General features: G+C 67.0%; 35 protein-coding genes and 5 pseudogenes (2 of these 40 running past the window's edge). 16 read left to right on the top strand and 24 right to left on the bottom strand.

Annotation, left to right across the window (positions count from 1 at the left end; genetic code table 11):
* On the top strand, positions 1–1,295 hold the 3' portion of the coding sequence (gene tnpC / locus ACSQ9I_RS34665; RefSeq protein ID WP_436316513.1) for an IS66 family transposase. The gene continues 34 nt to the left of window position 1, outside the view; only the last 1,295 of its 1,329 coding nucleotides appear in the window; the start codon falls outside the window, past its left edge; its stop codon occupies positions 1,293–1,295.
* 45 nt (positions 1,296–1,340) lie between these two features.
* Here the strand turns inward: tnpC and ACSQ9I_RS34660 are convergent.
* A pseudogene (locus tag ACSQ9I_RS34660) lies at positions 1,341–1,709 on the bottom strand (SDR family NAD(P)-dependent oxidoreductase); the annotation flags it as partial.
* A gap of 974 nt (positions 1,710–2,683) precedes the next feature.
* Between ACSQ9I_RS34660 and ACSQ9I_RS34655 the strand changes: the two are divergent.
* Both ACSQ9I_RS34655 and ACSQ9I_RS34650 read left to right on the top strand, forming a co-directional pair.
* On the top strand, positions 2,684–2,971 hold the full coding sequence (locus tag ACSQ9I_RS34655; protein WP_436316512.1) for a hypothetical protein: 288 nt from the start codon (positions 2,684–2,686) through the stop codon (positions 2,969–2,971).
* A 19-nt stretch (positions 2,972–2,990) separates the two neighbouring features.
* The gene (locus tag ACSQ9I_RS34650; RefSeq protein WP_436316511.1) at positions 2,991–3,830 is read left to right on the top strand and encodes a phosphate ABC transporter substrate-binding protein; all 840 of its coding nucleotides are present in this window, start codon (positions 2,991–2,993) and stop codon (positions 3,828–3,830) included.
* 508 nt (positions 3,831–4,338) lie between these two features.
* Here the strand turns inward: ACSQ9I_RS34650 and ACSQ9I_RS34645 are convergent.
* From ACSQ9I_RS34645 to ACSQ9I_RS34630, 4 genes are all read right to left on the bottom strand, one after another.
* On the bottom strand, positions 4,339–5,286 hold the full coding sequence (locus tag ACSQ9I_RS34645) for a hypothetical protein (protein WP_436316510.1): 948 nt from the start codon (positions 5,284–5,286) through the stop codon (positions 4,339–4,341).
* Between the two features lie 11 nt (positions 5,287–5,297).
* Entirely contained in the window at positions 5,298–5,693 is a 396-nt protein-coding gene (locus ACSQ9I_RS34640; protein ID WP_436316509.1) for a hypothetical protein, read from the bottom strand.
* Positions 5,677–8,421, bottom strand: a complete 2,745-nt coding sequence (locus ACSQ9I_RS34635) for a CHAT domain-containing protein (protein WP_436316508.1) — start codon at positions 8,419–8,421, stop codon at positions 5,677–5,679. Before ACSQ9I_RS34635 ends, ACSQ9I_RS34640 begins: the two co-directional genes overlap by 17 nt.
* A 285-nt stretch (positions 8,422–8,706) precedes the next feature.
* Positions 8,707–10,392 carry a phospholipase D-like domain-containing protein gene (locus ACSQ9I_RS34630; RefSeq protein WP_436316507.1) on the bottom strand — a complete coding sequence of 562 codons (1,686 nt, stop codon included), beginning with the start codon at positions 10,390–10,392 and terminating at the stop codon, positions 8,707–8,709.
* Positions 10,393–10,598: 206 nt separating this feature from the next.
* On the opposite strand from ACSQ9I_RS34630, the gene ACSQ9I_RS34625 reads away from it, so the two are divergent.
* A complete protein-coding gene (locus ACSQ9I_RS34625; protein ID WP_436316506.1) occupies positions 10,599–13,634 on the top strand; it encodes a PAS domain-containing hybrid sensor histidine kinase/response regulator in 3,036 nt (1,011 codons plus the stop codon).
* Here the strand turns inward: ACSQ9I_RS34625 and ACSQ9I_RS34620 are convergent.
* Positions 13,586–14,245 (bottom strand): hypothetical protein, encoded by a 660-nt coding sequence (locus ACSQ9I_RS34620; protein WP_436316505.1) that lies wholly within the window; start codon positions 14,243–14,245, stop codon positions 13,586–13,588. The genes ACSQ9I_RS34625 and ACSQ9I_RS34620 overlap by 49 nt on opposite strands.
* 211 nt (positions 14,246–14,456) lie before the next feature.
* Between ACSQ9I_RS34620 and ACSQ9I_RS34615 the strand changes: the two genes are divergently transcribed.
* Complete coding sequence (locus ACSQ9I_RS34615; protein WP_436316504.1) at positions 14,457–15,191, top strand: response regulator; 735 nt, start codon at positions 14,457–14,459, stop codon at positions 15,189–15,191.
* 114 nt (positions 15,192–15,305) lie between these two features.
* Here ACSQ9I_RS34615 and ACSQ9I_RS34610 read toward each other — a convergent pair whose 3' ends face one another.
* On the bottom strand, positions 15,306–15,650 hold the full coding sequence (locus ACSQ9I_RS34610) for a zinc-binding dehydrogenase (RefSeq protein ID WP_436316503.1): 345 nt from the start codon (positions 15,648–15,650) through the stop codon (positions 15,306–15,308).
* Between ACSQ9I_RS34610 and ACSQ9I_RS34605 the strand changes: the two genes are divergently transcribed.
* A complete protein-coding gene (locus ACSQ9I_RS34605) occupies positions 15,650–15,979 on the top strand; it encodes a hypothetical protein (protein WP_436316502.1) in 330 nt (109 codons plus the stop codon). The two genes, ACSQ9I_RS34610 and ACSQ9I_RS34605, sit on opposite strands and share 1 nt — an antisense overlap.
* Positions 15,980–16,148: 169 nt before the next feature.
* Here ACSQ9I_RS34605 and ACSQ9I_RS34600 read toward each other — a convergent pair whose 3' ends face one another.
* Together ACSQ9I_RS34600 and ACSQ9I_RS34595 are read right to left on the bottom strand one after the other, a co-directional pair.
* A complete protein-coding gene (locus ACSQ9I_RS34600) occupies positions 16,149–16,487 on the bottom strand; it encodes a hypothetical protein (RefSeq protein ID WP_436316501.1) in 339 nt (112 codons plus the stop codon).
* Between the two features lie 557 nt (positions 16,488–17,044).
* Complete coding sequence (locus ACSQ9I_RS34595) at positions 17,045–17,491, bottom strand: SET domain-containing protein (RefSeq protein WP_436317107.1); 447 nt, start codon at positions 17,489–17,491, stop codon at positions 17,045–17,047.
* Positions 17,492–18,311: 820 nt separating this feature from the next.
* Between ACSQ9I_RS34595 and ACSQ9I_RS34590 the strand changes: the two genes are divergently transcribed.
* Positions 18,312–20,261, top strand: coding sequence for an alpha amylase C-terminal domain-containing protein (locus ACSQ9I_RS34590; RefSeq protein WP_436316500.1), 1,950 nt, complete (start codon positions 18,312–18,314; stop codon positions 20,259–20,261).
* Between the two features lie 100 nt (positions 20,262–20,361).
* Here the strand turns inward: ACSQ9I_RS34590 and ACSQ9I_RS34585 are convergent.
* The 3 genes and pseudogenes from ACSQ9I_RS34585 to ACSQ9I_RS34575 form a co-directional block, all read right to left on the bottom strand.
* Positions 20,362–20,823 (bottom strand): annotated as a pseudogene (locus ACSQ9I_RS34585) (DUF4158 domain-containing protein); the annotation flags it as partial.
* Between the two features lie 302 nt (positions 20,824–21,125).
* Positions 21,126–21,437 carry a cytochrome c gene (locus ACSQ9I_RS34580; protein ID WP_436316499.1) on the bottom strand — a complete coding sequence of 104 codons (312 nt, stop codon included), beginning with the start codon at positions 21,435–21,437 and terminating at the stop codon, positions 21,126–21,128.
* Complete coding sequence (locus tag ACSQ9I_RS34575) at positions 21,434–22,696, bottom strand: molybdopterin-dependent oxidoreductase (protein ID WP_436316498.1); 1,263 nt, start codon at positions 22,694–22,696, stop codon at positions 21,434–21,436. The genes ACSQ9I_RS34580 and ACSQ9I_RS34575 overlap by 4 nt, the downstream gene beginning before the upstream one ends.
* 672 nt (positions 22,697–23,368) lie before the next feature.
* On the opposite strand from ACSQ9I_RS34575, the gene ACSQ9I_RS34570 reads away from it, so the two are divergent.
* Positions 23,369–23,881: a DUF6502 family protein gene (locus tag ACSQ9I_RS34570; RefSeq protein ID WP_436316497.1), complete on the top strand. Its 513-nt coding sequence runs from the start codon at positions 23,369–23,371 to the stop codon at positions 23,879–23,881.
* A gap of 47 nt (positions 23,882–23,928) precedes the next feature.
* Positions 23,929–24,975, top strand: a complete 1,047-nt coding sequence (locus tag ACSQ9I_RS34565) for an exostosin domain-containing protein (RefSeq protein WP_436316496.1) — start codon at positions 23,929–23,931, stop codon at positions 24,973–24,975.
* Between the two features lie 195 nt (positions 24,976–25,170).
* Here ACSQ9I_RS34565 and ACSQ9I_RS34560 read toward each other — a convergent pair.
* Positions 25,171–25,260, bottom strand: a pseudogene (locus ACSQ9I_RS34560) (transposase zinc-binding domain-containing protein); the annotation flags it as partial.
* Between the two features lie 45 nt (positions 25,261–25,305).
* A pseudogene (locus ACSQ9I_RS34555) lies at positions 25,306–25,455 on the bottom strand (transposase); the annotation flags it as partial.
* Between the two features lie 280 nt (positions 25,456–25,735).
* Between ACSQ9I_RS34555 and ACSQ9I_RS34550 the strand changes: the two are divergent.
* The gene (locus ACSQ9I_RS34550) at positions 25,736–25,966 is read left to right on the top strand and encodes a hypothetical protein (protein ID WP_436316495.1); all 231 of its coding nucleotides are present in this window, start codon (positions 25,736–25,738) and stop codon (positions 25,964–25,966) included.
* Here ACSQ9I_RS34550 and ACSQ9I_RS34545 read toward each other — a convergent pair.
* Positions 25,961–27,673 (bottom strand): phage integrase family protein, encoded by a 1,713-nt coding sequence (locus tag ACSQ9I_RS34545; protein ID WP_436316494.1) that lies wholly within the window; start codon positions 27,671–27,673, stop codon positions 25,961–25,963. The genes ACSQ9I_RS34550 and ACSQ9I_RS34545 overlap by 6 nt on opposite strands.
* Before the next feature lie 552 nt (positions 27,674–28,225).
* On the opposite strand from ACSQ9I_RS34545, the gene ACSQ9I_RS34540 reads away from it, so the two are divergent.
* The 3 genes from ACSQ9I_RS34540 (at position 28,226) to ACSQ9I_RS34530 (ending at position 34,849) form a co-directional block, all read left to right on the top strand.
* Positions 28,226–28,660: a DUF4019 domain-containing protein gene (locus ACSQ9I_RS34540; RefSeq protein WP_436316493.1), complete on the top strand. Its 435-nt coding sequence runs from the start codon at positions 28,226–28,228 to the stop codon at positions 28,658–28,660.
* A 508-nt stretch (positions 28,661–29,168) separates the two neighbouring features.
* On the top strand, positions 29,169–33,962 hold the full coding sequence (locus ACSQ9I_RS34535) for an ESPR-type extended signal peptide-containing protein (RefSeq protein WP_436316492.1): 4,794 nt from the start codon (positions 29,169–29,171) through the stop codon (positions 33,960–33,962).
* Positions 33,963–33,979: 17 nt separating this feature from the next.
* Entirely contained in the window at positions 33,980–34,849 is an 870-nt protein-coding gene (locus ACSQ9I_RS34530) for an OmpA family protein (protein ID WP_436316491.1), read from the top strand.
* Between the two features lie 178 nt (positions 34,850–35,027).
* Here ACSQ9I_RS34530 and ACSQ9I_RS34525 read toward each other — a convergent pair whose 3' ends face one another.
* Genes ACSQ9I_RS34525 through ACSQ9I_RS34515 form a run of 3 tightly spaced genes read right to left on the bottom strand, consistent with a single transcriptional unit; the run spans position 35,028 to position 39,810 of the window.
* Positions 35,028–37,352, bottom strand: a complete 2,325-nt coding sequence (locus tag ACSQ9I_RS34525; protein WP_436316490.1) for a CHASE2 domain-containing protein — start codon at positions 37,350–37,352, stop codon at positions 35,028–35,030.
* A 24-nt stretch (positions 37,353–37,376) separates the two neighbouring features.
* Entirely contained in the window at positions 37,377–39,035 is a 1,659-nt protein-coding gene (locus tag ACSQ9I_RS34520) for a FecR domain-containing protein (RefSeq protein ID WP_436316489.1), read from the bottom strand.
* 58 nt (positions 39,036–39,093) lie between these two features.
* Positions 39,094–39,810, bottom strand: a complete 717-nt coding sequence (locus tag ACSQ9I_RS34515; protein WP_436316487.1) for a response regulator transcription factor — start codon at positions 39,808–39,810, stop codon at positions 39,094–39,096.
* 257 nt (positions 39,811–40,067) lie between these two features.
* Here ACSQ9I_RS34515 and ACSQ9I_RS34510 point away from each other — a divergent pair, with 257 nt between their 5' ends.
* From ACSQ9I_RS34510 to ACSQ9I_RS34500, 3 genes are all read left to right on the top strand, one after another.
* A complete protein-coding gene (locus tag ACSQ9I_RS34510; RefSeq protein WP_436316486.1) occupies positions 40,068–40,388 on the top strand; it encodes a hypothetical protein in 321 nt (106 codons plus the stop codon).
* A 165-nt stretch (positions 40,389–40,553) separates the two neighbouring features.
* Positions 40,554–43,781 (top strand): autotransporter outer membrane beta-barrel domain-containing protein, encoded by a 3,228-nt coding sequence (locus ACSQ9I_RS34505; RefSeq protein ID WP_436316485.1) that lies wholly within the window; start codon positions 40,554–40,556, stop codon positions 43,779–43,781.
* 293 nt (positions 43,782–44,074) lie between these two features.
* Positions 44,075–44,257: a hypothetical protein gene (locus ACSQ9I_RS34500; protein ID WP_436316484.1), complete on the top strand. Its 183-nt coding sequence runs from the start codon at positions 44,075–44,077 to the stop codon at positions 44,255–44,257.
* A gap of 100 nt (positions 44,258–44,357) precedes the next feature.
* Here the strand turns inward: ACSQ9I_RS34500 and ACSQ9I_RS34495 are convergent, their stop codons facing one another.
* The 6 genes and pseudogenes from ACSQ9I_RS34495 to ACSQ9I_RS34470 form a co-directional block, all read right to left on the bottom strand.
* Entirely contained in the window at positions 44,358–47,306 is a 2,949-nt protein-coding gene (locus ACSQ9I_RS34495; RefSeq protein ID WP_436316483.1) for a Tn3 family transposase, read from the bottom strand.
* Between the two features lie 153 nt (positions 47,307–47,459).
* Positions 47,460–48,208 (bottom strand): annotated as a pseudogene (locus ACSQ9I_RS34490) (IS110 family transposase); the annotation flags it as partial.
* Positions 48,209–48,718: 510 nt separating this feature from the next.
* Positions 48,719–49,996: a TolC family outer membrane protein gene (locus ACSQ9I_RS34485; RefSeq protein ID WP_436316482.1), complete on the bottom strand. Its 1,278-nt coding sequence runs from the start codon at positions 49,994–49,996 to the stop codon at positions 48,719–48,721.
* Between the two features lie 70 nt (positions 49,997–50,066).
* Entirely contained in the window at positions 50,067–51,422 is a 1,356-nt protein-coding gene (locus ACSQ9I_RS34480; protein WP_436316481.1) for an HlyD family type I secretion periplasmic adaptor subunit, read from the bottom strand.
* Positions 51,391–53,166 carry a type I secretion system permease/ATPase gene (locus ACSQ9I_RS34475; RefSeq protein WP_436316480.1) on the bottom strand — a complete coding sequence of 592 codons (1,776 nt, stop codon included), beginning with the start codon at positions 53,164–53,166 and terminating at the stop codon, positions 51,391–51,393. Before ACSQ9I_RS34475 ends, ACSQ9I_RS34480 begins: the two co-directional genes overlap by 32 nt.
* 65 nt (positions 53,167–53,231) lie before the next feature.
* Positions 53,232–57,671 carry the 3' portion of a malectin domain-containing carbohydrate-binding protein gene (locus ACSQ9I_RS34470; protein WP_436316479.1) on the bottom strand. It continues 2,448 nt past the right edge of the window, so the window shows 4,440 of its 6,888 coding nt (coding positions 2,449–6,888); the start codon falls outside the window, past its right edge — the gene reads right to left on this strand; its stop codon occupies positions 53,232–53,234.

Raw genomic sequence — 57,671 nt, 5'->3', positions numbered from 1 at the left:
AGCAAGCCGGCTCGCGCGGACTGCCCGAGCACTTGCCGCGGCGCACTGTGGTGCACACGCCTGAAAGTGGCTGCACGTGCGAGGCCTGCGGCAACGGCCTGCGCGAGATCGGCCAGGACGTCTCGGAGGTCCTCGACTACGAGCCCGGCAGCTTCCATGTCGTGCGCCATGTTCGCCCGAAACTAGCCTGCGGCGGATGCAGCACGATCGTGCAGGCGCTCGCGCCGAGCCGTCCGATCGCGCGCGGCCTGGCCGGTGCCGGATTGCTCGCCCACGTACTGACGAGCAAGTTCGCGGACCACACGCCCCTGTACCGGTTGTGCCAGATCTATGCGCGCGATGGCGTGGAGTTGCCTCGCTCCACGCCGACAGACTGGGTCGGCCAGGCGGCACGCCTGATGGCGCCGCTGGCCGATGCCGTCGGGCGCCATGTGCTGCGCGCCGCAAAGGTCCACGGTGATGACACGCCTATCCGTGTGCTCGGCGGCCAAGGGAGCAAGGCGAGCACCGGGCGGCTATGGGTCTACGTGCGAGATGATCGCCCGAGTGCCGACACGGCCGCGCCGGCGGTGTGGTTCCAGTACTCGGCCAACCGCCGGGGCGAGCATCCGGTGCGTCACCTGAAGGACTTCCGGGGAATCCTGCAAGCCGATGCGTACGCGGGGTATCACCCCCTTTACGAAGACGGCCGGGTCATCGAGGCGGCATGCTGGAGCCACGCGCGACGAAAGGTGTGGGACATCCGCCTGAGCTGGCGTCGTGGGCAAAATGGGCCCATGCGCATCAAGCTGATCGAAGACTTGCCCATGGCCACCAGTGCTGAGCTGTACCAGCTCAGCTGGGTGATCGAACAACTGCTGGCCGATCCGCGGCGCGTCGTACAGGCGCGCAGCCAACTGCATCTGGGCCAGCAGGTGCAGTATCTCCATTGGGGCGACGGCAAGTGGCGGACGGTGCGGGTCGTGTCCATGAAGAACGACCGTGTGACGGTGCTCGACGAGGCCAACAACAAACATCTCAGCCTGCCTTACGCCGCCATCATGACGACGGAGTCGGCCACCGCAAGCACGGGCGAGCAAGCATCCGCGCCGAGAAAGCCCACTCCGCCGCCGGAGATTCCGCGCCGCGAAAACTTCCGTGTCGGCCAGCGCGTGAGCTTCGCCGATCAAGGCCTGCAGCGGCACATCGGGCAAATCACGCGCATCAACCAACGCACCGCCACCATTCATTGCGACGGTCGCGCCTGGCGAGTTGGATTCGCCTTCATCCAGCACATCACTGACGTCACAGCCTGACGCCCTCCTGGCCGTGACCACTGGTGTCAAGAACGGGGTCGGCCGGACTATTACCTTGGTGACGTTGAACATGCTGTTGAGGTTGGTCTCGATCACCGCGCTCCAGTCCTCGGGCGTCATCTTGAGGAACATGCGGTCCCGCGTGATGCCGGCGTTGTTGACCAACACGTCGATGCTGCCGTGTTCGGCCTTGGCCTTGGTGAAGGCCTCCACCGTCGACTGCCAGTCGCCGACATTGCCGACCGACGCGTGGAACTCGTAGCCCTCGGCTTTCTGCTCGGCCAGCCACTTGGCATGGTCCCGCGTGGGACCGCAGCCGGCGATGACCGTGAAGCCATCCTTGTGCAGGCGCTGGCAGATCGCGGTTCCGATGCCCCCCATGCCTCCGGTGACGTATGCGACTTTCTTGCTCATGATCGCTCCTTGTTGTGGACGAACCTCAACTGGTGCTGTTCACTGTAGCGAGGTTTATCGTCACCCTGCACAGGAAAACACTGAGCCCGGGTTGACATGAGTTCAGCGCATCGGTGGGTATTGCGTCGCCCGACCCGAGGACTCTTTCCGCTCGCAGCGCTGTCGTTGCCAAACTGCTCGCGCAGCTTCAAGCGGTTGGGATTGACTGTCGACGGCCAATCGGGCGCGTCGCATGCCTCTGGAAGCAGCGGGCGAGCACGATCAACCGGCCGTGATCGGTGCGCAGAGAGCCTTTCTGGTCGTGGCTGGGGCCTAGCGACCTTGGTTCAGCCTGCTAATCCCTTGGTCGGTCAGGAACTTGCAGCCTTGCTGGTCCGCTGTGACAAATCCGTTTGACCTTAGACGATCCGAAACTTTGATTGAATCGGTCGGCCACCGCCTGTTGTTGGCCTCACGGAGGGCTTGGAGTATTTCCCACTGTTCATCGTTGAGCCGTATCTTGACCATGGCAACCTCCATCAACGAGCTGCAGTGTGGCGCGCTGAGCATCAGTGCGCCTCCCTAAAAATACTCTTGCCGGCAAGCTCGCGCCGCACTATGGGCGGCCCGATCTGCAGTTGCCGATGAGCGAGGTCGGGAGCTCGCCGAACGGCCGGACGACATCTTGAGGATCGCCTACTGCCGAGGCCTGTTCCTGGCCGGACAGGGTTGTCAAGAACATGCCCGCGCCGACCAACCTGTCCCCGACCGTCGTTTCAAGGGCGCGTCGGACGCTGCGAATCGGCTGACGGCACCAGTGCACGGATCAGCGCCTGATGGGACTCGATGTCGAGGGGCGCCGCGATACGCGCTGTGACCGCGCGGTGCAGCCATCCAGGCCAAGTGCAGGCGATGTCCGACAAAACCGACTGGGCGGGCGTCCTATAAACCCATCTTCGTTCCTCGAAAAATTGGAGCGACTCAGGAGGGCTGCCATGCCAATGGACTTGCTGGAGGAACTCGCCGACGCGAAGCTTCCTGTCAGGGTGACGGACCCATTCGCCATCGATAAGCTGCGAATTCTGGGGGCCGCTGGATATCTGCTGTCGGACGTTCCCGAACGATGGCGCAGCCCCGATGAAGCGCGTCCCGCCGCGGCGGTCCTTGGGATCACGCCGCTCGGACACAAGGCATTGCGGTACTTCGCCCCTCACGGGCCGCGCCGCAGTGGCGCGAAGGCCAGCCTTGCAGACCTTATCGATTCGCTCTTCGAAGCGTACTGATCTCACCTGGGCTTGCATCATGTCAACCATCGGATCTACGTTGTGGTCGAAGGCATTCGCTTTGGCCATGGCTGTTCCGCTTGCACTCGTTGTGCTGCCGGCGAGAGCGCAGGAAAGGATCATTCTTGATGGTTCGACTGGAATGCTTCCGCTCGCGAGGGCCCTTGTGAGCGCTTACCGCCAGCAGGTTCCAGACGCGCAGATCGAAGTCGGGATAGGGCTCGGCACAGGCGCACGCCTCCAAGCGCTGGCAGAAGGGAAGATCCAGATTGCCCTTGCTAGTCATGGCATCAAGCCCGAGGATCTGCGCGCGGGCAATCTGAGAGTCTTTGAGGCCGCAAAAGGCGCAGTTGTCTTCGCAGTCAATGAGTCTGTCCCGATCAGCAACGTCAGCGAGACCCAGGCCTGCGAAGTCTATGGCGGCAAGATCGAGAATTGGCGTCCTTTGGGTGGCAGCGATAGTCTCGTCACAGTGCTGACGCGCCCCCCAGCAGAAGTGGACCCTGAAGTGATTCGAGCAAAGATCGATTGCTTCAAGGACCTAAAGGAGATTGCGACAGCAAAGGTGATGCCTCGCGGAGGCGACATGGCGAAGGCACTTGCGGAGACCCCACACGCACTGGGCATGACCAGCATGACGGTAGTGGAACAAAGCGGGGGCAAGATCAAAGCCCTTTCGCTCAATGGCGTGGCACCGACGACCGCAAACGTGAAGAGCGGCCGCTACTTTCTGACCCGCGATTTTCTGTTTGTCGTCAAGGGCGAGCCAGTTGGTTCAACGAGGAAGTTCCTCGACTTCTTGCTCAGCCCGGACGGAGATCGCGTCATCCTCGCGAACGGTGCTGTCCCTTTACGGTAAGTAAACTTGATCGCGGAATCCGGTTGCCTGGAGCGCGCTTGAATTTCGCCCGCGCGCCAAAGTTAGAAATGGCGCTGGACCGGTGATCCGGTCAGTCCACCGGCATCCGCAGCTTGAAGACCCGATCGGCGGACAAAGGGACATCGACGCGAGCCACATGAGGACGCCGAAAAGCAGCGCCACTGCAGGAGGCGGGACCTTCAGCTCAAGCGAGTTCATAGCACCAAAGGTGGGGCATGGCTTAAAAACGGGGCGCAGTCCCCTCCAACCGTCCGAGGCGTCGAGGCGATGTTGCCTCTCGTTTGGCGCAGGGTCGGCCGAGCAAAACTCGCCAATGCTCACGCGACGCGGCTTTCGGATCACCTCGTACGCGATCTTCATGAGCATCAACGGCGGTGCTTGTGGGTGAAGATCCTTCCCCGGGCGCTGGAAGCCCACCAGCAAGGCCTATCACAACCTGCTGGCCGCGCTGCGCGCGACCACGGCGTGCTACGCTGATCAGAGTCCTTTACCCCGGCTTGGGTGGCGGCGGATGGGTGTACGCGTAGCTGGGCATCACCCGCTGGCGCAGGAATGCCGACACTTCCGCATTGAGTTTGCGTTCGCTGTCCAAGTCGTTCGGCAGCGCCAAGTGAAGTGCCGGGTACAGGCTGAAACGGTACAGGTCGAACGCCACCTCGACCACGTTCCCGTACGCGATCGCTGCCTGCACACCGGCACGGTACGACAGCCGCGCCAGCACGAGCGAGATCAGCGCCAGCCCCAGCCATGGCGGGTGGCGCCACAACAGCGCGCCGCACACCAGCGCGGCCAGAAAGAACACTGCGGCGAAGCGCAGCGTCACGTCCATCTGGTTGCGCGCATCGCCCAAAAGGCTGCGCATTGACTCGGGCAACAGCGGGAACAGTCGCGGCCAGATCACCACGCCGTCCAGTCCGTAGGCACGCTGCGGTCGGTCCTCGGCGGCGCGCAATACATTTCCGAGCGCGGTGGGCATCAACCGGTCGGCCGACGGATAGCGCTGCATCAGCGCCGCTGCGCTTGCCTGCATGCGCTGGCGGGTCGGCGCGTCGGGCTGGCCGGCACCTTCGTAGCCCAGTGCCTTCACCAGTGCACCGCGTCGGCGCGCTTGGCGCGCGGTGGCGAGGCGCGCCAGATCGCGTGCACCCGGTGCATTGCCCCAGTAACCCTCCAGCAGGCGCACCAGCGAAAGCTGCAGGGGGTGCAGCACGAGCGCCAGTGCGAGCAGCGCGGCCACCAGCAGCAGTGCCTCGCCGCCGTCCGGGTCCTTGGCAGCGGCCCAAAGTTTGGCCAAGTCAGGTGCGGCCTGCGGCGCGCCGCTCGCGAGCAGCGAGGCGATCAATCCGAACAGCGCCAGGTTCGGCAGCAGGCCGATAAGCGACAAGCGCGGGCCGACCTCCTTCAAGCCGCTGTCGATCAGGCCGTCGAGTTTCATCTGTGCGACCTTCAGCTTTGCAGGACAAGCGTTTGGTCGGGGTGGCGCGCACAGTTCGGCGCATCGTCAAATACGATGGTCACGAGCGAGTAGCCGCAGTCGCGCCGCGGGCACACCCAGTGCGTGGTGCTGTAGTTCCCCACGCCCGGCAGCAGCATGGCGTCGGATGCGCCGACACCCTTCAGGCCGTCGCCGACGAACGTGATCGTCGCTTCCCGGTTCACGGTGCCGAGCAGCACTCCGCCGCGCCGCACCTGAATCTCGGTACACGAATCGTCGGCGCCGAAGGTACTGACCAGTGTGCCGAGCACCTGCGCATCGCTGGCGCCGCTCACGTCCACGGCCACGTCCGCGCCGGCGTCGTGCGCCGCCACTTTCGCCACGATGAGCTTATCGAGTAGTCCCATGGTGTCTTCCTTTCGCGAAACGGATTTGCGGCTTGCCGACCGCGAAAAAGGCGGCCCAGTGCACCGGGTGAGCGTAAGGGCGCTCGGGCCCGCCTTGCAAGCGGCTCGCGGCCGCCTCGAGCATGAAGCGCGCTGCCGGCTGCAGGCGCTGTTCGTGCATTGCCAAGAACCGCGCGCGTGCCTCGTCGCGCGGCATCTCGCGCAAAGTGCCGGCGCTCTCGCGCAATGCGGTCACGACGTCGAACGCGTCGCCCGACGCCGCGAGCCGGCGGTAGAACAGGTCGGCGGCGAGCAGCGTGAGCGATTCGGGCACCGGCCACAAACTACACACCACCGCGCCCACGCCGGCCAGCAAAAGGGCCGCGGGCAAGCCGCCGTATTCGTCGATCACCGGCTCGAAGCCGCCGGAGCCGGTTTCGCAGGCGGAGAGAAAGGCCACGCCGAGCCGGTTCAAGCGCGCGCCGACGCCGATGTCGCCCGCCGACCAGAGCTCGGCACTGCGCAGCGGCGCGCCGTCGCGGTACAACGTCCACAACGTGCCGGTAACGCTGAATTCGAGCCTGCGCTCGAGCGGCGCGCCATCGTCGCGCCGGATCTCATTCAGGCGGCCGCGCCCGTCGATGTTGGTGTGACGCCGGCCGTCCCCTTGCTCCTCCCATGCCTCGACGGCCGCGGCCAGCACGCCGAGCGGGTCGGCGCCGGGCAAGCCCAGCGCGCCGGCGCCCGCGTGCATCAGCAAAGCTGATGCCCGATCGCGGTCGGGTTCCGATCGCCCGTGACCACAGAAGTGCAACACACCCGCACGGCGCAATGCGGGTGCCACGAGCGCTTCGGTGGCGCGCTCGTGCGCGAAGCGTTCGACGGCGAAGCCGGCGCCACACAAGGCGCTCTGCACCGCTGCGCTTTCGGCGGCGGCGAGCGGCAGATCGCCGGTCGGGTTCTCGACGATCACCGCGCGGCGTGAGCTCGGCGGACGCGGCGCACGTGAGGCCAGCAGGTGCGCGAGGCTGGGCGCACTCGCGATCTCGATCTCGGACAGCGAGGGGAGCGCCCAGAACGGCAGCAGGTGCAGATAGCGGTGCGCGACGATCGTCAGCCGGCGCACGCTGAACTCGCGCGCTGCCTTCGCAATCCAGCGCCCGAGGTCGGCGTCGACCGTGGCGAGCAGGCCATCAAGCACCGCGGCGTGTTCGAGGCCGAGCTCCGGCGCGCCAATCGCGAAGAGCCAACCCGGCCGCGCCTCGTCGCCTGCCATCACACGCATCCAATAGCCGTGGGTCCATTCGCTGATCCATTGCGCGCGGCTCGGCTGCTCGCGGTCGCCGTGGCGCACCAGCACCGCAAGCGTGCCGCTGAAACTGCTGCCGATCGAAAGCACCGCCTCGTGTTCAACGAGCACCGCTGCCACTTCAGCGATGCCGGGCGACACCAGCGCCGACGCATCGAACTGCGGCCGCAGCCTGCGGTAGCGCTCGTACACCCGTGCGTGGCGCGACACCTGATCGTGCATGCGGTCACCGGCGTCAGCGCGGTCGGAGGTGGCGGCCGTCGCCGTCGAACCAAGCGGTGCGCCGCGCTCGTGCGCATGCAGCTCGCGCTCGAGGCGCAGCAGCGTTCGCCCGCGCGGCATCGTGCGCAACCACGCGCGCTGGCGCAGGCGCAGGCTGCGCGCGGCATCCAGCGCACGCAGGGCCTCGTCCCAGCGCCCAAGCGCACCGAGCGCGAAGGCGTGATGCGTGGCCAGGTTGCCGAAATGCTCGCCTCGGTCCTGAACATCGGCGTCGCGCAGCGCATCGAGGTAGTCGTCGCGCGCCGCATCGATCAGCGGTGCGAAGAGCTGCGCCGCGGTCTCGTGCTCGCCGAGTTCGAGGCGCCGGCGTCCTTCGTGGTACGCGACGATGCGGTCAATGTCGTCCGGCACCGACTCGCCGCTGCGCGCTGCAGCCCAGGCCGTCGCCGCGACTGCGGCGTTGCTCTCGTCGACGTCAATCAGCATCGCGAGCAGCATACGGCTCTGGCGCAGCTCACGGTCGCTCGAACGCTCGGCACCGATCGCGTCGGCGCGTTGACGCGCGAGAGCGGACTGTTCCTTGAGGCGCGTAGCTTCGCCGGCGTCACGCCCCTCGATCGCCAGCTTGGCGTGAAACTTGAGCGACGCAACGTTCAGGCGGCGCGGCAGCTGCGGCTCGCCTTCGATGGGCAGCCGCTGCCGGGCCTGCTCATAGAGCGACACGGCTTCATCCTCGGCAGCAAGGCCATGATCGAGCAAGTCGATCACCGACGAGACGAACGATGAGGCATCGTCGTCGTTCAGCGCTGCGACAAGCCGTTGGCGCACGAGAGTCTCGGCTCGTTGCAGGTCGCGCTGAGGGTGTGACGCGGGCAGCGACAGGATCGCTCGCGCAACGATGCCGCCGATGCGTACATGGCCCTGCGCCATCAGGAGCATCTCCTCGCCCACCGCGACGCGGCGCTCGTCGTCGTCGGCGCGCTTGGTGAGGCGAGCGCCGCCGATCCAGCGCAGCACGAAAGCTCCGGATTCTTCGCTCAGCGCCGTGTAGGGCCCCGGCGTGTTCTCGAGCCTGGCGAGTTCGCCCAGGGCGTAGGCGAAGCCCATGCCGAAGCGCGCGAAGCCTTCGCCAAGCGCCTCGTCGCGTTGTGCGTCGTTGGCTGCGGCGAGCGCACGCTGCACCAAAGCGAAATGATGTTTCGCATCCGCCTTGCTCACCTTTCGTGCTTCTTCTCGAGCCATTGGTGGACCATACGCCGCATGCAGTGACGCGGCAATGCTTGTACTGTGGGCGGCGCATCACGAGCCGTGGACTAAGGGCAACCTCGACCACGTGCGGGCGACGCCGGTGGCCTGGTTGAGCGTGCGGTACGGTCGGGTCCCCTCGTTGGCCGGCGAATGCCAACCCGAAGGTTCTCAATTCAGACCGGCTCCGGACTTTGCACCGGCGCCCGCCTCGGGCAAAAGGCCACACTTTTCGCGAGTATCTGGATCGGCTGCGCATCAAAGCAGCTCCTCCGCCACGAACAGCGATATCAACCCCAGCTTCAGGCGCAGCGCCCAGCCCGCGTCGGGCTCGCGCTGGTGCACCACCTCGCCGCCGGGCTCCTGCGCCACCCACTCGACGCTGCCCGCGCGGTGCGCGCCGGCGCGCAGGCGGTAGCTGCCGGTGTCGCGGTCGCGCTGCAGGGTCTGCGTCACCTCCACGGCCAGCGCCGGGCTGTCGATCAGGAGGCCCAGCTCGGTGTTGGCGCGCATCGAGCGCCGGTCCATGTTCATCGAGCCGACCAGCAGCCGCCGGCCGTCGATCACCGCCAGCTTGGCATGCAGCCGGCCGAGCGAGGAGGCGGACTCGCCGGGCGCTGTTGCCGCGCGGCGTCCCAGCGTCGGGCTGAGTTCGTGCAGCTCCACGCCCAGGCGCACCATCTCGGCACGGTAGCGGGCATAGCCCCAATGCACCAGCGGCTCATCGGTGGCGCCGAGCGCGTTGGTCATGACGATCACGCGCAGGCCCTTGTCCCTGGCCCGCCGCATCATCGCCAGGCCCCGCTCGCCCGGCACCAGGTAGGGCGTGGCGACCAGCACCTGCGAGCGCGCCTCGCGCATCGCCTGCAACACCCCTTCGAGCGCGAAAGCCTCGGGCGCAGGCCGTCCCTCGGTCGCCGCCTTGTCGGGCCCGTCGGCGTAGAGCCGCGCCGGCGCAAAATGCTGGGTCAGCTGCCCGTCGTCGAGCTCGGCCGCGACCGGGCGGTAGCCGAAGCGGTCGCGCGGCGCTACCGGCAGATCATCGCCGATGCCCTGCAGCGCCTGCGCGAAGGACGCCGCGGCACCGGCCTCCGGCACCAGCGCCTGCACTGGCCAGACCTGCTCGCTGTTCCAGAAGCGGTCGAACAGCGCCTCGAAGCCGCCGACCACCGGCCCCGAGCACAGCACGTCCATGTCGATGAAGTTCGAGGGCTCGCCGCGCTTGAAGTAGTCATCGGCGATGTTGCGCCCGCCGATCACGGCCAGCGTGCCGTCGGCGATGAAGAGCTTGTTGTGCATGCGCCGGTTGATGCGCTCGAACTCGTGCAGCGACAGCGCCACGCGCGTGCCGACCGCGCCGTCGCGCTCGGGCAGCGGGTTGAACAGGCGCACCTCCACATTGGGCCGGGCCGCCAGCCCCGCCAGCAGCATGCGGCTGTCGTTCGCATACAGGTCGTCGACCAGGAGACGTACCCGCACGCCGCGCGCGGCCGCATTGGCGAGCTCGCGCAGGAAGCGCCGGCCGGTTGCGTCGGCGGCCACCAGGTAGTACTGGATGTCGAGCGAGGCCTGGGCCCGGCGTGCTAGCGCGATGCGCGCGTCCAGCGCCTGGTCGCCGTCGGCCAGCAGGCGGAAGCCGGAGAGCGTCGGGTCCGCGTTCGCGGCCGAGGCGCGCACCACCTGCGCCAGCCGCGTATGGGCCACGTCCTCCAGCGCTGTCGAGCGCGCGCGCGCCGCGTCGGGCGGCGGCAGGCTCGCGCAGCCCGTCGTCAGCAGTGCCGCCAGCGCATGGCCCAGGAGCGAGGACACACCGGGCCGCAGGCGCCGCAGCTCGCGCGCGATCGGCGCGCGCATCTGCCAGGGCAGCAGCACCAGCAGCGCACGCAGCCGCCAGTAGAGGCGGACCAGGCGGTCGGCAGGCAGGACATGCGGAAGATCGGACATCACGGGGCTCCTGGGGAATGCACGGCCGCCACGCTGGAGGCCGACGCTGCAAGGATGGCCGGCGCCGGTATTCGCCTCATATCGCATGGCCGCGCGTCCGTAGCCGTTTCGCTGCGCCCAGCCGCGCCTGCAACCGCCATGTATCCGGCGTGTATCGAGCAGGCAATGAGGGCCACAACGGGGCGTTGCAGGCCTAGACTGGCGCCATGCAAGCCACGGCAGCCACCATCGGCAACGGCGCGACGCTCGCCGGACTCTCCGCGCAACTGCAATCGCTGCGCCGCGTGGCGCTGGCGGTTGCGCACCCCGGCGGCCCGGGCCTGTTCGATGCGCTGGTGCGCGAGCTGGCTGAGGCGCTGGCCGTGCCGACCGTCTTCATCGCGGTGTTCTCCGACGACGTCTGCAGCCTGATGCAGACGGTGGCCGTGCGGCTGGACGGCAAGGCCTTGAGGAACTTCGACTACGTGCTCCAGGGCACGCCCTGCGCGCACGTGGTCGGGCGCGAGTTCCGCTACGTGGCAAGCGGCGTGGCGGCGGAGTTTCCGCGGGGCTCGCTGTTCGCTGCCAAGGGCATGGACTCCTACGCCGCCTTCCCGCTGCGCGACAGCCAGGGCGAGGCCTTGGGCCTGCTGGTGGCGATGGACCGCGTGCCGATCGCCGGCGGCGACGCCGAGCATGCCGAGGCCATGCTGAAGATCGTCGCCGGCCGCGCGGCCGCCGAGATCGAACGCACCCGCACCGACGAGGCGCTGCGCTCGGCCGCGCTGGCGGTGTCGGGCGCGCGCAGCGGCACCGTCTTCGACGAGCTGGTGAAGCTGCTGGCGACCATCCTGCACGTGGAAGTCGCCTTCATCGCGCGCCGCGAGACCGACGCGCCGCAGCAGCTGCGCATGCTCGCCATGCAGTACGACGGGCAGATCCTGCGCGATATCCACTACACCATCGCCGGCACGCCCTGCGAGACCGTGCTGGGCCAGCAGTTCCGCGCCTATCCGAACGAGCTGCAGGCGCTGTTTCCCGAGGACGAGGATGCGAAGGCGCAAGGCACCGTCGGCTACGCCGGCTACCCGCTCACGGCGCTCGACGGCACGCCGCTGGGCGTGGTGTCGGTGGCCTCGCGCCGTCCGCTGGTGCAGCTGGACCGGGTGGAGTCCATGCTCAAGATCTTCGCCATGCGCGCCGCCGCCGAGGTCGAGCGGCTGGCCGCCAGCGAGGCCCTGGAGCAGTCCGAGGCCAGCTACCGCACCATCTTCGAGACCGCGGAGGACGCGATCTTCGTGCACGACTGGGACTCCGACCGCATCCTCGACGTCAACACCAAGGCCTGCGAGACCTACGGCTACACCCATGAGGAGCTGACGCATCTGTCCGTGGCCGATGTCAGTTCCGGCGTGCCGCCCTACACCGCCGAGGACGCGCTGCGTTGGCTCGAGCTGGCCAAGCAGGGCCACTGCCCTTCCTTCGAATGGCAGCGCCGCAACAAGGACGGCAGCCTGCACTGGGACGAGGTGCGGCTGAAGCCCGTGAGCTTCAACGGCCGGCGCTACATCCTGGGCTTCGCGCACGACATCACCAAGCGGCGCGAGCGCGAGCGCGCCCTGCAGCGCAGCGAGGCGCGGCTTCGCGCGACGGTGGATGCGGCCTTCGACTGCGTGATCGGCATGGACGGCGAGGGCCACATCGTCGAATTCAATGCCGCGGCCGAGCGCGTTTTCGGCTACCGGCGCGAGGATGTGCTGGGCCGGCCGGTGGCCGAGGTCATCGTGCCGGAGCGCCGGCGCGAGGCGCACCGGCGCTGGGTGCGGGAGTTCCCGGTCACCGGCAGCGGGCCGATGCTGGGCCGGCTGGTCGAATCGACCGCGCTCACCGCCAGCGGCGAGGAGATCCCGGTCGAGCTCGCGGTGAGCGTGGCCGAGGCGCCGGAGGGCAACATCTTCGTCGGCCATGTGCGCGACATCAGCGCGCGGCGAGAGGCCGAGGCCGCCCGCCTCGCGCTCGAGGCGCAGCTGCGCCAGGCGCAGAAGATGGAGGCCATCGGCCAGCTCACCGGCGGCATCGCGCACGACTTCAACAACATCCTCACCAGCGTCATCGGCTACCTCGTGCTCGGCGAGGAGCGCGCCGAATCCATTGGCGACCCGATGCTGCTGCGCCAGCTGGGCCAGGCGCACCTGGCGGCGCAGCGCGCGCGCGACCTGATCGCGCAGATGCTGGCCTTCGCGCGCCGCCAGCGCGGCGAGGCGCGCGTGCTCGACGTCGCGCCGCTGGTGCGCCAGACCCTGCGCCTGCTGCGCGCGACGCTGCCCTCGTCGGTGACGCTGGACGGCAACGCCGGCGTCGACGACCTCGCGTCGCCGCTGTGCGTGGCCGTCGATCCTGTGCAGCTCGAGCAGGTGCTGTTCAACCTGTGCATCAATGCGCGCGACGCGCTGGACGGCGCTGGCCGCATCAGCGTGCACCTGCGCGCCCACGCCCAGCAGCGCTGGCAGTGCGCCTCCTGCCGCGCGCCGGTGGACGGCGGCCCCTGGATCGAGCTGAGCGTGGCCGACAGCGGCTGCGGCATCGCGCCGGAGCTGCAGGAGCGCATCTTCGACCCCTTCTTCTCGACCAAGGCGCCGGGCAGCGGATCGGGCATGGGCCTGGCGATGGTGCACGGCATCGTGCACGGCCATGGCGGGCACATGCGCGTGCAGACCGCGGCCGGCCGCGGCTCGGTGTTCTCGTTGATGCTGCCCCGGGCCCAGGCGCCGGCCGCCGCATCGTCATCGGACCCGGCGCCGCGCCGCCCGGCCCCGGCCGAGGCGCCTGCCCTGCGCGGCAGCGTGCTGGTGGTCGAGGACGACCCGATGGTGGGCGACTTCCTGGTCGAGCGGCTGGCCAGCTGGGGCCTCCGCGTGCGGCTGCAGCGCGAGCCGCAGACCGCCGCGGCCTGGCTGGCGGAACCGGCGCACGAGGCCGACTTGCTGGTCACCGACCAGACCATGCCGCACATGACCGGGCTGCAGCTGGCGGCCCGTGCCCGTGCGCTGCGGCCCGCCCTGCCCGTGGTGCTGGTCAGCGGCAACGCCGGCGGCTTCGATTCGCAGGAGCTGGAACGCTGCGGCGTGCACGCGCTGCTGCGCAAGCCGATCGACGCCGAGCGCCTGCGCGCGGTACTGCGCGAGGCGCTAGGGGCGGGCAGCGCTCAACCTTCTCAGGCCGCCATCGCGCCGGCCGCGCCGAGCGGCCTCGGTACCGCGTAGCCCAGCGGCGCCATCGCGTTGCGGATGCGGATGGCCTGCGCCTCGTCCAGGCGCGAGAACAACAGCTTCCTGAAGCGCGGCGCCAGAAAGCCCGAGACTAGGTACCGCCTGCGGTAGGCCGTCAGGAACAGCCCCTCGATGCGCCGGCGGCGCAGCGCGTCCGGCGGCATGCCGGCAATGGCGCAGAAGTAGGCGGCGTCGGCCACCGCCTGCCCCTGCACGATGCCGTCGAGCGCGCCCAGCAGCGCGATCAGCTCGCCGACCGCGGCATCGCGCGCGGGCGCGTCGAGGCGCGCGTCCTCGCGGATGAATCCCATCTCGTCCAGGATCGTGTGCTGCGACTCCTCCCGCCAGTGGAACAGGAACACGTCCCGCCACAGCGGGCAGATCGCCTCGCCGGGCTCGACGCTGGCGCGGTAGTGCACCTGCGAGAAGCGCTCGACGAACAGCGTCAGGGCCAGGACCGCCCAGCTGCTGCAGCCGAGCACCACCCGCGCCACCGCGTTTGGATTGGCCGTCATCACGTGGCCGGGCGGCATGTCGGCTTCCATCATGGCGTCGAGCCGGCGGAACAGCGCCTGGTGGCGGAGCTCCTCGTCGGTCATGCGCACCAGCGCCTCCATCGCGACCGGGTCGCCCAGGGCATGGGCATGGCTTGGGTTCGTCGGGTTGGGGCCTGGAAGGCGCGGGTCCGGCGCCCGGCGGCGTGATGGACTCTCCCGGCCGGCAGTCTGGAGAGCACAGGTAACCGGTGCGCTTCATTCGTCGCGCCGGCTGTGTTGCTGTTGTGTAGCGGCCCGGTGACGCGGCAGAATCCCGCGCATGGAAGAGCCCACGCGCGTGCTCATCGTCGACGACGATTCGTCGGTGCGCGCCATGCTGCGCGAATACCTGGGCGGCCATGGCTTCGCAATGAGCGAGGCATCCAGCGGACTGCAGATGCGCGAATGCCTCGAGCGCGAGCCGCCGCACGTGGTGCTGCTCGACATTCGGCTGCCGGGCGAGGACGGCCTGAGTCTGGCCAAGTACCTGCGCGAGCACCACGACCTCGCGATCATCATGGTGACAGCCTCGGGCGACGTGATCGACCGCGTGGTCGGCCTGGAGATCGGCGCCGACGACTACATCGCCAAGCCCTTCGACCCGCGCGAGCTGCTGGCGCGCCTGAAGAGCGTGCTGCGCCGCACCCGCACGCGGACGGGGGCGCCCGAGCCGCCGGCTTCCGCGCCCGCACCACTTTCGGGCGCGCGCCAGCGCTTCGGCCGCTGCGAGGTGGACATGGCCGCGCGCCGCCTGTTCGAAAGCGGCGGCACCGAGGTCACGCTAACCGCGATGGAGTTCGAGCTGCTGCGCGTCTTCCTGGCCAACCCGAACCGCGTGCTCTCGCGCGACCAGCTGCTGGTGCACACCCGCAACCGCGAGTGGGAGCCCTTCGACCGCTCGATCGACATCCGCATCGGCCGGCTGCGGCGCAAAGTCGAGCCCGACCCGGCGGGCGAGCCGCGCTGCATCAGGACGGTGCGCAATGCGGGTTACATGTACGTGCCGGACGCCTGAGGCGCGGCACCGCGCACCGGCTTCACCGGCTCAATCGAAGTTCAGCAGCACCTTCATGGCCTGCGAGCGGTCGGCGGGCGCGCGCGGAGTCGCGGCAGGAGAGCATGGCCGAGATCAGCGGCTTGACATCCACCAGCCCTTGTTGAGCAGCTCGATCGCCGTGGCGAACTCCTGGTGAAAGCGGAAGACGCCGCGCAGGTCGAATTCCTTGGCCACAATGGTGTTGATCGGCAGGCTCTCATCTGTCCCGCCGGCGAGGCCCAGTTGAACGATGATGCCGCGCGGCCGCAGCACGTCGAAGGCGCCGCGCAGCGCGCGCTCGTTGCCGCTGGCCTCGAAGAGCACGTCGAACTGGCCCTTGTCAGCCGCGAAGGCCGCCAGGCCCTCGGGCTCCTCGGCGACGTTGATGGCTTCGTCGGCGCCGATCTTCAGGGCCTTGCCCAGGATGCGCCCTGACATTGGTCGCCACGATGTGCGTGGCGCCGGCGCGCCGGGCCGCGATGATGACCAGCGCGCCGATCGGGCCGCAGCCGGTCACCAGAACCTTCTTCCCCAGCAGCGGCCCGGCGCGCTGCACTCCGTGCAGCGCCACCGAGAGCGGCTCGGCCATCGCTCAGGTGGTCGGCCAGCAGATGCGCCTGGTGGGCCTCGGGCACAGCCCGCAGGGGCGGCTCGGACTGACTGCGATGTGCTGGTCGGCCGCGAAGCCGGCCACGTCGGGCTCGACCTGCCTGGTGCTCGATCGCTGCTTGTGCGGCCCGTGGATCCGAGCGATATCGATATCGTGAACGCTCGTCGCCAGGGTAGGGGCCACTCGCCGCTTCCACATTGACGACATCGGGAGAAACTGTGCCGAAGAGCTGCCCGCCCGCCTCCGAGGCGAACGGCAGGGATTGGCGGAAGTGCTGCACGTGCGTGACCACAGGCGGCCCAAGCACAATACGTTGTTCGGTGGCGTCACAGGTGGCCACCACCGCCTTGTTGGATTGGAGCCATCGCACGTTCGTAGAGCGACCGGAGGCTGGCGATGTGGCGATGCTCACGATGGGAGCGCCCAGTGCCTCGCAGACCGAGCGCAGCAGGACCTTGGGGACGGCGGCAAATCGGTCCATCGGGCGATCCCTTGCCCGCAGGAAAAGGGAGTTGGATGGCAGCGGCGACACGGCGGTCGTGGCGAAACCGCTCGCCGATCGCAGAGATGTCGTCCTTGCTCAGGCTGAAGAACTGCCGGACGTCGAACTCGGACATCCTTGAGGGCAGGGTCTCCGCGCCAATGAAGCGCTGGGCAAACGACATGGCAGGATGCTCCCGGAGAGACAGGGCTCGCGAATCTATCCTGGTTGCGCCGAGACGACCGTGTCAATTTGTCGAAAAAATACGTTTACCCCGGCATTCGCGTCACCGACGAGACCTCGATGGAGTCGCTGGTCGCGATGGAACGTCAGCTACGGACTGGTCCGCTCGCGCCTTGTCCGTTCCAGCGGGCAGGGCGTTGCTCGGTCTACGAGCTCCGACCTCTGATGAACCTGGATGACGACGACCTCCTGTGCCGGCATGCGGAAGGAGCGCCGGCCGAGGTGTGCCCTATGCCGACGCCACGAAGCTCAAGGTCTTTGCATTGATGGCACAGCCGGGCACGCAGTACGCGGACATCCGAGAATTCTCCCCCGGCATCGCGCGAGTCTAGATAGACAGTTGAGCGGTCTCGCAAAGAGACGAGCGTCCAGGCTCGGCGCGTCTTGCGATGGGCGCTCAGCTTCATCACCTCGCGCGGGACCGCTCTCGTGTGTCCAGACAACGGCGGCAATGCTGGAACAGCGCTTCCTTCGGCGCTGAGGGCACGGCGACACCCATCATGCCGATGCCGCCATCGTTCCCCGGCATTCGACAGATGAGCAGGCGCAGGGATAGGCCTCCGGTGCATGGGTCGTGTCGATGGCCAAAGCGTAGTCGATGCACAGTTCTTCGCCGGCGAGAACGTCGCACAAGGTGACGATGTCCAAGCGCAGCGTGCCGTCGGGCGCCCATGTCTCCACTGCTTCGCAGTTCGGGCTGCAGCTATGGTTGAGGTGACGCAATTCATTGCCGCCCTGAGCACCATCGATGGCGGTGCCATCGGACAGCCCGAACAGGTACGTGAGATGGCTTTCCCAGTCCGTCGCCTCCACTTCGGCCGGTGACATGCGTCGCCCCTCATACGTGCCCAGCCTGGTGTTCGCCGGCAGCAGCAGCATTGCAAAGAGCCCCACGCCATGGATCTCGCTGGTTCGAACGTGGAAGAGGGGAGTAGGGCACGGCATCGGGGTTGGAGGTGGAAGTGGCAGTAACGCCGTCCGATTATCAAGCGATCGGGAAGGAGCGTTGGCGGCAATGACGAGCCTGACGAAGGGCAATCCCCTGGCCTTGGCGTCCGGCAGCAGAGCAACCCACGGCAGCGCCAAAGTAGCGCAACCTGCCTCGGCTTCGGCTTGTAGCGTCCCTTGTCGTGCACATCCCATCAATGGGCTTAAGGAGGTGCGCGTAGCTCCCGGCGTCAAACGGGCGCACCGGCCGGTCAGCGCTCTCGGTCAGCGCCTCTCGTGCGGCCAATTTGAACTCGGGCGCGCTTTGCATCTCGCAGGCAGCGAACGCATTGAAGGAAGCTGCGGCCCCACGGCGCGGCCGCCCTTCCAGGGCCAACGACCCGGTCATCCATCCCGACTTCCAGCGCCCGGGTGAAGAGCGCGTGCTGGAAGCCGGCCGGAGACCCCGTCTTGCTGTCCGCAGCGTCATGCTGCTCGATGGACTCGTCTGCGTGGTCGGAGTGGTGCTTTTCGCCGTCCTGACCCTCGTCCTCTGACCCCCGCGAAGCAAGCAGTCGTGCGTCCTTGAGGTCCCATTGCTAGCTCTGCCACACGCCGGCCGAACGTCGCCACTGGTTTCTCCGATGATCCTCCAGCGGGAGGTTGACACGCCCACCGGCGTTCCGCAGTATGGGCCGTTTCCGTGTGGTTCGACGGACGTCCGCGTACAGATAAACGTAAGGAGGTGCCATGGGAGCCACCGTCGCTCAGAAGGACGGCCTGATCAACAGCCGGGAAGAGAACGTGCGGCTATTTGTGTTCGGCGGCCACGACTGACATGGGCACCGTCACGCAGGAACACCTCGGGCCGGACACGCCCATGGGCGCCACCCTGGTGGCGGAGGGGGCAACATTCCGCGTGTGGGCGCAGAATGCACACGAAGTGCACGTGCTGGGCGACTTCACGGAATGGAACCCCGCGCCCGGAACTCGCCTGCAGCGCATCGATGGTGACCATTGGTGGGGCTTCGTGGGCGGCGCGTGCGACCGCCAAGCCTACAAGTTCTGGGTGGTCGGTTATGCCGGCAGCGGCTGGAAGCGCGACCCGTATGCGCGCGAGCTCGACTGGGACTCCGGCGATTGCATCCTGCGGCAGCCGGATTTCCCCTGGCACGACACTGGCTTCGTCACGCCTCGCTTCGAGAACTTCGTCATCTACCAGGTGCACGTCGGCGTGTACTCGACGCCGCGCTGGCCGCCGGGGGGCGGCACCTTTCTCGACGTCGCGGCTCGGCTACCCTATCTTGCCGACCTCGGCGTCACCGCCCTGCAGCTCCTGCCGATCCAGGAGTTTCCCTCCACCTTCAGCCTCGGCTACAACGGGTTGGACTACTTCTCGCCGGAATCGAACTTCGCGGTGCCGGACGCCGAACTGCCTGCCTATGTCGCATCGATCGATGCAATGCTCGCGTCGAAGGGCTTGTCGCCGTATGCCGAAGCGGACCTGAAGGGCGAGATGAACCAGCTGAAGGCGCTGGTGGATCTGGCGCACGTGCAAGGGATCGCCGTGATCTTCGACGTGGTCTACAACCATGCCGGCGGCGGCTTCGGCGATCAGAGCTTGTACTTCTTCGACCGGCAGCACGGGCAGCTACCACCCGTGCGGTTCGAGAATTCCCTCTACTTCGGGCTGCACGCGCACGCGGGCGGGCGCGTGTTCGATTTCGCCAAGCCGGAAGTGCGGGATTTCCTGATCAGCAATGCCTGCTTCCTGATGCAGGAGTACCGCATCGATGGCCTGCGCTACGACCAGGTCAGCGTGATCGACCACGACGGCCAGCCGCACGGCTGGCGCTTCTGCCAGGACCTGACCTCGACCCTGCGCTACCTTCGTCCCGGCGCGCTGCAGCTTGCCGAATACTGGGACCTGAACCCCTGGGTCGTCCGTCCCGTCAGCGACGGCGGGGCAGGCTTCGACACGACGCTGAGCAACACGCTGCGCATCGCCGTGCGCGACGTGTTGCGGGCGGCAAGCTCTCCCGGCACCGACGCGCTGCCGATGCAGCGGCTCGCCGACAGCCTCTGGCCCGCAGGGTTCGACGAGGCTTGGCGCTTTGTCCAGGGTCCCGAGAATCACGACGTGGTGCTGCGCGATCCGGATGCGTCCAAAGGGCGTGAGCCGCGCATCCCGAGGCTGGCGGATCCGTCCAATCCCCGCTCGTGGTTTGCGCGCTCGCGCAGCCGCGTCGCGATGGGGCTGACGCTGACCTCACCCGGCATCCCGATGATGTTCATGGGCCAGGAATTCCTCGAGGACAAGCAGTGGTCCGATGATCTGGAGAACCGCCCCGAGCTGCGCCTGTTCTGGCCCGGGCTCGAGGCGCCAGACCCGGCGATGCGGGACTTTCTGCGCTGCACCCGCGAGCTGATCCGGCTACGCTGGCGCCTGCCGGCGCTGCGCGCCAACGGCTTTCGCGTGATCGATGCCCACGACGGCAACCGTTTCCTGGCCTTTCACCGTTGGGTACCTGGGGTGGGAGAGGATGTCGTCGTGGTCGTCAGCCTGGCCGACCAGCCCCGGTATAACTACCGCGTGGGCTTCCCGTCCGGTGGGCGCTGGCTGGAAGCCTTCAACAGCGACGTGTACGACAACTGGGTCAATCCGCAGGTCGTCGGCAATGCCGGCGCCGTCGAGGCGAGCCCGGTACCGATGCACGAATTCGACCACTCGGCCGAGCTCACACTGCCGCCCAACTCCATCCTGGTCTTTTGTCGGACCTTCGCGTGAGAAGCCACGGCTGCGGAGGCTCGGAATGGCCAACGTTGTACACCGCGGCAAGTTCTGGCGGACCGCCGATGCCGGCCGGACTTGAGCGGCGGCTTCGGCCCTTCATCCCGTACAGCCAACGTCGGGCAAAGACAAGCAGCTGCTCGCGATCGGCGCACCGAGCGACCTCGTCACTCATCAACCGCACCAGGGCGCGGCGCTGGTGCTCGGTCATCCACCGGAATCCCAGGGCCTCACACGCCACTTGCTGGTGGTCGAACAGGGTGCGGCCGCGGCCGTACAAGGCGCGCAGGGACGAGATCTCGGGGGCGTCGATGCCCAACTCGCTGCCCAGATGGCGCCACAGCGCTGGCGGCACGATCCGGAAGGCGTCGAGCACACGGCCGCTCATACGCAGGAATCCGATGTGCAACGCCAAGCCGAGCTTGAGCGATTCGCCGCGGCGTGCACCGATCAGTTCACGTTCGGCGTGGCAGAAAGTGAAGAACGCCTGTAGCTCGAAGCCGCTAATGTCGCGCGGTAGTTCGCACATGCCCAAGTACGTCGTCTGCCAGCCTTGCATCGCGCGCCTCCGTCGGTGGGGCAGGGGACGATACGCCTCTGGAAAGTGAACAGCAACCTCAAGAAAATCAAAGACTTACAAACTCGCGCCCGCGCCGTTGCTGGCTTTAGGAACCGTCAGTCTGTGCACTGAAAACGAGTAGATCCCTTCTCAGGCGCACCGGTGAACGGACTACGGTCCGGCGGCGCGCTTCTTTCATACAGACTTCCGGGGCCGGCGAACCATGCGTCAGTTGGCGCTTCGTGAGCGGCTCGAGACCCAGTATGGCGGCCAGCTGGTCCCCCTGAATCCCTCGGCGAACGCTACTTCGACGCCGCCTTGCCGTAGTGCTCGGCCAGGTACGTCGCGATCACGTCGACGTCCTCCTTCGGTATCGGTGCACCGAAGGCGTTGATCATCTTGTTGATCGAGGCGGTCCATCCGGCCTTGTCGAGGAAGCGCGCATTCATCTGGATGTAGTCGAGGCTGTGACAGGCGATGCACTGACCCACCTTGTCCTTGCCCGGTCCGTCGACAAGCTGCACCCGCGATTCCTGCGAGAGTGCGCCGCCGGCGAGGGCGCAGACGACGACACCAGCGCTCGAGCGCGCGACCAGGCGCATCAGTGCTCTCATACAACCTCCACCGGTATGCGCTGGATCACGTTGTGGTGATACCCCGCGGGGTTGTGGATCAACTGCTCGACCTGCGTCTCGCCCGCGCGGCTCGTCGCCCGCGCCATGACGAGCCTCGTTCCGGTCTGCATCGCCGGCGCGCTCCACGAGAAATCCCGGAACGAGAAGCGCCCGAGTTCCTTGCCCAGCGCGGCCTCCTGCCAGGTCACGCCGCCGTCGATCGAGACTTCGACCTTGGCGATACCCGAGCCGCCGTCCCATGCCAGGCCCTTGACGACGATCGCCTTGCCGCGCCGGACCTTCTGCCCGCTCGACAGCGAGGTGATGAGGGAGTTCACGACCATCGTCGTGATCGGCTCGTTGGCCTGCCCAACCTGCGATGCGAAGCTAGGCGTCCTGAACTTGCCTCGCGGCAGCCGGTAGGCCGTGCTCATCCAGAAGTTGCCCTCCGGCTTCGAAACGACCTTGATACCGACGAGTGCCTTGATCCAGTATGTCCCCGTCCACCCTGGCACGACGAGCCGCGCAGGAAAGCCGTTCATGTGGGGGAGCGGTTTGCCGTTCATCTCGAACGCGATCAAGGTGTTCTTGTCCAGCGCGATCTCGAGCGGCAGAGACTTGACGAAGTCCGGCGTCCTGTCGATGACGGGATGATCGGCGCCGTCGAACACGACTTCAAGTGCGTCAGCCTTGATGCCGACCGTCGCCAGCACGTCCTTGAGCCGCACGCCCTTCCAGACCGCGTTGCCCATTGCCCCCACGCCCCATTCGATTCCCGGCACATGCGGCTCGAACAGCCCACGCCGGTTGCCCGAACACAGGCACACTGCAGTGATCTCTTCGGGCTGGAACTCCTTGCGCAACTGGGCCATCGTGAACCTGCGCTCGCGCTCGGCGCTTTCGCCGCCGACGGGCAGCACCCAATCCTTGACGTCCACTTGTGGAATGCCGGCGAGGTGCCAGCGGACGAAAAAGGCATCGTTGCGCGTGATCGGCGTGCGCAGGTACTCGATCGGCGTCTCGAAATTCGGAGGGCGGTAGGTCTTCTTGATCAAGGGCAACTTGCCCGGCAGCGCGTACAGATGCTGCGAGGCAAGCGCCCCGTCGGGAATCTCGGCCAGCCCCAATTCGGCGGTGCCGCCGACTGCAGCGGCAAGGGCGCGACGAGGCCCCAGCAGCGCCAGCCCACTCGCTTGTGCCGCACCCAGTACCAGGAGCCGGCGGCGAAGCTCTCTCTTGCGCGCGAGTGAATCCTTCATGACCACCCCTTCGACAAGCCGCGACCGGTCTCCGGTCGGGTGGACAGCCCGGCAGGGCTCACGTGCCTTTATAGCGTCGGGACGAGACACGTCAAGCCGCGACTCCGTCGGCCCACCATGTGCGCGAACTCCTTGATCTCCAGCGCCAGGCGCCAGCCAGACGCATTAGCTCGTCGATGCGCTCCCTATACGCGGCGAGGGAGCAGCCATCGAGCTGACAACGGGCAGCCACCCGATTGAGCTCCAGGTGGGGGATTGCGGTAGGGACGGAGGTTGCCCTCCGCCCCTACCGCAATCCCCAGGAACGCGACGATCGTGTCAGCTTGTGGATACCGGACACGCCGCACACAGAGACGAGCTCGATCACGCCGCGGCAATGGGAAACAGGATCTTTGGGCACGAAACGCACCGGATCGAGAAGCGCCAAGCGTGAAGCGGACATGGCCGCGCCCGCCGGCGAGAAGGGCAACGAGGCCGAACGCCGAGTAGGCTGGGTGCTCGAGGCCTGCTCACGCGTGATGCGCCCGGTCGTTCGGCTCGCGCTGGCCTTTGGCCTGAAGCACTCCACATCTCGAGGTCGCGCTGCGCGAACTGCTGATTGATGAGGCGCGACGGGCATGGCACCAGACTGGCACGGAACCGAACATCAGCCAGCTTCCGGTCACTACGGGCTTGAACCGCAAGGCCGTGACGGCCAAGGTGCGCGAGGCTGCAGAGCCTCTGCCTCACACCGAAATGTCGGCAGCGGCTAAGACGTTGACCCTGTGGCTGCAGATGGTCGCCAACGATCCCGCATCCCGCGTTTTGCACTTCACAGCAGAGGGCGGGGCGGCTTCCTTCGAAGCCTTGGCCCGGCAAGCCACCCGCGGGATTTTGCATCACCGTAGCATTCTTGATGAGCTGCTCGGATTGGACATGGCGATCGAGCACGCGGACCGCGTCGAACTCAACGCCGCCGCATTCGTGCCGGCGAAGGACCTGAAGAGCATGCTCGCCTTTCTAGGTGACAACGCCCGCGACCATCTACTCGCGGGGGTCGCCAACACCGTGGGTGCGGAGCCGCCCTTGCTGGAACGATCGGTGTTTGCCGCTGGAATCCCGCTCGATGACTGCGAGCGAATCCATCAGCTGGTGCGGGAGCGCTGGGGCGCCCTTCATAGCGAGCTGACGCGCGAGATGAACTAGCCACGGGGTACTATCGGCCTTCTGTCTTACACCCGAAAGTACTCTAAATGGCCAAGGTATTGCTGTACTCGGTGACCCAGGACCCCGCCTTCCCCGGCCGCGAGCCGGTCGATCCGGCGGATCCGCACGACGGAAAGTTCATGCAGGGCGCGCAGATGCTGTTCGAGCAGAGCGCAGCTGTCGACCCGTTCGGCGCCCACACCCTCGTCAACGATCCCGACGAGGCCGACCTGATCGTCTTCGCCGAGCTCGGGGCCGAGGGCCTGTTCTCCGAGTGGGTGCGGCATCACCCCTGGGTTCGCAAGTACCGCGAGAAGACCTTCATTTTCGACGTCGGCGACTTCACCCTGCCATTCCTGCCTGGGCTGTACGCATCGCTGCGCAAGGGCTATCACAGCAGCGGGCGCACCCGCACCGGCTACTACCTGCGGCTGGACGAGAACCCGCATGTGGAGTTCCGCCCTCACCCGTCGGAATACAAGCACCTCGCCTGCTTCGTCGGCTCCCTGATCAACCACCCCGTGCGGGCGCAGCTCAAGCGCATCGCATCCGAGCGGCTGATCGTCGAAGACACCTCCGACTTCGCGCAGCGGATGCTTTACATGTCGCCCGAGGAGAAGGAGCGGGACTTCTGGCCACGCTACGCCGACACCATGGCCGCTTCGGCCTTCGCACTCTGCCCGCGCGGGCGAGGGCCGGGCAGCATCCGGCTGTTCGAAGCCATGCGGATGGGGCGGTGCCCGGTGATCATCTCGGACGAGTGGGTCTACCCCCACCGCGTTGACTGGTCCTCTTGCAGCATCACCGTGTCGGAGGCAGACGTCCCGAAGCTTGCCGAGATCCTCGAGCGCAACCTGCACAGGGCGAAGGAGCTCGGGCTTGCCGCCCGCAGTGAGTGGGAGAAGTACTACTCCCCCGCCGTGCGCTTCCACTGGCTGGTCGAGGACTGCCTCGCAATCCGCCAGGAGCGGCAGCTGCCGGAGGCGATCGCGGGCCTGCTGACCTGGCGGCATCTGATCAACAAGTTCAACCTCCGGTGGTACGCGATGAGCAAGAAGCAGATCTACAAGGCGCACCGTCGGCTCGTGCTCTGAGGCCATGCCGACGGTCGAGACCTTCCGCTTCTGGACCAAGCAGCCCTGGGAGAAGCGGCTCACCCTCGCCCCCACCGCAGGCGGTAAGGAACAGGGTGGCGGCGATTGCGGTGATGCGGAGAGCTTTTTTCCTCTCGTTGTTGCTCCAGTGATGGATGGGCGGGGAGCCTAGACGGAGATTCCTCCAAGCGCAAAGCGGTCCCTGCAACTGTTGAACGCGATGCGCTGGTGGTCGCAGGCATCGCACTGCTCGACGTGGCCGCCCAGCGCCGCTTGTCGGAATCGAACTTTGGCGGGACCCGGTTGGCCCTGGACGCCCCCGATTGGGGCGATCTGGCTGTCGCCGCTGGCGTAGGGCGTGGGAGTCAGCCCCAGGCAGCCGGCGAGCTCGCGCCGGTTGGCGAAGCGCCGCCAGCCGAACACCTCCTTGACCAACACCCAGGCGCCCTTGGGTCCGATGGCACGCAGCTGCGCCAGTTGGGGTTGTCGTCCTTTTCGTGCAGATTGATACGGTTTTCCAAGAAAAGCCCAATCCCGACAACCACTTAGAAAGGCGCCGCTTTTCCGAAGCTCGTCCTTTTCATGCAGATTGGTACGTTTTCGCCGCATCCATCTGCCAAGCCCGCTTGACCTCATCGCTGTGCAGGTAGGTGGACGTGAGGCGTGCCTCAGGTTGGGGTAACCTCGGTTCCCGTGCAGATCGCAGCGGCATGAGCCAAGGGAGAAACCCTGGGCGAATTGCCTCGCTGAGAACACCTTATTGGAGAAATCTCTCTTCACCATCCAGAGACCTTTGCCACCACCGGCCGGATACATCAGTTGGCTGGACTACGCGGTCGAGCGCTTCGACACCCGAGAGCCGTGGCTCGACAGCCATTTCGAGACCCTCATCGATGAGACGGCGGTCGAGCTCGATCGGGAAGAAATCCGTGAGTCCGTGCGCATGGAGCTGCGCGCTCTGCGAAAGGCCGCCGCGGCTGCCGGTTCATGAGTCCCGGCCGCGCGCCGCGAACGCCGCATCCATCTGTCGTGCCCGCTTGACCTCGTCGCCGTGCAGGTAGATCGAGGTGGTCGTGATGGAGGCGTGGCGCAGGTTATCGCGCACGGTGGTCAGTTCCGCTCCGCGCGCCAGCGCATGCGTGGCATGGGTGTGGCGCATCCAGTGCGGACTGGCGCGACGCAGCTTTTCCGCGAGTGCCGGGCTGTCCGCTTCGATGACCTCGGCCACTTGCACGAAGAAGCGCCGCATGACGCTCCACAGCCGCGTGGTCGTGATGCCCGCCGCGCTGTCGAGCTCAAGGCTGCCGATCAGCGGTGTCTTCGGATCCCACCGGGCCGGCGTGAGCGGCAACTGGCGCTGCATCAGATACCGATCCACTGCAGCCCTGGCCAATGGCGGCAGCGCCACCTTGCCTGACTTGCTGCCCTTGCCCACCAGATGCAGCCAGTGGTCGCCATGAACGTCCACCTCGATCTGCGCGAGCCTCGCGCCGACCAGTTCGCCGATGCGCAACCCGGTCGCGTACGCGAAGTCCAGCACGAAGCGCAGCCGTTGCGCCGCCGCAGGCTCCCAGCCGTGCACCCAATCCAGGCCCTCGGCCACCGCCTGGACGATCGCCCATTCCCCTTCGCCAAAGACCCGCGTGAGCGCCAGCGGCTCGGTCCGGGATGCGCCTCGCACCTTGATGCCGGCAAAGGGATTGGCCAGCACATAGCGCTGCTGGATCAGCCAGCGGAACAACGCCCCCGCCACCGACAGGGCATAGGCCACGGAACGCGCCGACAGCGCGCCCGTGAACGGCCGCCACTCGGGCGAGGAACGCGGCGCGGCCGGCCCGATCCAGCGCCCGCGCGGCGGCGGGTGGCGCAGGAAAGCTCGGTACGCCACCGCATCCTCCGTCGTCAATGAAGACAGCGGCTTCTCGCGCTCGACAATCGCCCAGAGGATCAGCCGTTCGGCTTCCTTGCGGTAAGCGCGCTGGGTGGCCGCCGATTCGTGCAGCGACAGCCAGGCTTGCACCGCCTCGTAGTCGTTGCTCGCACCCAGGATGCAAGTCTCCAGCGGCGCGCGAAAGGCGCCGCTGGACCCGTCGACCTCATGGGGCACGTACAGGCGCTCCCAGGGAACCACGTCCTGTTGCGCGCCGACGGGCACCAGTGCTCGAGCGCACTCGGTCAGTTCGGGGTGCGCCGCGAAGAAGGCTTCGACCTGCCGGGCGCCGGTGGCGCCCAGGCCGGGAATGGCGGTCCACCAGCGCCGCCGCCGCGGCACGCGCACCGTCAGATCGGCGAGCGTGCGCAGGCCATGGGCTCGCATGGGATTGGCGATGCGCGTCGGCAGCCAGCGCTCGACGGCATCCGTCACCAGCGGCCGCGGAACAGCCATCCCGCGCAGCATCTCGATCGCGTCCATCACTGCGCGGGCGCGCTTGTCTCGCTCGGATGCGGGGTGCATGACCAGTTGCGCGAGGTCTTCGCGACCGCACCTTCGGGCATGGTCCGTCAACCGGCGGCGGATGTCGCCGAGCACCGCGCGGGATGAACGGCCTGACGCCCTGGCGTCCGGCAGGTATTGCGCGATCGCCTCGGTGGCGCTCATGCCCGCGTACCAGGCACGCAATGCGGCGAGAGCGGCGGCGCCCGGGAAGACTTCTTGCTCAGCCTGCCTTCCCTCTGTCCTGGTGGATCTACTTTTCATTCTGGCAGTTTAGCCAAATGAGATGGATATTGCGATAAGAATGGTTATCTCGATAGCACGACTTGCAGAGTGGGTTTTCGGTGGCTTTGCTGAGCTGGCCAACCCTTTGCGAGGGGTTGCAAGAAGTGTGGAATAGCGCGCTTGATGTCGAACGTCATGCGTGGCGACGGCGAGGATCGAACGCCAGTTATCGCGCACCTTTGTACAGCCGGTGTGGGCCGAGGATTCAGGCATACGGCACCTACCTTGGGTGAGTGACGGACGGCAAAGCGCTGGCCAGGCCACGGATGAAGGATTGGGGGCGGCGGTAGCCACGCATCAGCGAGCTTCGTCATTCGTTGCCACGTCATGTGATCCTTCTGGCTTCGACGCCGAAGCTTTCGTCGCCAAGATCGCTGACATAGTGGGGCCACAGTAGCCCGACTGGGGATCACGTCGAGTCCCGACATGCGGTGAGCTAAAGTTGCCCCAGCCGATTCGCTCGACGACCGATGAGATCGGAGCGCAGCGCGTTGCTGCTTTCATCGACAAACAACCACCTTCGAATTGGATATGACTTCAAAAAGCAAACTGCTGCTCGGCGCTGCGCTCTTGGCGGGATGGATGGGCCTGGCATCGGCCCAGGATGCGGACCCGACGAACCTGGTTCGGGGCGGCTTGCAGGTGGTCCAGATGGTGGATCAGGGCAAGGTCGGCGAGCTTTGGGATGGCGCGGCCGTCATCGCCAAGAAGCGGGTCGCCCGTCCCGACTTCATTCGTCAGGTGGGCGCGGCGCGTTCGCCCCTCGGCGCGGCGCAGCAGCGCACCTGGGTCTCGGTCAATCGGCAGGCGGTCACCAATGAAGACGCCGATCTGGCAGGGCAATACGTCAACGTCGAATACGAAACCCGCTTTGCCAATGTCGCCAACCGGACCGTGCGCGAGATGACAAGCTTTCGCCTTGATCGCGACGGGACCTGGCGTTTGAGCGGCTACGTGCTGCGATAAGTCGGTGATTCGATGCGCCGCATTTTGCGGCGCATCCGCTCAGCCGATCCGCTGCAGCAGCACGTGTTCGCGGCAGTCAAGCGGCACACCGGGGCATTGGCCAAACGGCTCGCGTCGATTTGCAAGGGGCTAAAAGAGAAGTCCCGCGCCCCATGGGCCAGCCCATTGCCGAGACGGCATCGCTCCGCCGCATTTCTTCTTTTATCCGGCCAACGATGAGCTACGTTGACTGTGGGAAATAAGGCAAATACATCTGCCGAGCTAACCAATTCCTGGAAGTAGGAAATTCCCATACTCATTGATGAATCGCCTTAGCCGCCAACTGCAAAGATGACGACGAAAGTTCGTATTTATATGCCTCGCCTGAAAAGAAGTCGGCTGGGGAAATGTCAAACATTGACAAAAAGAGAGCCGGCATCGTTGGCGCAGCTCTATCTACTTTATTATTTCGGAGAAATAAAGTTGCTTCTGTAACACTTTGATACTATCGCTTTTATAAGTCGGGGCCATGAACGAAAGCTATTTCTCCATCTGGAACGAATCCATTGGCGCTTGGATCGCTGCGCCCGAGACCACTCGGGCCCGCGGCAAGCGCGGCGGCAGCCGCGTGGCGGTGGCCGGCGCAGCTGGCGCTATTGCACCGCCCCGGTTGGGTCGCCTGCGCTCGGGGATCATGAGCGCGCTGGTGGCGATGGGCGGGATGGGATGGGCCATGTCGGCGCAGGCGCAGAATGTTGTGACCTGCGATACCTCGCCGTGGGACGAGTACGCCGGCACCGCGTCATGCATGGGCGCTGGAGCCGCTGCATCGGGGCAGGGGGCTACCGCGCTGGGCTCTCAAGCGACCGTCACTACCGGCGGCGGGGTCGCAGTAGGCTTTGACGCAAATAGCTTGGGATTGAATGCCATCGCGGTAGGTTTCCAGGCGCATTCCTCGGCCATCAACTCCATTTATCTGGGCGCGCGCACCGCCGCCGGCACCGGTGCGCTGGCTGACGGCGCCATCGGAATCGGCACGGATGTGACGGCTAGTGGTGGCAATACCGTTGCCATTGGCACCCAATCCAGAGCCGTGGGCAACCAATCCCTCGCACTCGGCCTGGGCGCGCTCGCCGGCAATACCGGCAATTCGGCTGTGCCCAACGCCATCGCAATCGGCGTTAACTCGCGTTCTCTCGCCAATTCCAGCGTTGCGGTCGGCACTGCCGCCAATGCGAGCGCCGATGGTGGTGCAGCCATCGGCGGCACCGCCGCAGCCAGCGGGATTAACTCCAGCGCACTCGGAAGTGGCACGGTCGCGAGCAGCACCAATGCGACCGCAGTTGGCGCATCCGCCGAGGCCACTGGAGTCGGCGCCAGCGCACTGGGTTCTTTCGCCAACGCCAGTGGCGGGAATTCCGCTGCGATAGGTTCTGGCTCCGACGCCAGCGGTGCCAATGCGTTCGCCGGCGGCCGTTTGGCAGCGGCAACCAACGCCGCAGCCACCGCCGTCGGGAACGGCGCTCGGGCGGAAGGGAATAGTTCGCTTGCGCTCGGAGCGCAAGCGCTCGCAATCGGGGCCAGCACAGTTGCGGTCGGCCAGGGTGCCGGTGCGGGCTCGACGGTCGCCAATACGGGTTCGGTCGCAGTGGGCATTGCCGCCGGAACGCTGGTCAGCGGCGCGCAGAACACCGCCTTGGGCGGAGGCATTGCGAGCGCGATGCGGGGCGCGGGTTCGGGCGTCACGGGAACGCGCAATGTCGCCTTCGGCACAGGCGACGGCACGGTCGCCTACGATGTCACCTTGGACGCTGCGGCAGGCAGCCTGGTAAGCGGCAACGACAATATCGCCATCGGCACCAACGCAGGCATCGGCGTCGCGAGCAACGCGACGACGTCGATCGGCCTGAACGCGAATGCGAGCGTGGGCAACGCGATCGCCATCGGTTCCCAGGCAAACGCTTCCGCACTGGATGCCGTCGCGCAAGGCAGCAGCGCCAACGCAGGCGGGCGGAACGCCATCGCGATGGGCTTCCAGTCGATCGCCTCCGAGGTAAATTCCATCAATCTTGGCGCGCGCACGGTTGCAGGAACGGGCGCCACGGCGGCGGGCGCCATCGCCGTCGGCACAGACGTGGAGGCGTCCCAGACTCGCGCTGTCGCAATGGGTGTCTTAACCCGCGCTGCCGGCGTCGACGCACTTGCGCTCGGTACCCGGGCCAACGCGGCTGCCGACAACGCCACCGCGCTCGGCTCGGGCGGGACCAGCGTCGCGACCGCCGTGCGCGCCTCGGGCGCAGGTTCTGTGGCGCTGGGCGGCAACGCGACCGCGGGCGCCAACGCGGCGGGCACCAATGCCATCGCCATTGGCGGAGAGTCGTCCGCCACCCAGACGGAGGCGATCGCAGTCGGCCGTCTGGCCAGCGCCTCGGCCTTGAACACCATCGCGGTCGGCAGCAATGCCCGGGCGGATTCGGCCGAAGCGGTTGCGATTGGTACCAACGCCACCGCCACTGGAGGTCGCGCGGTTTCCATCGGCTCCGGCAACGTCGCCAGCGGCAACGGCGCGGTTGCGATCGGTGACCCGAACACCGCCACCGGCAACGGCGCGGTCGCGAGCGGCCTGGACAACACGGCCACCGGCAACGGTTCCGTGGCGATGGGCAATACCAATATGGTCGGCGGTGGCGGCCAGGCGGTGAGCGTCGCGGGCACGGCGGCGCAGGGCGCGGTCGGCATCGGCTTCCAGAACACCGTGGTTGGCCAGGGCAGCGTCGCGATCGGCAGCACCAGCAGCGCGCTGGCTGCGGGCGCGGTCGCGTTCGGCGACACGGCGGTGGCGAACAACGCTGGCGACGTGGCGCTGGGCTCCGGCTCCACGACGACGGCGGCAGTCGGTACGGCCAGCGCCGTGATCGGCGGCACCATCTACAACTTCGCCGGCACCACGCCGACGAGCACGGTCAGCGTCGGCGCTTCGGGTGCGGAGCGCACCATCACCAACGTGGCCGCCGGCAGGATTTCCGGCGCCTCCACCGATGCGATCAATGGCTCGCAGCTGTTCGCCACGAACCAGCAGGTCACGAAGAACACGGCCGACATCACCACCCTCGGTGACACGATCACCGATATCAACACCGGCGCGGGCATCAAGTACTTCCACGCCAACTCGACCCTGCCCGACTCGCAGGCCCTCGGGACGGATTCCGTCGCCATTGGCCCGAACACGGTGGCGAACAACGCAAACGCCGTGGCGCTGGGCTCCGGCTCCACGACGGCGGCGGCAGTCGGCACGGCCAGCACCGTGATCGGCGGCACCACCTACAACTTCGCCGGCACCACGCCGACGAGCACGGTCAGCGTCGGCGCGGTGGGCACCGAGCGCACCATCACGAATGTGGCGGCGGGCCGGCTCGACGCCAGCTCGACCGACGCCATCAACGGCTCGCAGCTGTTCGCCACGAACCAGCAGGTGACGGCGAACACGACCGCCATCACCAATCTCAACAACACGATCGGCGACATCAACACCGGCGCAGGCATCAAGTACTTCCACGCCAACTCGACCCTGCCCGACTCGCAGGCCCTCGGGACGAATTCCGTCGCCATCGGCCCGAATGCGGTCGCCAACAATGCGAGTGACGTGGCGCTGGGCTCCGGCTCCACGACGGCAGCGGCGGTCGGCACGGCCAGCACCGTGATCGACGGCACGACCTACAACTTCGCCGGCACCGCACCGATCGGCACGGTGAGCGTGGGATCGGTCGGCGCCGAGCGCACGATCACCAACCTGGCCGCGGGCCGGATCAGTGCAACCAGCACCGATGCCATCAACGGCTCGCAGCTGTACGCAACGAACCAGTCGATCGAGAACCTGAGCAACACCGTCGAAGCCAGCCGGATCGAGTACTACAGCGTCAATTCGACGGGCGGCGGCAACGAGAACAACCTCGGCGCGACGGGCGCCGACGCCATGGCCATGGGCAAGGATGCGTCCGCCACGGCGGTCGACAGCATCTCTGTCGGCCGCGGCGCCGCGACCACCGCCGGCAGCGCCGTTGCGGTCGGTGCGGATTCTTCCGCAACCGTCGCCGGCTCGGTCGCGCTGGGATCGGGTTCCGTGTCCGACCGCGCCGTCGCAGGCAGCACCGGCGACATCCCCGCAGGCAGCTCGCTGATTCCGTTCAACACGACCGACCGGACGCTGCTGGGCGCAGTCTCCGTCGGCAGTGCGACCACCTACCGCCAGATCACCAACGTGGCCGACGGCACGCAATCGCAGGACGCCGTCACGGTGCGCCAGCTCAGCGGTGCGCTGCAATCCTTTGCGGTCACGCCGCTCCAGTACTTCCACGCCAATTCGACCGCGATGGACTCGCTGGCCATCGGTGCCGAATCGGTGGCGGTCGGCCCGCGCACGGTGGTCAACGGCAACAGCGGCGTCGGCATCGGCGATGGCGCGGTGGTGCAGCAGACCGCCCCGGGCGGCGTGGCCATCGGCCAGGGTGCGACCTCGCACCGGGCAGACTCCATCGCGCTCGGCACCCAGTCTTCTGCCGCAGCGGTACAGGGCGTTGCGCTCGGCGCGGGCACCAGCGTGAGCCAGGCCGGCGGCGTGGCATTGGGCGCCGGCTCGGTCGCTTCCACTGCGGCCGGTGCGGCCGGCTATGTGCCTACGGGTGCATCCACCTCGCAGACCGCAGCCATCAACGCGACCACCAGCACGCTGTCTGCGGTGTCGGTGGGCGATGCTTCCAATGGCCAGTTCCGCCAGATCACCGGGGTGGCGGCGGGTTCGCTGGACAGCGACGCGGTCAACGTGTCGCAGTTGAAGGCGGTGCAGACGACGGTGGCCAGCATCGACCAATCCGCAGTGAAGTACGAGACCAATGCCGACGGCACCACCAACTACAACAGCGTGAAGCTGGGCGGCACGAACACGAACGCCCCAGTGACCCTCCACAACGTCGCGGACGGCGTGGCGGGCAACGATGCGGTCAACGTCAACCAACTGCGAAGCGCCTCGGCCGCTTCCACCGCCTACACCGATGCGCGCGTCAATGCGCTGGGCAACGAGCTGCATGGCGTCGCGCGCAATGCCTATGCTGGCGTTGCGGCCGCCATGGCGGTGCAAATGCCCGGCAGCTATGTGCCGGGCAAGACCGTGATGCGCCTCGGCTACGGCGTCTTCAAGGGCGAGAGCGCGGTCGGCGTGAGCTTCCGCCGCACCGCAGAGAACAACGGGTGGAGCGTGACGGGCGGCGTCGGTCTGAGCCGCGCCGGCCCCGCGGCGACCGTCGGTGCCGAGTGGGTATTCAACTGAGATCGAGAAGAGAACACATGAAGAGCAAATCGTTCATCCTGCGGGCAAGTGCGATGGTGGCCGCTGGTGCCACGATGGCACTCATGGGCTGCGCAGGCCCTGGCCACTCCATCGATCCTGACGCACAGAAGCGCGCGGCTTCTACCCAGTCATCGCCCCCCGCGCCCGAGGACTTTCCTGCGGTCGAGTCAGCCAAATGGAAGGAGGGCGCATTCCCCAGCCTGGAAGCATTGCGCGCCATGCGGACAGGCATGGGCAAGGATCAGGTGCGGCAGTTGCTGAGCTGGCCGCACTTCAGCGAGGGACTGGGCGGCGTTCGCACATGGAACTACATCTTCCACTTTCGTACGGGCAGCGGCCCCGAGTACATCACCTGCCAGTACATGGTTCGCTTCAACGACGACGTGCTGACCAGCGGGATGTACTGGAACAAACGGGAATGCGCGCAGCGGATGGATCCGCCGGCAGCCAAGCCCACGCCCGTTGCTGCCACTACGTCCCCGCAGCGCAAGGTGACGCTTGGCGCGGATGGGCTCTTCCGCTTCGATGGTGGATCACCGGCAGACCTGCTTCCGCAAGGGCGCGGCAAGCTCGAGGCATTGGTGAGCGAAATCAAGCGCGACGGCCGGTCGCTGGATTCCGTCGTGGTGACTGGCCATACCGACCGGCTCGGCACTGGCAGCTACAACCAAGCGCTGTCGATGGCGCGCGCCAGCACCGTCCGCGATGTCCTCGTCCAAAATGGCATCGACGCGAGCTTGATCCGAGTGATGGGCAAGGGCGAAGCCGAGCCCAGGGTGCAATGCGAGCAGAAGAAGCGCGAGGATCTCATCGCCTGCCTGGCGCCGAATCGGCGCGTCGAGATCGAGGTATTCGAGGGGCGTTGAACTTCGTGGTAGATCATGCTCCTCGTGCAGCGAGTACGCGAAGTTTGTGATGAGAAGTTTGCCGGAGGGCCACCGGCGTTTCCGCCGCCCAGATGCGCTGAGCTGTTGAAGAGCGCGCGAGGATGATGCGACCGTGCTGTACCAACGCGCTGCGCGGGAGCCCTGAGGGAACGCGTGATCAAGCCCGGGGCAGGACGAGACGGAACGTACTGCCGCGCGCAGGCGCACTGTCCAGCAGCACCTTACCGCCATGCCGTTGCGCCACGGTCTTGACGAAGGCCAGTCCGAGGCCCGCTCCCTCGACGTTGTCGCCAGTCCTTCCCCTGGAAAAAGGTTCGAACAATCGGGCCTGCAGGTCCTCGCCGATTCCCTCCCCCTGGTCCTGCACCAGCACCGCCCACTCGAGCGGGAGCGGCTCGACGGCGCAGGTAATCGACGATCCCGCCGGCGAGAACTTGAGCGCGTTGCCTAGCAGATTGCCGATGGCGCGCGCGACGAGCTCCCGGTCGATCACGCTGTGCGCCTCCTCCGGCGAAGGCGCCATGGTGATGCGCACGCCATGCCGGCGCGTCGCTTCCCACGCATCGTCGACGCACTCGAGCAGCACATCGACGAGGTTGTAGCGCTCGACCCGATAGCTGCTCGACTGCGCCCGGACCAGCTGCGTGAAATCGTCGGCGAGGCCCAGCGCCTTGCGCGCATGGCGCTCGATGCGCTCGTGAAACTGCAGCTGCGTCATCGCCGATGGGCTCTGCCGCTGCAAGCTCAGCAACGTGAGGATGGAAGCCAGCGGTGCGCGCATGTCGTGGCTCAGGAAGCGCATCGCATGGTCCCGCTGGCGCTGGGCCTGGCGGATCGCGGTCACGTCCACCAGCGAGACGATCCACCCGAGGTGCTCGCCGCCGCCGCTGAACGAGGGCGCCTGCTTGACCAGCAGGTCGCGCTCGGACCCGTCGCGCGCGGCCGCAGAGACCGTCGCGGGCGCCGCAGCCAGGCTGGCGGCGCTGACGACCGGCTGGTGATTTAACTGCGACAGCACGTCCGCCATCAGGGCGGCAGCCGGGGCGCCCTGCAGCCCGGCGCCGGAGTCGGCACCGAAATGACGGCCCGCTGCGGCGTTGGCAAGGAGCACGATCCCTGCCCGGTCGCAGACGAGGGTCGCGTCGGGCAGGCCTTCCAGGCTGTCGCTGACGAAGCGCTGCAGGTTGCTCAATTGCTCGGCCACCTGCCGCAGCGCGTCGATGCGGCGGCCCAGGAAATCGCCCGAAGCGGGGGCGCTGCTGGACAGGGCCCCCATGCGCCCGCTGCGACGCAGCCGGCCCAACTCGTCCACGAGATAGCGCGAGGCCACGTCGAGCTTTCGCCAGCTCCACAAGGCGTAGCCCACGCCCACGCCGAGCATGCCTGCTACCGGCGCGAACTGAACGCCGAAGGATGCAGCGGCCGCGGCCGCGGCCAGGGGCAGCGCCATCATCGCCAGCGTCAGCAACAGCGCCGGAAAGGGGCCGATGAAGGCCATGCCCGCCAGCGCCAGCAGCACGGGAAGAACGTTGAGCGCCGCGTTGAGCCATCCGGGCAGCGGGGCCATGCTGCGCCGGCTCAGCAGGCTGTCGAGCACGTTGGCCGAGAACTCGACGCCGGACATCAGCTTCGAGCGGCCCGAGACCGGCGTGGTGTACAGGTCGCCCAGGCCGGCCGCTGTGGCCCCTATCAGCACGTACTTGCCCTTGAAGGCTCCCGGGGCCACAGCGCCGTCCAGGACGTCGACGTAGGACAGTTGCCGAAAGTGCCCCGGCGGACCCGCGAAGGGCACGATCATCCTGCGCGAGCGTTGCCAGGCGGGAACGCCGTCCGCACCGCTGCTCGCCGCATCGGACTCGGCCTGCGCGGAGCCCGGCCCGGCATCGCCAATCTTGCGCATGGCGAGGCTGAAGTGATCCCACTGGCCGCCGGCGAGCCCCTCCTGCAGGTACACGCTGCGGGCCACGCCGTCGTCGTCGACGGCGAGGTGCACATGCCCCAGCGCTGCGGCAGCGCGGCGCAGCGCGGGCAGCGGCTCGACGATGAAGGGCTCCGTGTTGTGGCTTTGCATCATCAGCGGGAGCACCACCTTGCCGCTGCGTGACACCGCGGCGGTCAGCACGGCATCGTCGGCGGGGAAGCGCTGTTCCGGCTCGATGAAGAGCAGGTCGATGCCGATGGCAGCGGGCGCGTCCTTGTCGATGCGGTCGATCAGGTTGGCATGGAAGGAGCGCCGCCACGGCCATCGTCCCAGGGCCGCCACGCTCTTGTCGTCGATGGCCACGATGACCACCTCGCTGCGATCGACCGGGCGCGCCTGCAGGAACATCAGCGTGTCCTGAAGCGATCGGTTCGGCCCCTGCAACCAGCCGGAGCGGTCCAGGGCGAGCACCAGGCCCGCGACGACGATCGCCAGCGCCAGCCATTCGAACCGGCGCCAGGGCAGGCGACGATCTGCGGCGAAGAGGCGGCGGTTCAGCATGGTTCGCGGCAAGCTGTGGCGCAGCTACTGCCGGCCGATGGGCCGGCCGCCGCCATCGCGCACGGTGCCGCCGCCGGCGTCGTGCAGCACGGCGTCGATTCGCACGGCCTGGGCCGGAGAGAAGGCGCCGGTCTCGCCTTCGGGCGCGATCGCCTGCATTCGCACGTAGTAGGTGCCGGGCGGCAGATCCTTCAGATGCAGGAAGCCTTCGGATCGCGTCACGTCGTGCACGCGCTCGGCGAAGTCGCGCTCGCGCGAGACCTCTACGTGATATCGGAAGCCGGGCACCGCGGTCCAGTAGATCTGCAGTGCGCCGTCTTCGCCGCCTACCCTGGGCGCCGGCACCGGAGGCGGCTCCACCATTTCGAAACGCTGGCTCGCGCTGAAGGGTCCCTGATCCGGACTTCCGTCCGGCGTCAGGCCCACGGACGCCACACGCCAGAAATAGCGGCCAGGGGGCAAGGGGGCCGCGCGCCGGCATCCAGAGAGGGCCTCATCGTCGAGCCGCAGGGCCCCGAAGGCCTCATCGCTTGCGACCTGCAGTCTGAAGCGCCAAACGCCGGCGGGTTGGGTGCAGCTGAACTCGACCGTGCTGCCCACGATCTTCTCTCCAGGCGATGGTCGCTGCGAGAGCGGCGCCACCGGCCGTGCCTTGACGCGAAGCGCACGCCTGCTCTCCAGGCCCGAAAGTCCTTCGGCGTCCACCGCGCGTGCACCGACCGTATAGTTGCCGTCCTCGAGGCCAGCGAACTGCAGCTCGGCGCCCCCGAACGCGCCATTGCGCACCACCTGCTCCATCGCCTCGTCCCTGGCGATTCGGACCCGGTAGGCCGCAACGCCCGGGACAGCAGGCAGCGGCAGGCGAACGAAGTCGAGGTCGGTCACGGTCGAGGGCAGACCTGCCAGGTCGGGCGCAACCGGCAGCTTGCGCACGGGCCCCGCCACGCCGGTGGAGCTCACGCGCGCGCCCTCTCCCGCTCGAAGCCGTTGCTGCCGGATGCCGCGCCGGCCCGCATCGGGCCCGAGGCCTTTCAGGTCCACGGCGCCCTGCGTGACCTCGCCGGTGACGCCGGTATCGGGCTGCAGGGCCACGCCGAACTCGGTGCCGCGCACGCTGGCCACCGCCAGCGGCGTGCGGATCTCGAAGCGGCTGGAGGGGCTGCGCTGCGGCTGCGCGGAGGCATCCAAGCGGCCTGCTTCGAGCTGGATCAGGGTCTCGCTGGCATGCAAGGCCTCCTGCTGCCGCACACCGACCAGTCGCACCCGCGAATTCGCAGGGATGCGCACCAGCGAGCCGTCGCCCATTTGGAGCCGTACATAGCCATCGGCGCCGACCTCGATGCGCGTGCCCTCCGCCAACCGTGCGCCCGCCTGCAGGGGCTCGGGCCGCTGATCCTGCGCGGCGAACTGGCGAGCCTCGCCCGTGACGTAGGCCACCGTCGCAAAGCTGGGGGCAGCGGCCAGCAGCACGGCGGGAATGCGCACCCGGGTGCCCGGATCGAGATGATGTGGATCCGCGATGCCGTTGTGCCGCTGTATCAGGGGCCAACGATCGGAGCGGCCCGTGTAGCGCTCGGTCAGGCCGAACAGGGTTTCGCCCGCCTGCACCGCATGAACCAGATCCGGCAGCGCGGTGGGCTGGGGCTGGGAGAAGGCCAGCGCGGCATGCAGCGCCAGCAGCATGCTCGCAATCCATCGCCCGATGCGCCATGCCCTGCAGCGTGCGGCCCGCGCCGTACGCTCAGCCGGCATGGCTGTCATCGGCGCCGAGCATTTCGAATCGATAGCCCTGTCCGTAGATCGAGGCCAGGCGGTAGCCGCTTTCCGGGCGCAGGCCGAGCACCTTGCGCACACGCGAGATGTGCGTGTCCAGGGAGCGCGACATCAGTTCGGTTCCCGGCGGATTGCTCGCGCCCCAGATCGTCTCCAGCAGGTGCTGCCGCGAAATCAGGCGCCCCGAGTTGCGAAACAGGAACAAGGCGAGATCGAACTCCTTCTGCGTCAGCGCAACTGGCCTGCCATCGATCTCCAGGTGCCGGTTCCCGAGCACGAAGCGGTAGCGCCCCCAGACCTGCTCTTCCGGCTGCGCGTCCAGGTAGGCGCGCCGCAGCAGCGCACGCACGCGAGCGGCCAGCTCGCCGACGCGCATGGGCTTGACCATGAAGTCGTCCGCTCCCGCCGCCAGTCCCTCGACGATGTCGCGCTCTTCATGGCGGTTGGTCACGAAAAGAATGGGGATGCGGTCCTGCAGATTGGCCCGGACCCAGCGAACGATCTCCGGTCCGGTGATGTCGGGCAGGTGCCAATCCAGGACGAGAAGATCGAAGGTCTCGCGCTGCAGCTCGCGGCGCAATGCGGCGCCTTCGGCGAATACATGGCAGTCATGCCCGATTGCCTGCAACGTGCACTTGACGAGGTCCAACTGATCGACGTCGTCGTCCAGTGCTGCAACTCGCATTTTCTTCTTCGACCTTCCAGTGATTGCCCGGCGACGGGGCCCAGTTTCGACAAGCCGCAAAGTGTAGGGGCTCGAAGGCACTCTCGCGGGCGCGGATTGTCAAGCAATGTCAATTCGCTGCGAATTCGTGCCGGATTTGCCGCTCGCGCGGTGCATCCGAGAGCGGTCGGGCGCGGCAATTCTCATGCATTGTCAATTCGATTGTGGAGCGCAGGTCGGGTCACTACATTTCCGCTCCATAGACGCACCCAGTCCGGATGCGTGATCCCGAAATCTTTCAACGCATGTACGAGTTTCCTCGCCCCATCGATCTGCTGCAGCGCCTGGCGAACACCAGGCTGCCCATCCGTATCGCCGACCACGGTGAAATCGAGACATTGAGAATCCTGAAGCTGAGCGGCTCCATCAAGGCCGCCATCCCCGACGCAGCACGGCTGCCCGGCGGACTCCAGCGCAGCCACGCGCAATCGCCCGCGACCGTCGACGAGATCACTCGGCTCGGACGCATCCTGCTGGACCGCTTCGCGAGTCGCTCCCCAGGCAGAACACTGGCTCACCCGCGCACGCAGTGCTTGTAAGCACCACCCGCTCACTGCCCTAAACCAGCATCTTCAATCCGCAAAAGGCCGCTGCATTAGAGGCCGCCCCCGGCTAGGGAGGCACGCAGCACCGGCCACACCACAGTACCGCGCGCACAGTTCATTCAAGTGCGCCATTTGCTCTCGAACACTAGGACTCATGTCATGAACAGGATATTCCGCGTCATCTGGAATGACGCCCTCGCCCTTTGGGCCGTTGCATCCGAACTCGGACGCGGACACGCGAGATCGACCACCGCCGCGCAGGGCGTCGTCCTGCTTGCGGCCACTTTGCTGGCGGCGGCTTCCTTGCCGGCCGCGGCCGCGTGTACGACCGACACGAACGCCAACACGATCAACTGCACGGGAACCGACCAGGCCGCCACGGTGGGCACCGGACCGGCGACGCCGGCAGGCACCGCGGTCGTGGTCACTTCGGGCGCGACAGTCAGCACAGGCAACAGCTCGGCCATCAGCGTCGGCAACACAGCCAGCATCGTCGTGCAGAGCGGGGCCACCGTTCAGAACAACGCCAACAACGGCGGCGCAACGCCCTACGGATCCATCGGTGCAAACACGATCGAGATCAACAACAACAGCACGGTCACCATCGAGGCGGGCGGGGCTGTCACCGCCAGCGGCGTGGGCACCAATTCCGAGGCCATCAATCCCGTCGGCAGCGGAAACACCATCACCAACCACGGCACCATCAGCTCCGCGCACACGGCGATCTGGTTCCAGGCGAACAGCGGCGCCAACACCGTCGTGAACACCGGCGCGATCATCGCGGGAGCCGGTACGAACTCGAACACTGCGACCGTCATCGGCGCCAGCGGCACGATGGCCGTCGACTTCACCAACAGGGGCAGTCTCACCGGCTCGCTTGCCTTCGCCGGTGGCAGCGATGCGTTGCGCTGGTACACGGGCGCCTCGATCACCGGCAACATCAGCGGCGGTGCGGGCACCGACCTGCTCACGCTCAACAGCGACAACAACGCGACCGGCACCTTCGCGCCGCTGTCTCTCGCCGGATTCGAAACGCTGATCAACGACAGCGGAACCTGGAATTTCAATGTGGCGCTGGCGCCAGCGGGCATTACGAATACCACGGTTCTTGGCGGAACGCTCATCCTGGGGGCCGACAACAGCGCCTACACAGGCAGCATGACCGTCGGTTCGGGTGGCGTGCTGCAGAGCAGCGCGCAGTTCGCGCCGGCGGCGATCACCGACAACGGGCTCGTGCGTTTCGCCCAGCCTGACAGCGCAACCTACGCCGGACTGGTGAGCGGCACGGGCGGCATCGAAAAGACCGGCGCGGGCACGCTCACGCTGACGCAGGATCAGGCCTTCACGGGTACCACCACGGTCAGCGCCGGTGTGCTGCAGTTGGGCGATGGCGGTACCACCGGCTCGGTGAGAGGCAACATCGTCGACAACGCGACGCTGGTCGTCAACCGCTCGGACGCACTCACGCTGTCGGGCACGATCAGCGGCACCGGCTCGCTCGTGAAAGAAGGCGTCGGCACCACGACGCTGACCGCCGCCAACAGCTACGCAGGCGGTACCGCTCTCAAGCAGGGCCGGCTGAACGTCGGCAACAACCTGGCGCTGGGCACCGGCGCGCTGGCGATGGACGACGGCACCACGCTCGGCTTCGTTGCCGACGGACTGAACCTCGCCAACGCGGTCGTGCTGACCGGCAACAACGACCCAGTGATCGACACCGGCAGCTTCAGCGCCACGCTCAGCGGCAACATCAGCGGCGGCGGCTTCATCACCAAGCTGGGTAGCGGCACCCTCACGCTTTCGGGCTCCAACAGCTACACCGGCGCAACCGACGTGGCCGAAGGCACCCTGAAGGCCGGCGCTACCGGTACCTTCAGCGCGGCCTCGGCGCACAGCGTGCAAAGCGGTGCCACGCTTGACCTTGCTGGCTTCAGCCAGACGGTCGCCTCGCTCACCAACAGCGGCACCGTCTCGCTTGTGGGCACCGCACCGGGCACCACCCTCACCGTCAACGGAGCCTATGTCGGCAACAACGGCGTGCTGCGGCTCGGCACGTTCCTGGGCGACAGCGCCAGCGTGAGCGACCGGCTGGTGCTCAACGGCGCGAGCGCCTCGGCCAGCGGCAGAACCAGCGTGCAGGTTACCCAGCTCGGCGGGCTGGGCGCACTGACGACGGGCAACGGCATCGAAGTGGTCTCCGCGCTCAACGGCGCCACCACCACCGCGCAGACCACCAAGGATGCGTTCACGCTTGCGGGCGGCCATGTTGATGCGGGCGCCTACGAGTACCGCTTGTATGCCGCCGACGCCAGCGGCGCTGGCGAGAGCTGGTACCTGCGATCGACCACCACGGCGACGGCAACGACAGGCTCGAGCGAATCGACAGGCAGCACAAGCACGATCGCCGTACAAGTGCCCACCTATCGCGCCGAAGTCCCGTTGCTCTCCGCGCTGCCCAGCCAGGTGCGCCAGACGGACCTGGCCATGATCGGCAACCTGCACCAGCGCATTGGCGACGACGACGTCAAGGCCAGCGGCCCCGCATCGACCGGCACTGAGCGCCGAACCTGGGGCCGTGCGATCGCCACCAACATCGACATCCGCCAGCAAGGCACCGTCAGCCCCCACAGCAATGGCAACGTCAAGGGCTTCCAGGCCGGCACAGACTTGTTCGCCACGTCGAACTGGCGTGCCGGCGTGTATGCCGGCCAGCTTGACGGCAGCGTCAAGGTCAGCGGCTTCGCAAGCGGTGTCGCCAACCTGGCCGTTGGCTCCAACGACCTGCGCAGCCAGTACCTGGGCGCCTACGGCACCTGGACCGCCGATTCTGGCTTCTATGCCGATGCCGTGCTGCAAGCCGGACGGCACCGCTACACCGTCGAGCCGCTGTCGACTCTGCGCAGCGCGGGCAAGGGCGACAGCCTGATGGCATCCATCGAAGTGGGCCAGGCCTTCGCAATGGGCGAGAGCGGCTGGAAGATCGAGCCGCAGCTGCAGCTGATCCACCAGCACATCGGCTTGAACGACATCGCAATCTCCGGCGCGGGCGTTCGGCAGGACAGCGACGACGGCTGGATCGCGCGCGTCGGCGTGCGCCTGAAGGGCGAGATCGCCACGGGCCTCGGCACGTTGCAGCCCTACGGCCGATTCAACGTCTACAAGGCAAGCGGTGGTGCCGACGTCGTCCGCTTCATCGGAGCCGCCGCCACGACCGACATCACGAGCCGCACCGGCTCTACCGTCAGCGAACTGGCCGGCGGCCTCACCCTGGCGCTGAACCAGACGACCAGCGTCTACGGCGAAGTCGGCAAGCTGTGGGCCTCGGGCGGCGCCACGGATGTGAAGACTTCCGTGCAAGGCTCGCTCGGGTTGCGCATGAAGTGGTGAGGGGGCGCGCCGCGCCAAGAGCCGATCCTTGGCGCGGTGTATCTCGCACAGGACACACGTTGAAGCAGGTGCATCTCCTCCCCCTGTCCGAAAAGCAATCAACGAGACATGCGCGCTCCTTGAGCGAGCATGTCTGACTCATTGCTGCCGATGGGCGGTAACGCGCTGGCTTCATGCGTCACCTCGCTGGGCACGAGATTGCAGGCAGCAGCGGGGTCTGTCTGGGACGCGCCCCGCGGCAACTATGACCGTAGCGGGGTTCTCAACAACGGGCGCACAGTCATCAGGAACTGATGCGCTTGGTGAGCGCGCGGGTGGTCAAGGCGCGCGACGGCGGCGTCTTGATCGCCGGCGACGAGATGCATTACCGCGCCAGCAAGGACAAGGGCCGTGCCTACCGGCAAACCTGGTGGTGCGTGCCGCTCCTGCTATCGCTTCCACACGCGTCCGTTCTCGAACTCGAAGTCGCCGAGTAGTGCCAGGAGCGCTTCGATCTTGGCTTTGTCGTATTCCATCGCATCGTCCTTTGATGCTGGGCATGAGATGCTCGGTACGCATCGTGCCCCCCGATTGAGATCAAGCTTTGGAGCGCATTTTCTCCCCCGTGGCCGAGGGGTGTCGCAGCAATGCTTGCGCATACTTTTCGATTCCGAATCGGAAGGTGCCTCGGAAATTGATGTGCCCGAAGTGCACCGGTCCCATGCGGCGCAGAAACGTGTCCTCGACGTTCATGCCATCCTTGCGAAATCGTTCCACGACGTCATTCATGTGGCTGGTGTTCCAGGCCAGCACGATGTTCGTCAACAACGCGTGGGAGCCAGAGATCGCCTTCATCTCGTCGCGCCGGCGACCACGCTCGGGGGCGACTTTGCCGGTATACACCGCGCGCTGCAGTTGGTGCACCGATTCGCCGCGACTGAGCAGCGTATGGATCTCTCGCCGGAAGTCGGGGATGGAGACGTAGTCGCACAGAAAGATGCTGCGCAGCAGCCGGCCCAGATGATCGGCCGCGCGGTACGCGGGGTCCCCTTGCGCGGCGCTGCCAAGCAGGCGCAGCGCGAGATCAGCGCCAATCTTGCCGATCCGGATCGACGCCACCACCCGCAGCAGTTCGTCCCATCCAGAGCGGATCGCCTTGCGCGACAGGCGCTTGATCGTCGCGCGCTCGATGCCCTCCGGCACAGCGAAACCGGGCGGAAGGTACAGCTTGCGTTCGGCCAGATCGCGCAGGCGGGGGCATAGGTCGAAGCCGAGCAACTTGGCAATCGACATGGCCGGGTTCGTGTAGCCGTGCGTGTCCACGGCGAGCAGCGACAGCCGGATGCGGTCTTCGCTGCGGTTGTGCTGCTCGACACCTTCCACCGCCACGCCGGCCTGGCGCTCGTTGAGCACGATCGGTTGGTCGTACACGATGCCCCAGCGGTCCAGCACGTGGGTGTAGATGCCGGCGGCATAGGTGCGCCGGCGGGGATCGGTGCGGGCGCTCCAGAGGTGGCGAGATGCTTCCAGCGACATCATGTCGGCCGACGCCTTGGCGCCGTCGCCCCAGTGCGCCGCCATCGGCACCCGGCCCTGAAACTCAACCACGCGCTCGTTGGCTCTGCGCAGGCGTCCGAGGGTTTCCAGCGCACGCATGGTGGTGGAAACGCGCGCCGTGTCCAGGCCCGGAATCATCGCCGCCACGCTCTTGGCATCGATGTCGGTGCCGTGTGCGAGCAGGGCGGCGTACAAGGCGAGCAGTTCGGCGACGGTTTCTGCACGATGGCCAAGCAGTGCTTCGCTGTAATTGCACAGGGCATCGATTTCCAGCAGGAGATCCGGAAACTGCACGTCACCGATCTTCTGGTAGATCAAATCGCGCAAGCGGCGCGGCTCACTTTCGTCGGGGAGCGCCGTCACGGCGGGGAGATGCAGCATGCCGTCGTCGGCGCCGATCTCGAGGGCGCCCTTCTCGCAGGCCTCGGATACCGCGGCGACGCTGGCGCGCAGGTTGTCCAAAAGCGGATCGAGCAGAGCATCCACGTTGACCGGCAAGCCCAGCAAGGCCAGGTACTTGTCCCGGTCTCGCGCCCATTCGTCCGGCGCGATGAGCATCTGGTCGCGCGATCGAAAGCTCAGTGAATGATCGATCCAGACGCGGCCGTTCCTCAGGCTCTTGCGCAGCGACATCATGGTGCACGCGGCGAAGGCATGCAGACCGAAGCGTGGGTCGACGTCGTACACGAGATCGTGCCAGGCGACGCCCACATCGGGGAGCGCAAAGTCGCCAGGGAGTTCGGCCGCCTTGGCCGCCTGCAATTCGCGCCACGCGCTCAGTTGCTCGAAACCCGGATCAGCGGCAAGACCGCCGAAATCCAGATCCTTCAGACCGCCCAGAAACGCCTTGACGCGCTGATTGTCGATCGACAACGCCTTCCGCACCTGGGATACGAAGCTCTTTGGGGGCGCATCGAGCATCTTGCTCAGCAGTTGGTCGGCTTCGGCGCATCGCGCGTCCAAGGTTTTGGCCGGATCGCGCAGCACGTCGCGTGCAAGGCGGGCTTGATTGCGCGCCACGGTGTCCGAGCGATCTCGGCTCGCTCTCGCCTCTTGCGTGGCCTCCCGAAACAGTTGTTGACTGCGCCGCATGCCCTGCTGCATCGCGATGTCGGTGAGTTCGAGCAGGCTCACGCGCAGGAAGCACACCAGTTCGATGGTCTGTCGCGCTTCCTTGAGTTCGCGCGTCTTGGCTGGGCGTCGCGCCTGCACCTGCTGCGCATAGGCGCGCTGCTTGGGCAATGCGACACCGGGGAGCGGCCACTCGTGTACGCCCAGGGACTTGAGGTATCGGACCTTTTCGAGGGTTTCGTTGAGTGTGCTCGGGCCGTGCCGCTTCGAGGGGGTCTTGAGCCATTCGAGATGGGTGACCTCACCGACCGGGCGCAGGCTGTAGGCCGATTCACGGCAGTGTTGCAATACGGCAGGCGTTACCTCGCCAGCGATCGCGCTGTGAATGTGGGCCTCGATCGCGGCTAAGGCGCCACGTGCCCAGTCCTGCACGCGGCGTGGACCGGGAATCAGGATGTGGTGGTCGTAGAGCCAATGGCAGGCGGATGTGACGAGATCGTCGGAATGAGCCGCCTCGGCCGCGTGGAGCGCAAGGACGCCCATGAGCTCTGCTTCGCTCTCGGCATCAAGATCCTTGAGACCAAGATGATTCTTGGCCCACTGTTGATGCTCATACAACGTGGGGCGGCGTTCATAGAGGCTGCGCAGGCTCGCAATCGTCAACAAGGGAGCCTGAAGCGTCTCGGACACATACCGCAGCAGATTGCGAGGCAGCACGGAGAAGCGGTCCATCGGCCGTCCGGACGCCCGCAGGAACAGCAGTTGCAGCGCGCCCGCAACCCGATGGGCAGATCGAAACCGCTCGCGTATGGCATCCAGATCGGCCGCGCTGAGTTGGAAGAACTGCTGGAGGTCGAAATCCGTCAGGCGGTTGGGCAGACTTTCCAGCCCGACAAAGCGATAGGCGTAGGTGGACATGACCGATTCTTGATGGTTGGCCGCGAACTCTACAGCGCCAACCAAACCTGCCATCCAAGACGATCTGGAAACCATCGCAGCGGCCCGGAAGCCGCGCCAGCAAAGGCTTTGCGGAGAAACCGTATCAAATTACACGGAAAGTACGACCGCCCCCAGTTGCGCCACCAGCGGCTGCTTGCCGTCGGCCAGTTCCTCACGCCGCTCGGCCTCCAGCACCTTGACCTGCTGCTTGACCAGAGCCAGCCGCGCGCTCTCGCGCTCGATCTCGGCACGCAGCAATGGCGGCACTTGCTCGCCATGGCGTGCCCACCAGGCGGGCCAGTCGCGTCCGCCGATGATGACGTGCGGGCGCAGGTTGTGCTGCACGAGCAGCGAGCCGATGCGGTTCATGTGTGAGATGCGCTCCTTCGTGAGTCGGGCGAGCTCGCGGTGCGTGCGGCGCGCGTCTTCGTCCTCGGGCGTGGGCTCGTGCACCACCGACCACACACGCTCGCCGCGGTGATGGCGCAGCAGCATCGCCAACAGCTTGTCGCCATCGATCCGGTCGGTCTTGGCCTGGTCTTGGCCCGCCGGGCGTGCCGGTTCACCTCGATGCTGGAGGAGTCGACCACGATGTTGTCGACTCCTTGCTCGACCAGCCAGCGGTGCAGCCACCAGCCGTCGCGGCCTGCTTCGTAGCACCAGTGCACCCGAGCCCCCTCGAGCTTGCAGCGCTCGCGAGCCTTGCTGATGCAGTGTGCAACCGCGCCCGTGTCGCCGGCCTCCACGTTGTACCGGCTCGGGCCGCGGTGACCATCGCTCGCCGTCACCTTCCAGGACTTGTCGCCGAGCTCGAAGCTCATATACAGGTCGCCCGCGATCGCCGTATCCTTGATTTGTGGGACTGCCTGGGTTGTCGACATTTCCATCTCCTTTGCCAAGAAGTTAAGGAAATCCCGTTCTAACCAAACGGGTCTCGCTCGGGTAGTCCCACATAGCATCTTCTCAAGGTCGCGAACTGACGTTCCGGGCCCAATCCGGAACTACGCTGCGATGAATTCGACGCCCTGAAGCCGACCTTCGGGTTCACTCTACGGGCGGGAGACCAGAGCAGCATTTGGCGGCGGTGTTGTTGCAGGCCGACCCGGATCAGCGCACGATTCGAGCTCATGTCCGGCCTCCATCACCTTGCACGCGGTCGCCGGGCTTGCGGAGGCCCAAATGTCCCTCGTCGTAACTGTGGTTCATCTACGTGCCCTTGCTGCTGGTCCTGTCCTGGCTCATGAGCAGGGAGGACAACACATGATCGCCGGCCGTGCGCACTGGACCTCAGGTCGGGCATCCGCACTGCTTGTCGCCCTTAACCCCGCCGCGTTCGGCCGGAGCGAGGCCGAAGCGGGCCAGAGTAGAAGAGCGGAATGGGGTTCGCCCATTCAGCGAACACCGGAATCGAACCAGCGGTCCCACAAGGCAACATCGTCTTCGGTCAGATTGCCGCTGCGAATGCGCAGCGCCACCACGTCGCGCACGTAGTCGTAACGCGCCTTCGCTCCTTCGGCGCGCGACTTGAAGAGCCTGCGGCGCGCATCGAGCAGGTCGGTGATCCGGCTCACCCCGAGGTCCAGCCCGACTTCCTGCGCCTTCACCGTCTGTTCAAACGCACGAACTTCGGCCGTCGTCGAGCCAATGCGAGCATGGTTTGCTCGGGCACTCAGCCAGTGGGTGACGATTTCCCGCTCGACCTCGCGCCTTGCCGCCTCCAGCTCTTGTTCGGCCGCCCCCTGGCGCGCGACTGCTTCTCGCGTCAAGGCGTCGACCCTTCCACCCTCGTAGATGGGCACGCGCAATTCGACGCCAACGGTCGCCACGTCGTAGGGCGGCTGGCGACGGTTGTCATAGCCTTGATCGGAATGGATGTACGACATCGTCGCTGCCAGGTGCGGCAGATGTTCAGCGCGGCTGGATGCATAGGCACGTCGAGCCGCTTCCACCGCTTCCGCAAGGGCCAGCAAGCGCGGGTAGCTGCGCAGTGCATCGTCGACCCACTCCTGCTGCGTTCCAGGCACCGCATCAAAGCTGGTTCGGCTCAGCGAAGGCACCTGTGTCACGGCAATGCCGCACAGTTCCGTCAGTCGCGCAAGGGCCACGGCCTGGTTGTTCCGTGCGTCGATCGTGCGGGTGACGAGGCTCTGGGCGTAGGCCTCGGCCTCGGCCAGGTCGGTGACCTTGGCCATCTGCCGTTCGCGCATCGCGCGCAGGCGATCGACCTGACGGGTTGCCGCCTGCGACTCTGCGGCCAGCCATTCAAGTTCGTCTTGTGCCGTGAGCGCTTCCAGATAGCGGTCCAGCACCTCGTCGAACAATGCCAGGCGGGCCAGTGCCAACTCTTGATCGCGCTGCAAGACTGTCGCCTGCGCCGATTCCCATCGGCTTCGCGAGGCTTGGTCGTAGAGGCTCTGCCGCAGGATCAAGCTGTTGCGCCGTCCGGTATAGGGCTGGTTGCCGATCGTCGTCGCATCGTTGTATTGGTTTCGTGACAACCCACCCAGCGCCAGCACCTGCGGCAACAGGCGGCTGCGCGCGCCGTCCGACTCGGCACGGGCGCGATCCACGCCGTACTCGCGCGACCTCAGCATGGGATTGCCCTTGAGCGCAGCGCGGTAGAGCTCGGCAAGCCCCTGTGCACTCGAGGCCACGGGCAGCGTGGACAACACGAACATCGTGAGCAGTGGGACCAGTGAAGATGTGCAGCAAGCGAGGAGTATCACGACAGTGCCTTGCTCAATCTTGTCTGAACGAGCGGGCCACGGTATCGGTCAGCGGCGCAATCAGGTAGTTCAGGAAAGTACGCTCCCCCGTGTAGATCAGGACTTCGGCGGGCATGCCGGGCACCAGTTCGAACTTGGACTTCGTCAGTGCCTGCAGGCTTCCGGTGGAGATTTCAACGCGCGCGAGGTAGTAGGGGACCTTGCGGCCTTCGGTGTCATCAAACAGCCGGTCGCCCGACACGGAGATCAGGCGCCCGTCGATGCGGGGAAGATCGCGCTGCTTGAATGCCGGAAAACGCACCTCGGCCAGCTGATCGATCCGCACCTGGTCGATGTCCTGCGGCGAGAGTTGTGCCTCGACGACCAGCTTTGCGTTCTGCGGCACGATGTCCAGGATGCGCTCGCCGGGCTTGATCACCGCGCCCAGCGTATGGACGGTCATGCCCAGCACCATGCCCGCTTCAGGTGCGCGCACCACGGTTCGGGTCACCATGTCGTCGAGCGCGCGCACCTTCTCCCGAACGGTCGAGAGTTCGCCCTGCACTTCGGCGAGTTCCTTCGCGACCTCGCGCTGCAACTCCTTGCCGAGTTGGAGGATCTTCACCTGCATCTCGCTCACCTGGAATTCGGTGGCCGCCAGGTCAGCCACCAGCGAGCCCTGTTCTCCCTGAGTCTGCGCAACGTTGCGCTCCATCTCGCGCACCCGCTGACGTTCGGCGTATCCCTGCTTCAGCAGCGCCTCGAAATCGACCCGTTCGCTCTCGTAGGAAGCAATCAGGCTGTCGCGGCTTTTCTTTTGCGCCGCGAGCCCCGAGGCCTTGGCGCGCAGTTGCTGGATCTGTCGTTGGTAAAGCGTGACCTCACCGTCATGTGACTGCTTGCGGACCAAGAACGTCTGCAACTGCACCTGCATGGCGTCGGCGGCGCGCGGGTCGCTGCGCGCCTCGGCCAGCTCCTTCGGGAAGACCACCTGGGAGTGGCTGTCCCTTTGAGCCACGAGGCGGGCCTCGCGCGCGAGCAGCGCGAACAGTTGCCCACGCAATGCCTCGACCTCGGCCCTGGGCTGTGTGTCTTCCAGCGTCACCAGCACATCACCCGCCGAAACAAGCTGGCCGTCGCGCACCTTGATCTCGCGAACAATGCCGCCTTCGAGGTGCTGCACCGTCTTGCGGTACATCTCGACCGAGATGACGCCCGTGCCGATGGCCGCACTGCTCAAGGGTGCGAATGCCGCCCACAGACCGATGCCCCCGAAGATGGCCGCGACCACGGCGAAGCCCACGCGACGCAAGCGCCGCTCGGCCGCGACGTCGGCGGATTCGGGCGGGGCTTTGGCGTTAGTCATTGGCCGCGCCTGCAATGCTGACATGGGCGTCCGCGGCCCTGCTGACCGAGGCCGGCCGCGCGACCCGCGCTGCGGCCTGCTGCAGTTTCGACGTGACCTGATCGCGCGGGCCGTACAGCGCCAGCTTGCCTTCCACCAACAGGAGGATTCGGTCGACCTGACTCAGCACATGGGTCAGATGCGTCACGATCACCACCGTGCTGCGCATGCGACGCAGCTCCAGCAGTGCGCGATGCAGCGCCGTGTGGCCCGCTTCGTCGAGATTCGAATTGGGCTCGTCCAGGATCACGATCTTCGGCGCCTTGTACACGGCTCGCGCCAGCGCCACCCGTTGCCGCTGTCCGGCCGACAGCACGAAGCCGCTGTCGAGGCGGGTCTCGTAGCCATCGGCGAAGCCGAGAATCATCGCGTGCACACCTGCAAGCTCCGCGGCCGCCACCACTGCATCCGGGTCCACGTCGCCGAAACGGGCGATGTTCTCGGCCACGGTGCCATCGAGCAACTCGACGTCCTGGGGCAGGTAGCCGATATGGCGTCCCATCGACTCGCGCTCGTATTGGTCGAGCTCTGCGCCATCGAGCCGCAATTCACCGGACTTCGGTTTGTGCAACCCGAGCAGCGCGCGCAGCAGGGTCGACTTGCCCGCGCCGCTGGCGCCCAGGACGCCCACCTGGGCGCCGGCGTCGATCACGAGGCTCAGTCCGTCGATCAACGGCGCGCGTGCGCCTGGCGGCTGGATGACGAGCTTGTCGAGCCGGTACTCGCCGTGGGGCTCTGGCAGTGGCATCGGCGCAGCTCGATCGGGCGTCGCCGCGAGAAGCGCCGAAAGGCGGCCATAGGCCGCGCGTGCGCTGACCACGCCGCGCCAGTTGCCGATCAGCGCGTCGATCGGCGCCAGCGCGCGCCCCAACAGGATCGACCCGGCAATGACCGCGCCTGCACTGATGTCGCGACGCAGGGCCAGGTAGGCGCCCAGACCGAGGATCAACGTCTGGACGGTCAGGCGGAAGGTCTTGGACAGCGCCGAAATGAGACCGGCGCGACGGCTGGCCTGGTTGTGGGAACGCAGGGCAGCGTCGTGCGCTTCGGACCAACGCTCGCGCAGGCGCGGCAACATGCCCATCGATTCGATCACCTCGATATTGCGAAGATGCGCCGCTGTTTTCAGATTCGCCTTGGTCTCGTGCTTGTTGGCGTCTTGCAGCAGATCGCGGGTCGCAACCTCATTCCAGACCGCGAGCACCATCAGCACCAGCGCCGCAAGGATGGCTGCGACGCCGAACCACGGGTGGACCATGAACATCACTGCGACATAGATGGGCAGCCATGGCGCGTCGAGGATCGCGAACAGGCCCTGGCCAGTGAGAAACTGACGGAGCCGGTCCAGGTCGGTCAGCGGCTGGGCGTCGGCATGCCGCCCGCCGCTGGTCAGCGTGCGCGTGAAGATCGCGTCGTGAACCTTCGGGCCCAGCAGGGCGTCCAGGCGCATGCTGGAAACGATCAGGATCTGTGCGCGCAGCCACTCCAGTCCACCCAGCAGGATGAACAGGAACACCACGATCAACGTCAGCATGAGCAGCGTCGACTCGCTGCCGCTCGTCAGCACCCGGTCGTAGACCTGCAGCATGTAGATGGCAGGCAGCAGCATCAGCAGGTTGACGAACAGGCTGAAGAATGCAGCGGACATGAATGAGGCGCGGCAGGCGTCCAGGGCCGCTTTCAAGGCCGTGCCGCTGCCTGCATCACTCGTCTTTTCTTTCGCGTTCATCGCGCCTTTGTTTCCGTTTTCCCTCGTACGGATTGCTCCAACACCGCGCCACGCGCCGCGCGGCTTCAGAAGAAGAAAAAGTCCTGGGGATTGGCGCGCAGCACATCGACCGTCAGCTGGCCGGAACTGTCGTGCAGATGGATCTCGCCTCCTGCAGCCGGCACGATGTCGACATCGCCCGCGCCGGCGCCCGGCTGTAACGCATTGCTGTTCAGAACCTGCTGCAGGGTCATGCCAGGGAAAAGATCCTGGTCCAATCCGATGAAATCGTGACTGCCGCCGGTGGCGCTGAACTGGAAGACTTCGGTGGTGGCAAAGCCCTGGCGGAACATGAAGGTGTCGCTCGCCGCTTCGGACGTGAAGCTGGTGGCCGCGTCCTTCACGACCAGCGTGCTGGACACCTGGCTGGTCGCAGCGCCGGTGGCCGGGTCGATGGCAGCTGCCGTCACGGCGAAGCGGCCCGAGACCGAACCGGGGGCCAGGCCGCTGGTCGGCGCCGGCAGGGCAAGCGCCACGCTCGCCGTGCCGCCCGCGCCCAGCGTCACGTCGACGAAGCTCGGGTTCTGCAGGACCGTGTTGCCTTCGTGGCTGCCGAGCGGGATGTCCATGCCGACGCCGCCGATCTCGGAGGCGGCCAGGCGCACGGTCTGGCCGGCGGTGCCGGATATTTCGACCACGACATCGTTGCCGGGGCTGCCGGCGCCCGCATTGAGGCCGGGCAGGTTGGCCTTGAGGATGCCGCCCACCGCGTCGGTCACCAGCGGCGTGCCGCCGGCGGTCGACATCGAGAGCACCGGTGCTGCCGGCAGCAGACTCGAGCTCAGCGTCGCCATGCCGCCGCCGGCGCTGCCCTGCGTGAACACCTCGCCGCCGAGGGAGCCGCCATCGACCGTCCCGACCGTGACCGAGGCGCCGATATGCTCGAAGCCCGAGATCGAGCCCGACTCGTTGGGGCCGGGCGCCGGCCCCTCGATGCTGGCGGGGTCGGCATCGAGACGGAACGCGAAGGTCTGCCCGGCGGCGAGGCCGGCGCCGCCGAAGGTGACGACCAGCGTCTTGTAGCCGCCCTCGGTGACCGGGTTTGGCCCGTACGCCCAGGTCGCGCTGACCGGCACGGAGCCGTACGGCGTGAAGTCGAGTGCGGTGGTGTCGCCGAAGGTGCCGAATGGATCGAAGACGGTGCCGGCGATCAGGCTGTTGTGCAGATCGATGGTGAGCGTCCGGATCGCGGTGGTGCCGGTGTTGGTGAGCTCGTAGGCCGGCTCGGCGAAGGTGCTGGCGTTGAGAGTGGTGCCTGGCGTGATCAGCAGGCGTGCTGACGCCGCGCCGCCGCTGCTGTCGTCGTTGAGGATCGTGCCGGCGGCGGCCGCGCTGCCGATCGCGGTGCCGGCGCTGGGATTGGACAGCGTGACGGTGAAGTTCTCTGCGGGCTCGACCGTGCTGTCGCCCGCCACGTTCACCGTGATGGTCTTCGTGGCCTCGCCGGCCGCGAAGCTCACCGTTCCCGTCGGGAACACCCCGCCCGTGAAGTCCGCCGCCGTGGCCGGGTTGGCGCCGCTGCCGGTCACGGCGTAGCTTGCCGTCGAGGCCCCCGTCGTGCTGCCGGTTCGGGTCACGGTGAAGGTGAAGGCGGTGCTGCCGCTGTTGCCCTCGTTCAGGCTGGCATTCGCCGCCGCGATCGACAGGGTGGGCGATGTCGGTGCCGCCGTGCTGTACACCGCGAAGGCGTTGAGCTTGGCGTTTTCGACGTTGCCCGGCGAGGAGCTGCCCGGTCCGACCTGGATCGACAGCGAGCCGTCGCTCACCGTTGCCTGCTGGCTGATCGTGTAAGCGGCGTTTGCGCCGACCTGCGCGTAGATGTCGATGTTCTGCAGCGGCGCCAGCGCCTGGCCCTCCAGCGACATGTCGAACACGCGCTGACCGGGGCCGGTGATGCCGGCGTAGATCTCGGCCATCAGCAGGTCGACCTGATACGTGCCGTTGGCCACCGGCACCTCATAGGTGTAGCTGCCGCCCGGCGTCCAGCGCTCGTCCTGATACAGCGCATCGTCGGTGGTGCCCGCGATGCCGGCGGCCGTGGAGAACACCTGGCTTGCACCGGTGGTCGGGCCAGCATCGGCCTGGAATACCACGCCGTTGCTCGCCGTCACCTGACCGCCGCCCACGTTCACCGCCGTGACCAGCGTCGGCGTCGCCGAGCTGTCGTCGTTGAGGATGGTGCTGGTGGCCGCGGTCGTGCCGATGGAGGTGCCCGCACTGGGATTGGACAGCGTCACCGTGAAGTTCTCGTTGGACTCGACGGTCGCATCGCCAGCGACGTTGACCGTGATCGTCTTGGTGGTCTCGCCGGCGGCGAAGCTCACCGTCCCGGTCGGGAAGGCGCCGCCGGTGAAGTCCGCCGCCGTCGCCGGGTTGGCGTCGCTGCCGGCCACCGCATAGCTTGCCGTCGAGGCCCCCGTCGTGCTGCCGGTTCGGGTCACGGTGAAGGTGAAGGCGGTGCTGCCGCTGTTGCCCTCGTTCAAGCTGGCGTTGGCCGCGGCGATCGACAGCGACGGTTCGGGCGCCGTGTCGTCGTTGAGGATCGTGCCGGCGGCGGCCGCGCTGCCGATCGCGGTGCCGGCGCTGGGATTGGACAGCGTGACGGTGAAGTTCTCTGCGGGCTCGACCGTGCTGTCGCCCGCCACGTTCACCGTGATGGTCTTCGTGGCCTCGCCGGCCGCGAAGCTCACCGTTCCCGTCGGGAACACTCCGCCCGTGAAGTCCGCCGCCGTGGCCGGGTTGGCGCCGCTGCCGGTCACGGCAAAGGCTGCCGTCGACGCGCCGGCCGTGCTGCCGGTGCGCGACACGGTGAAGGTGAAGGCGGTGCTGCCGCTGTTGCCCTCGTTCAGGCTGGCATTCGCCGCCGCGATCGACAGGGTGGGCGATGTCGGTGCCGCCGTGCTGTACACCGCGAAGGCGTTGAGCTTGGCGTTTTCGACGTTGCCCGGCGAGGAGCTGCCCGGTCCGACCTGGATCGACAGCGAGCCGTCGCTCACCGTTGCCTGCTGGCTGATCGTGTAAGCGGCGTTTGCGCCGACCTGCGCGTAGATGTCGATGTTCTGCAGCGGCGCCAGCGCCTGGCCCTCCAGCGACATGTCGAACACGCGCTGACCGGGGCCGGTGATGCCGGCGTAGATCTCGGCCATCAGCAGGTCGACCTGATACGTGCCGTTGGCCACCGGCACCTCATAGGTGTAGCTGCCGCCCGGCGTCCAGCGCTCGTCCTGATACAGCGCATCGTCGGTGGTGCCCGCGATGCCGGCGGCCGTGGAGAACACCTGGCTTGCACCGGTGGTCGGGCCAGCATCGGCCTGGAATACCACGCCGTCGCTCGCCGTCACCTGGCCGCCGCCCACGTTCACCGCCGCGACCAGGGTTGGCGTCGCAGCGCCATCGTCGTTGAGGATGGTGCTGGTGGCCGCGGTCGTGCCGATGGAGGTGCCCGCACTGGGATTGGACAGCGTCACCGTGAAGTTCTCGTTGGACTCGACGGTCGCATCGCCAGCGACGTTGACCGTGATCGTCTTGGTGGTCTCGCCGGCGGCGAAGCTCACCGTCCCGGTCGGGAAGGCGCCGCCGGTGAAGTCCGCCGCCGTGGCCGGGTTGGCGCCGCTGCCGGCCACCGCATAGCTTGCCGTCGAGGCCCCCGTCGTGCTGCCGGTTCGGGTCACGGTGAAGGTGAAGGCGGTGCTGCCGCTGTTGCCCTCGTTCAAGCTGGCGTTGGCCGCGGCGATCGACAGCGACGGTTCGGGCGCCGTGTCGTCGTTGAGGATCGTGCCTGTCGCCGCCGCCGTGCCGATGGTCGTGCCGGCGCTGGGGTTGGACAAGGCGACGGTGAAGTCCTCACTGGGCTCGACGGTGCTGTCGCCCGCGATGTTGACCGTGATGGTCTTGCTGGTCTCGCCGGCGGCGAAGCTCACCGTCCCTGTCGGGAACACCCCGCCCGTGAAGTCCGCCGCCGTGGCCGGGTTGGCGCCGCTGCCGGTCACGGCAAAGGCTGCCGTCGACGCGCCGGCCGTGCTGCCGGTGCGCGACACGGTGAAGGTGAAGGCGGTGCTGCCGCTGTTGCCCTCGTTCAGGCTGGCATTCGCCGCCGCGATCGACAGGGTGGGCGATGTCGGTGCCGCCGTGCTGTACACCGCGAAGGCGTTGAGCTTGGCGTTTTCGACGTTGCCCGGCGAGGAGCTGCCCGGTCCGACCTGGATCGACAGCGAGCCGTCGCTCACCGTTGCCTGCTGGCTGATCGTGTAAGCGGCGTTTGCGCCGACCTGCGCGTAGATGTCGATGTTCTGCAGCGGCGCCAGCGCCTGGCCCTCCAGCGACATGTCGAACACGCGCTGACCGGGGCCGGTGATGCCGGCGTAGATCTCGGCCATCAGCAGGTCGACCTGATACGTGCCGTTGGCCACCGGCACCTCATAGGTGTAGCTGCCGCCCGGCGTCCAGCGCTCGTCCTGATACAGCGC

The organism is Variovorax sp. LjRoot84 (genome assembly GCF_964254305.1).
GTDB lineage: Bacteria > Pseudomonadota > Gammaproteobacteria > Burkholderiales > Burkholderiaceae_C > Variovorax.
This window is presented reverse-complemented; position numbering and strand designations above follow the sequence as displayed.

Excerpts from the sequence above, each read along its gene's own strand:
- ACSQ9I_RS34655 (WP_436316512.1), top strand. The coding sequence starts at position 2,684 with ATGCCAATGGACTTGCTGGAGGAACTCGCCGACGCGAAGCTTCCTGTC.
- ACSQ9I_RS34650 (WP_436316511.1), top strand. The coding sequence starts at position 2,991 with ATGTCAACCATCGGATCTACGTTGTGGTCGAAGGCATTCGCTTTGGCC.
- ACSQ9I_RS34645 (WP_436316510.1), bottom strand. The coding sequence starts at position 5,286 with ATGAAACTCGACGGCCTGATCGACAGCGGCTTGAAGGAGGTCGGCCCG.
- ACSQ9I_RS34640 (WP_436316509.1), bottom strand. The coding sequence starts at position 5,693 with ATGGGACTACTCGATAAGCTCATCGTGGCGAAAGTGGCGGCGCACGAC.
- ACSQ9I_RS34630 (WP_436316507.1), bottom strand. The coding sequence starts at position 10,392 with ATGTCCGATCTTCCGCATGTCCTGCCTGCCGACCGCCTGGTCCGCCTC.
- ACSQ9I_RS34625 (WP_436316506.1), top strand. The coding sequence starts at position 10,599 with ATGCAAGCCACGGCAGCCACCATCGGCAACGGCGCGACGCTCGCCGGA.
- ACSQ9I_RS34615 (WP_436316504.1), top strand. The coding sequence starts at position 14,457 with ATGGAAGAGCCCACGCGCGTGCTCATCGTCGACGACGATTCGTCGGTG.
- ACSQ9I_RS34610 (WP_436316503.1), bottom strand. The coding sequence starts at position 15,650 with ATGTCAGGGCGCATCCTGGGCAAGGCCCTGAAGATCGGCGCCGACGAA.
- ACSQ9I_RS34600 (WP_436316501.1), bottom strand. The coding sequence starts at position 16,487 with ATGTCGTTTGCCCAGCGCTTCATTGGCGCGGAGACCCTGCCCTCAAGG.
- ACSQ9I_RS34595 (WP_436317107.1), bottom strand. The coding sequence starts at position 17,491 with ATGCCGTGCCCTACTCCCCTCTTCCACGTTCGAACCAGCGAGATCCAT.
- ACSQ9I_RS34590 (WP_436316500.1), top strand. The coding sequence starts at position 18,312 with ATGGGCACCGTCACGCAGGAACACCTCGGGCCGGACACGCCCATGGGC.
- ACSQ9I_RS34580 (WP_436316499.1), bottom strand. The coding sequence starts at position 21,437 with ATGAGAGCACTGATGCGCCTGGTCGCGCGCTCGAGCGCTGGTGTCGTC.
- ACSQ9I_RS34575 (WP_436316498.1), bottom strand. The coding sequence starts at position 22,696 with ATGAAGGATTCACTCGCGCGCAAGAGAGAGCTTCGCCGCCGGCTCCTG.
- ACSQ9I_RS34565 (WP_436316496.1), top strand. The coding sequence starts at position 23,929 with ATGGCCAAGGTATTGCTGTACTCGGTGACCCAGGACCCCGCCTTCCCC.
- ACSQ9I_RS34545 (WP_436316494.1), bottom strand. The coding sequence starts at position 27,673 with ATGAAAAGTAGATCCACCAGGACAGAGGGAAGGCAGGCTGAGCAAGAA.
- ACSQ9I_RS34540 (WP_436316493.1), top strand. The coding sequence starts at position 28,226 with ATGACTTCAAAAAGCAAACTGCTGCTCGGCGCTGCGCTCTTGGCGGGA.
- ACSQ9I_RS34535 (WP_436316492.1), top strand. The coding sequence starts at position 29,169 with ATGAACGAAAGCTATTTCTCCATCTGGAACGAATCCATTGGCGCTTGG.
- ACSQ9I_RS34530 (WP_436316491.1), top strand. The coding sequence starts at position 33,980 with ATGAAGAGCAAATCGTTCATCCTGCGGGCAAGTGCGATGGTGGCCGCT.
- ACSQ9I_RS34525 (WP_436316490.1), bottom strand. The coding sequence starts at position 37,352 with ATGCTGAACCGCCGCCTCTTCGCCGCAGATCGTCGCCTGCCCTGGCGC.
- ACSQ9I_RS34520 (WP_436316489.1), bottom strand. The coding sequence starts at position 39,035 with ATGCTGCTGGCGCTGCATGCCGCGCTGGCCTTCTCCCAGCCCCAGCCC.
- ACSQ9I_RS34515 (WP_436316487.1), bottom strand. The coding sequence starts at position 39,810 with ATGCGAGTTGCAGCACTGGACGACGACGTCGATCAGTTGGACCTCGTC.
- ACSQ9I_RS34510 (WP_436316486.1), top strand. The coding sequence starts at position 40,068 with ATGCGTGATCCCGAAATCTTTCAACGCATGTACGAGTTTCCTCGCCCC.
- ACSQ9I_RS34505 (WP_436316485.1), top strand. The coding sequence starts at position 40,554 with ATGAACAGGATATTCCGCGTCATCTGGAATGACGCCCTCGCCCTTTGG.
- ACSQ9I_RS34500 (WP_436316484.1), top strand. The coding sequence starts at position 44,075 with ATGCGCTTGGTGAGCGCGCGGGTGGTCAAGGCGCGCGACGGCGGCGTC.
- ACSQ9I_RS34495 (WP_436316483.1), bottom strand. The coding sequence starts at position 47,306 with ATGTCCACCTACGCCTATCGCTTTGTCGGGCTGGAAAGTCTGCCCAAC.
- ACSQ9I_RS34480 (WP_436316481.1), bottom strand. The coding sequence starts at position 51,422 with ATGTCAGCATTGCAGGCGCGGCCAATGACTAACGCCAAAGCCCCGCCC.
- ACSQ9I_RS34475 (WP_436316480.1), bottom strand. The coding sequence starts at position 53,166 with ATGAACGCGAAAGAAAAGACGAGTGATGCAGGCAGCGGCACGGCCTTG.